Source organism: Sphingobacterium sp. UBA6645 (assembly GCF_002455685.1).
Lineage (GTDB): Bacteria > Bacteroidota > Bacteroidia > Sphingobacteriales > Sphingobacteriaceae > Sphingobacterium > Sphingobacterium hotanense.
Window position 1 is genome coordinate 1 of the sequence record NZ_DKLH01000025.1, and the last position, 57,671, is coordinate 57,671.

Consider the following 57,671-nt stretch of genomic DNA (forward strand, 5'->3'; position numbering starts at 1 on the left):
CAGCTCTTTTTGGTTTATTTAAATATTTTTACTTTTTAACGTAAGATACTTCTTTCACCGCTTTCACAACTTTAGCGATGCTTGGAAGAGATGCTTCTACTAATGTAGGTGCGTATCCAAGAGGTACATCTGCTGATGTAACGCGGATAACTGGAGCGTCTAAGTAGTCGAAAGCGTGTTTTTGAACATGGAAAGTAATTTCTGAAGAAATTGAAGCGATAGGCCATGCTTCTTCAACAATTACTAAACGGTTTGTTTTCTTTACAGATTCGATGATTGCTGGGAAATCAATTGGACGAACTGAACGTAAGTCGATCAATTCAGCATTGATACCTTCTTTCGCTAATTCTTCTACCGCAGGGATTACTACGCGAGGAACCATTTTACCGAAAGAAACGATTGTAACGTCTGTACCTTCTTTTACTAAGTTTGCTTTTCCGATAGGTAAGTAATACTCTTCTTCAGGAACCGGACCTTTATCGCCATACATAACCTCAGACTCCATAAAGATTACTGGATCTGGATCGATAATCGATGATTTTAAAAGACCTTTTGCGTCATATGGGTTTGAAGGAACTACAACTTTAAGACCTGGAGTGTTTGCAAACCAGTTCTCGAAGTTTTGAGAGTGCTGAGCCGCTAATTGACCCGCATTTCCTGTAGGACCTCTAAATACGATTGGACAGCTGAATTGACCACCGCTCATTTGGTGAATCTTTGCTGCAGCATTGATAACTTGGTCGATAGCTACTAAAGAGAAGTTGAATGTCATGAATTCAACAATTGGTTTTAAACCATTCATAGCAGCACCAACACCAATACCTGCGAAACCAAGCTCAGCGATAGGTGTGTCAATAACACGTTTAGCACCAAATTCATCAAGCATACCTTGACTTACTTTGTAAGCACCGTTATATTCAGCGACTTCCTCGCCCATTAAAAAAATTGTTTCATCTTTACGCATCTCTTCGTTCATTGCTTCGCGAAGCGCTTCTCTGAATTGTATTTCTCTCATCAGTGTTAGGAATAGTGTCTTTTTAAGATATGCAAAAATACTATATTTTCTCAATAATTAGCACGAACACATGTACTATTTTCGAGGGACACGTATCGTTCATCGCAAATAATCACAATATTATGACCTATGTTGGAGGATAAATTCCCGCAACCAGCGGTTCAATTTGCTTAGTGCATCAGGAATGTTCCAGTTTTTTGTGTTTCGGGGTTCTACATGATTGGAGATGGATCGAACCTGAATGGCCGGCACATTGGCTTGCGTTGCGCAGTAGAAAAAAGCGGCGCCTTCCATGCTTTCAATGGTTTGGGGGCTTAACGTATGGTTAAGCTCGCTGATGGACTGTTCACTGCCGTGCACTTTGTTGACAGAGATGCCTTCAACAGCATCCAATTGCGTATATACTGGAGGGAGCTGCATTTCGGGCAATACAGCTGTAAAGCCGGATTGTCCAAACCCTAGTGTTTCGATTGAAACAAAGTTGCCCTTGTCCTCAGCTCCGAATTGATATATCTGGTCTTTCGTAACCCGAACAAGGTCGCCCAGCGATCGCGAAGGGTCGAATGTGCCTGCAATGCCGACGTTGACGAGCAGATCATAGGATTCACTAGCTAAACGTTGTCCTAGCGCGAATGCTGTTGCGGTCATACCGACGCCAGTAATCAGATAATCAACCTGATACTCTTGTAAAAAGGGGATGGATTCTGCTATTTCGAATTCGGTTGCTGCGACGATAAGAATTTTCATATGTCTAAATGGATGCACGCTAAATTACATTAAATAACGCTATCTTTGTACTATGATTTATATAACACGACGCGAACGATTTAACGCTGCCCATAAATTGCATAGAGAAGACTGGACTCCGGAAGAAAATGAACGAGTTTTCGGGACCTGTGCAAACCCTAATTGGCATGGCCATAATTATGATCTGTTTGTTACCGTTAAGGGAGAGATAAACCCAGAAACCGGGTTCTTGATCGACCTTAAGTTGATGAAAGAAATCATTAACACGCAGATTATCGATAAAGTGGATCATAAGAACATTAACCTCGATGTTGACTTTATGAAAGACAAGATGGCTTCGACGGAAGTGATTGCAATGGAAATCTTCCATATCCTGAAGCCCCACTTTGCAAAGGAAAATGTAACGCTTCATGCCATTCGTTTGCACGAAACGGAAAATAACTCGGTCGAATACTTCGGCGATTAATTCATCATTAGTTTAAAGGAAAGAATATGCACGATTTTGACGAAGCAGAACAAGACGGCTATATCAAAATAGATCAATACAACGAAAAACATGTGGAGCGCATTGCAAACCACTATAAAGATATATTAGACGCCTTAGGTGAAGATCCAAACCGCGAAGGCTTGGTGAAAACACCGGAGCGCGTGGCGAAGGCTTTGCAATTTTTGACGCACGGTTATGATATCGACGCCTCAGAAGTGCTGCGTAGTGCGATGTTTGCAGAGGAATACAGTCAGATGGTCGTCGTGAAGGACATCGAAGTGTATTCGATGTGTGAGCATCATATGCTTCCATTCTTCGGGAAAGCGCATATCGCGTATATTCCAAATGGTCATATTGTAGGGTTGAGCAAGATTCCACGTATCGTGGATGTGTTCGCTCGCAGATTGCAGGTACAAGAGCGCTTAACCAATGAGATTCGCGACTGTATTCAGGATACCTTGAAGCCAGCTGGTGTTGCTGTCGTTATCGAATGTAAGCACATGTGTATGGCGATGCGTGGCGTACAGAAACAAAACTCAGTGACTACCACATCCGCTTTTACCGGCGCGTTTCAAAATGATGTAACGAGATCGGAGTTTTTACGCTTAATTACGGCATCTTTGGACTAAAAGTCTACGAATATAATACTTGTTAAAACCGCTTTAAAAGCGGTTTTTTTGTTTTCCCGTTACCGTGTAACACTTTGATTATTAAGTGTTTAAATAAAAAATCATTGTTTTATAAAAACTAAATTTTTACCTTTGCGCAGTATGTTTGAAGAATTTGAGCGTCTAAATTCCTATTTGGAAGATACTACCGATGAGGAAAATGCGTTGTTAAAAAGGGTCAATCGAGAGACATATCTTAAGGAGACCATGCCGCATATGTTGTCGGGACATTACCAAGGAAGGGTGCTGTCCATGCTTAGCAAATTGGTACAACCTACATTGGCGCTTGAAATAGGAACATTCACCGGCTATGCGACGATTTGCTTAGCGGAGGGATTGGCAGAAGGAGGCGTTTTACATACCATAGATATCAACGAAGAGCAGCAAGAGCGCGTTCAGGGTTATTTTGAACAGTCGGATTATGCATCGCAAATCGTTTATCATATCGGAGACGCTGCGGAGGTTATCCCAACAATCGATGGTCAGTTTGACTTGATATTTATAGATGCTGATAAGAAACGCAATCTATATTACTTTCAGGAGCTTATTGATCGCGTGAAGACTGGAGGCTTGATATTAATAGACAATGTCTTATGGAAAGGCAAGGTTTTTGATGATAAGCCGGACAGTCAGACAAAACAAGTTATTGAATTAAACAAAACACTGGCGAGTGATAATCGGGTAGAAAAATTGATTCTCCCCATACGTGACGGGCTTTTTGTGCTACGCAAAAAGTAGTGTTAAACTAAAAACAGGTTTATGCTAAAACATTGTAGAAAGATTTTTATGGTATGTACACTTACCGTAATTACAACTTTAAGCTTGCATGCGCAAGACTACACAACAAAATCGTATATAGCGAAGCACAGCACAGATGCGCAACGCTTAATGCGAGAAACGGGGGTTCCAGCATCAGTAATACTAGCTGTAGCCATCCATGAAAGTGCTTACGGCAATAGCCGTATCGCTAAGTACCTAAATAACCATTTCGGGATTAAGGGAAAAAACAATAGTACGAAGATTCGTTCTGCTTATAAAGGCTATGGTTCGGTGTTAGACTCTTACAGAGATTTCGTTGGGCTATTGCAAAGAAGAAAGGCTACCAAACCTTTGTTCGATAAGCATGAATCAGACGACTATAAATCTTGGGTGAAAGGGATTGCAAGATCTGGCTATTCGGAAACCGGAGATTGGTCGCGTAAGGTGATTTCTACTATCGATAGATACAACTTAGAAAAATACGACGAAAAGATAAATCTGAATTAATCGTACTTAACGAATGACAAAGAGATTGATGTTGGCCAGTTTAATATTGGCCATATTTTTTGTTTCATGTGGAACGAAACGCTCTACGGTATTACAGAAACCGGGTTCTAACAAGGGGACAACCCATCGCCCCAATGGTTCTGGAAATGCTGGAAACAAGGGTGCTGTATCCATGACCGGTTTAGCCTATATCAATCGATATAAGGGCATTGCCATCGAAGAAATGAATAAGTATGGTATTCCTGCAAGTATTAAGCTAGCGCAGGCTCTATTGGAATCGGGCAATGGAAACTCCTACCTAGCGGTCAATGCAAACAATCACTTCGGTATCAAGTGCGGCGGCTCCTGGACAGGCCGCTCTGTAACCCGACCTGACGATGCAGTCAATGATTGCTTCCGCGTATATAACAATCCTGAACAATCATTTAAAGACCATTCTCAATTCTTGCTAAGAAAGCGATATGAGTCTCTCTTTACGTTGAAAAAAGACGATTATAAAGGCTGGGCACGCGGGCTGAAGGCGGCAGGCTATGCTACTAACCCTCGATATCCGGAGCTGCTCATCGATTTAATCGAGCGCTATAATCTACAGCAGTATGATGTGGCAGAAAGACCTATCGAGGTAATTGCCAGAGCAGAACGCGTAGAGGAAATTATCGAAGAAAAGAAAGTAGAAGAGCCACAAGTACAGGCCGAGGAAATCAAAAAGCCGGTGGCTATGCAGATCTATGAGGTGAAAGCCTCCGACACACTAACAAATATTGCCAGCAGATATCAGACCACGGTTGCCGCATTGAAAGAAATGAATGGCTTATCGGGAGATAGCGTCTATGTTGGGCAGCTTCTAGTCGTATCAAAATAGTTACACGGCTCATTAAAAGATGTTAAATATTAGCAACCTATTCTTCTAAGACGTAGTTTTGGTATTAGATGAAAAACCTAATAGCATTACTTTTTTTAATTTTAGTTTCTTTATCTAGCGACCTATACGCCCAAACTTCGGTGTCTGGTATTGTTTATGATAGAGAGTCTAAGCAACGCTTGGGAGAGGTACAAATTAAAAACTTAAGCACTAACGTACTGCTATTTAACGATTCGCGCGGAGAGTTCAATATCAGGGCGCAAGCCGGCGATCGGATATCAATCCGTAAATTAGGTTATGTTGGCGATACATTGACGTTTACGAATCAACAAGCATTGATTATTAACTTAACGCCTGCTGTGAAGCGAATTGACCCCGTACAGGTATATGGTCGTCGCTCGCCGGATGATGTATTGAAAGAGATAAAAAGAGACTATAAAAAGGCTTTTGATCTGGCACAGCCGAAGGACTATTTTACGGTCGGACCGACTGGCGCCGGGGTTAGTATTGATGCGCTGTATAGTTTGGTAAGCCGGGAAGCAAAGAATGCAAGGCGCTTCACCCAGCATATCGAAAGGATACACGAAGAGAATATCGTTGATTTTTATTTTTCACCTGATTTAGTGCGCTCGTTGACAGATCTTGAGGGTGAGCAATTGCAGGTTTATATGCGCTTGTTTCGGCCTTCATACGAGTTTATCTCGAAGGCGAACCACTATCAACTGGTTCAATATATAAAAAGTAAGTACGAAGTGTTTAAACTACACCCAAATTTGCGACCTTTGCGTGAGTTGCCTGATATAAAGCTGGATGTTAATCAAAAAAAATAATATGAAGATAAAATTCTACCTTTTACCATTTTTTCTTTTGATGCTTGGGTTTACCGTAGCATATGCGCAGGATTTGAAGGATTTGCGCGTCAGACCCGACACGACAATCAATGAAAACAAAGCAGGGCAAGCGTTGAACGTTAAGAATATTAATGTTCCTATTCCGAAGTTGGATTTAGAAGTGAACTACTGGAAACATTGGAGCAAGATTGGAATTAACTTTAACCAAGCCGCTTTTAGCGAAAACTGGAAGCTGGGGGGTATCAACTCTTGGGCTATCATGGGCTTGATATGGCATAAATCAGACTATACAAAGAATAATTTCAACTTTACTACAGAGATTGACCTGAAGTATGGTAAGATCAGAAACGAAGGTCAACTGGCAAAGCCGAACAACGACCGTGTGTTCTGGGATAATAAGCTTTCCTACAAATTGTCGAAAAGCTGGGCGATCTATACCTCGTTCACTTTCGAGTCGCAGTTTGACAGTCGCTATACCTATGCGAAGGGTGCTGATGGTCAGGACTCGATCACCGGTGTTGTTTCTGCGTTCATGTCGCCAGGATATTTTACAGAATCCCTGGGTTTGGAGTATAAGCCAGATAATACATTCTCGTTACGTTTTGGTACGGGTACAGCACGCCAGACCATTATTTTGGATGAAAGAATTAAGCCAAGATCTGCGGAGGCTTATTTCCAACGCTATGGGGTTTACCCAAATCCTAAGGATCCAACCAAAGGAACCGGCGAGAAATACGGTGTGGAAGAGGGTAAGAACTTTAAAAATGAGCTGGCTTTCCAGCTGACAGCGAATTTAGATCGTAATCTGACAAAGAATCTAAATCTGAAAGCGCGTTATAACTTATTTGCTGATTATGAGGATATGAACGATCCAGCACACCGCTTGGACGCAACCTTTTCAGCAAAAGTAACCTCATTAATAAATGTATCCTTAAGTGGTACAATGCTTTACGACTCGGCGATGGATGGAGCGGTACAGTGGAATCAAGCTTTGGCAGTAGGTTTGCTTCTTAACTTACCAAAATAGATTGGATGTTGAAGATAAAAGAGTTTTTGGTAGTAGGAGTTGGGTTAGTTTTCTTGGTTGCTTGTTCAACAGCCAAGAAAACAACCGTCTTACAAAACCAACAAACTGCCGTTATAAAGCCTTCTGAGGCTATAGAAAATACAGTTATCCCGAAAGATACTGTATCGCTGAATGAGCAGATTACCCAACAGGCGAATCAGCAGAATCAAATCGATCCGAATGCTCCATTAAGTCCGGAGGAGCAAGCAAAACAGCTTTTTACGACTGGTATTCATAAGGAATACGATTTCGCGCAAGCGATGCATTATGATTGGAGGAAGCCTTCCTACGTCATGATTCATCATACTTCCCAAAATAGCACAGCACAGACTATCCGTACCTTTCAGCTGCCGCATACCAAAGTGAGCAGCCATTATGTAATCGGTCGCGATGGGCGGGTTGTGCAGATGCTGAACGATTATATTCGTGGCTGGCATGCCGGAAGAGGGAAATGGGGACAGATTACGGATATGAACTCCGTGTCGATTGGAATCGAGCTCGACAACAATGGTTTCGACGCTTTCCCAGAGCCGCAAATTAACGCCCTGCTGACCCTATTGGATACGCTAAAGACTAGATACACTATTCAGCAATTAAACTTCATTGGACACAGCGATTTCGCGCCAGGCAGAAAGGATGACCCGAATGTGTTATTCCCATGGGATAAACTAGCGGCACGAGGATTTGGAATTTGGTTCAATGAATCTTACTTAATGCCTGCCCCAGCGACATTCAACCCTATCGATGCGCTTAAGTTGATGGGCTATGATATGAAGAATCAAAGTGCAGTAATCCGAGCTTTTAAGAAGAAGTATGTGAGGACGGATCTGAGTCCGGTTCTGACGGATAGGGATAAGGCAATTATATACGATTTGTATAAGAAGTATTATTAGAATTTGCTCCTTTCTTTCTCATTTACCTATTCGCATTATTACTCCCTGTTTATTCTTTCTTAAAATTTAGGTAATATTGAAATGTGAAATCATCATCAAAATACGAGAATGAGCTTGATTTGTTAGCGCAGTTTAAACGAGGAGAAGTCTCTGCGTTTGAGATCGTATTTAAGATGAATTATCCTACACTCTGTTTGTTCTTAACAAAAATGGGAATTGAGCGTTTTCAAGCGGAAGAAATAGCCCATGACATCTTCTTAAAACTTTGGGATAAGTGCGGTAATTTCGACTCCTTAGATAGCGTTCGTGCTTTTCTGTATATTTCTTCCAAGAATGCTGCCCTTAATTTCTTAGATAAAACAAAGCGACTTCAGAAAAAAGAGGAGACTTTTCTGGCACAGCAGGAATGGACAGAATTCTCTGTGGATACCCAGGTTGTTTATTTGGAAACACTGAAAGTGATCCAAGAAAACATTGAATCACTGCCTGAGCAGTGTAAGAAAGTGATGCAAATGCTTGTTTTTGACGGGCTTGAGGCACAGGAAGTGGCGGATCAATTAGGAATATCCAGAGGTACTGTCTATTCTCAGAAAGCGCGAGGGATTGCACTTCTCAAAGAAAGACTAACCTTTGATCAATTCTTACTATTTCTTTTCATTTTACAATATTCGCTTTAATATTTTAAAATTTATTCGTCTATATATCAGTTAATTACAAAATAATTGAGTTTCTTTTTGTAGATGATATCTTGAATTTCTGTTTCTATATTAGAATCAGTTATGAACACTCTGCCAAAACATATAGTCGCTATTCTCGCGGCCCGCTCTTTGGGTCAGCTCTCCAATCGTCAACAATTGGAACTAGATGTCTGGTTATTGGAAAATCCAGAAAATGAGAAGCTATTGGCTTATATGGACACAGTGAAAAGAGTGCCACAAGATCTTACCGAGCTTAGTCTTTATTCATCGGATGATGCCTGGAAAAAGCAATTGGAGAAATTTTCTGCAAATGCGGGGAGTTCATCGAAGCCCCTTGCTATTAAGCGACTATTTACCTGGGCATCAGCTGTAGCAGCAGTATTGATTGTCTCGTTTGCATTATATCTATTCTACGGAAAAGAGCATGAACCAGTCCAAGAACAGGTTCACTTAATTAAGCCCGGCGGAAACAAAGCAACACTAACGCTAGCAAATGGAGAGCAAATCATCCTTTCAGAATCTGAGTCGAAAGTAATTGTTGATACAGCAATTCAATATGAAGATGGCCATAAGGCGAATAGCGATCTGCGAGGGTCACGCATTACTTCCTTTGCGTTAAATACTCCAAAAGGAGGACAATATCGAATGCGCATGCCGGACGGCACAGAGGTCTGGTTAAACTCAGAAACGGAATTAAAATATCGGGAAACAGAGGATGCTCGTTATGTTGATTTAGAAGGGGAAGCCTATTTCCATGTTTCGACGATTAAGATTGGTGAAGAAGGCGGATCCATTCGAAAGAAACCGTTTTTCGTTTCTACGAGAAATCAACGTATAGAGGTGTTGGGAACACAGTTCAATGTTAAATCCTTTGCGAATGATAAGACCACTGCTACAACGCTTGTTGAGGGCAGTGTCGATGTGAAGACTGAGAAACAATCTTTGCGATTATCTCCCGGAGAGCAGGCATTAACCTCGCGTGGTAATACCCTGAAGCAAAAGGCAAATTTAAGCTCCGTTCTAGGGTGGAAACAAGGGGAATTTATATTCTCTAGTGAAAGCCTTTTAGAAATTACGAAACAACTGGAGCGATGGTATAATGTTGAGTTTGAGTGGGAGAGCAAAGCATTGGCTTCACAACGATTTGAAGCGATGGTGTCAAAGAATCTGGAAATTCGAGAAATACTCACGCTGTTAGAAATAACAGGAAAAGCAAAGTTTAAGTATAAAGGAAATAAGATTTTGATAACGAAAAATAAATAGCAAAAATCAAAAAAGCAGAGACGATTGCGGCGTCCCTGCTGGTTGGTCTAAATAAAATCGAGTAATAATTATTAAAACCTAATCAAATGTATGAAAATTATGAACAAGATAAGCTCCACTGGAGAGCATATTTTGTGCGGAAAAAGCGTGGATTAACCCATCGAGCTAAAGCTGACGAGGGACTATTGAGGAGATGCATTATGCGAATTTCAGCTACTTCTATTTTAATTACTTTATTGTTTTCACAGTTATGGGCGACTGGGGTAGCCCAAGTTGTGTCACTTAAGGGGGATAATGTGTCGATACGACAGGTTTTTAAAGATATTAATAGGCAAACAGGCTATCATTATCTATGGTCAGCTCAGGATGTTCAGCCGAATGCGCTGGTAAGCGTTAATATCGATCGGAAACCTTTAACGGAGGCTCTGCCTAAGATTTTGAATAAGTTTAATCTTACATACGAGATTCAAAAGAAAACCATCGTAATTAAGGAAAGAGCCAATCCAACCAGCCCAAGTGCTAACACAGCATTGAATAACACCAACAATTTATCCCTTCAAGATATTAGAGGGCGATTTGTCGATGTTAATGGTCAGCCTGTTTCTGGAGCTAGTATTCGTATAAAAGGAACTAACATTGGAACAATTACGGACGAGAACGGCTATTTTAAAATAAATCAACAAGCGATATCTGGGCAAGTGCTCGTTTGTTCTTGCGTAGGATATGAACCTATCGAAATCGCTGCTGCAACCGAGATCGGCACAATTGTCTTGCAACAAACGAACAATACAATTGAAGGTGTTGAACTTATTGTAAACACCGGTTATCAGAAAATCAGCAAAGAACGTGCTGCCGGTTCTTTCGCGCAGGTGAATGCTCAGGATATGGAAGGACGCTTGCAAACGAACTTCCTAGATAGAACGGAAGGGCTATTGCCGGGGATGAACTTAAATTTAAATCGTTCTTCATCGAATCCGCAGAACAATAGGAATACCATTGGAATTGAGGTCAGAGGTCGATCTACCCTAAATGCGCAAGCTGCTCCGCTCATTGTGGTGGATGGGATGCCATATGAGGGTGATCTGACTGCTATTAATCCCAACGATGTTGAAACCATGACAGTATTAAAGGATGCATCCGCAGCATCTATTTATGGTGTGAGATCTTCGAATGGCGTTATTGTTATTACCACGAAGATGGGGAAAGAAGGTCCTGCGCAAATCAATTATACCAATACACTTGCTTTTAGAGGCCTGCCAAGTAGAGCGTACTTAAATCAAATGAGTAGTGCTGAATTGGTCGATTTTCAGAAAGAAATGTTCAATTATCGCTCTGGAGACTACGCTTCGATCGACCCAAGAAGAGCGATGAACGATGTATATAGAACTCTTTATGAGTTTAAAGGAGGTAAGATTGATGCGGTTGAATTAGAGAGACAACTTGATGTTTTCAGAAATAGAAGCCGTTACGATCAAATGGATGAATTCTTGAATCAGGTTAAAGTTGACCAACAGCATAATCTTTCTTTGTCTGGCGGAACAGAGCGTTATAAATATTATTATTCAGTAAACTACAACAGGCCGGGCGACTACAACAAAGGCAGACCCGTTGTTGAAAGCATAGGATTCAATATCCGTAATTCCGTCAAACTAACGGACTGGATGAATTTAAATCTTAACGTCCTTGGGAAAAATCAGAAACAAAAAGGCGGAATAGGCTTTAATTTTTACGACAATTATATGGGTGGAAAGGCCTCGTACTTTTTGTTGAGAAATGAGGATGGAACGCCAGCACAATGGTACAGCAGCAAATCGCAGTTTGAGATAGACAGATTGAATGGACTGGGATTAGAGGATGAAACCTACATACCAATCAACGAGGTAGACAAAACAAAAGTTGATTTTTATAATAAATACATCAACTTAAATTTTGGTGCGAATTTTAAGCTGATGCAAGGCTTAACGCTTGATTTATCTTATCAAACAGAGCGTACCGAAGGCTATAACGGAACAACTTATAGTAAGGATGCACAGAGCGTAGTAGCACAGATTAATGATGCTACACAAATAGATAAGGATGGTGTGATTAAACGTAATGTTCCGCAGGGCGGGCAATTTGCGGAGCGCAGAGAGGATAACAACTCCTATACGTTAAGAGCGCAGCTTAACTTTGATCGTGTTCTTCAAAACAACGATGAAATTAGTTTCATTGCAGGTGCTGAAAGAAGACAGATAAATTCCAGATTCACCGATATCTACAAATACGGATACGACGAAAGCAGTTTGGTCTACAAGGGTATAAATGAGGAGCTGTTTGGGATTAACATCAGAAACACAGAAGCTATTTTTAATAGCTATACCTTATCGAAGAGAGAAAGAGGATTTACGGACGTGCTTGACAGGTTTGTTTCCTTTTATGCAAATGGTTCATACACCTATGGCCGTAAATTAACCTTGAGCGGTAGTATTCGAGTAGATCAGTCAAACCTTTTCGGAACAGATATAAAGAATCAATATAAGCCTTTATGGTCGCTGGGCGCCTTGTATAAGTTGCCGAACTTTGATCAAGAATGGTTGAATCGATTAGCGGTTCGCTTAACCTACGGTGTCAACGGGAATGTTCCGAAGGAAAATGGTCCATATTTGATATCGAGAGTAAGTTCAAACCTAAATTATTATACAGGAGAGCTACAGGCGAATATCACAACGCCTCCCAACCCATCTCTCCGGTGGGAGAGAACCGATGTATTAAACTTCGGGCTTGATTTTGCTGTTTTAGCGAATCGTATCAACGGTAGTATCGATATCTATAACAAGAAAACAGCAGATCTTCTTGGACCAACTGCCGTGGATCCAACCCTAGGCTGGGATATTGTGAATCTGAACTATGGAAACATGAAGAATCGCGGTATCGAGCTTGGGCTTAATGGAAAAGCAATTGATAGAACGAATTTCAAATGGAACACCACGCTAAACTTCAGCTATAATAAAAACGAGATTACGCATTTATACGTTCAACAGAACACGCCTGTTTATTATTATAATGCTCCGCAAAACAGAGTTGGGAAGCCTGTAGGAAGTTTATATAGCATAGACTATGCTGGACTTGACGAAAAAGGGGAGCCTTTAGCGAGAAAAGCAGATGGAACTTTAGTAAAATCTACGCAGCAGTTGGAAGTAGCAGACCTGATTTATGAGGGCACGAGCGTACCTCCGTATAGTGTAGCATGGAGAAATGGATTTAGATATAAAAGTTTCGACCTGAACTTTATGTTCGTATTTAATGGCGGACATGTCATGAGAACAGTACATCCGGAAGCATTGAGCAAGTATGCTGAGCTCAACTACAACAGCAACTTTGATCGCCTTTGGTTAAACTACTGGAAAAAGCCAGGAGACGAGGCTAATCCCGATTTGGCACCGGCTTTTATTTCCGGAGCGTCGGGGAATGTGACAGATATCTATAATGCAGCGACAAAATTTGTTGAACGCGCGGATTATATCAAATTGCGTGATATATCGCTCTCATATACACTTCCACAACAGATTCTTGGCAGAACGCCTATTCGTCATGTGCGTATTACCGGGCAAATTTTGAACGCTTGGCGCTGGGCAGCCAATTCCCATAATCTAGATCCAGAAGTATGGAATGGCTATGGCCTAGCTCCCGCTAGAGGAGTTCTCGCACCGGTAACTTATAATTTTGGACTCTCAATTGGTATTTAAGACAATGAAAAAGATATTATTTATGGCCGGATTGGCCTCATTGATATTGCTAGGATGTGATTCTTTCCTCGACGTAAAGCCGAAGGGTTTCACTATCCCTGAATTATTAAACGATTATAAGCAGCTATTGAACGATCAGGGACTCATTCGTGCATCACCTGCTTACCCAGATTATCTTTCTGATAATGTGCAATCAGGCGATCCCACAGATGTTAATCGCTCCGCAAGCTTTGATAGCTATCCCACAGTAAAAAAACGACTGTATACTTTCGAACATGGTGCTATTTTCGAAGATGGGCAATACGACCCTTATTGGGAATCGGCGTATAGCCATATCTTCACTTACAACGTCGTTATCAACAATGTGCTTTCGGCAAAAGATGGAAAGGAAGAGGAAAAGAAACGTGTTTGGGCGGAGGCAAAAATAGGACGTGCATTTGAATATTTGACTTTGGTTAATATCTATGCAAAACACTATGATGCGAAGACCGCCGCTAGTGATTTGGGCGTTCCTTTGGTTCTGTCGGAGGATATCAATAAGTCCTACGAGCGAGTATCCGTGGCGCAGATTTATGAGCTGGTGGAAACAGATCTTCAAGAAGCTTTGCCACATCTTGCGAGTAGTTCTGCTCATCGCTTCCAGCCATTAAAGACCGTAGGCTTTGCTTTCTTAAGCCGCATGAACCTTTATAAAGGGAATTATGGAGAGGCTCTTACAAATGCTAGGGAAGCTCTTAAACTGAATGAGTATTTAGAAGATTATAAACTATACATCACCAAGGACAAAACAACATGGGGGCGTGTCTGCTTGATCACAGACGAAGATGTGCCTTTCCCAGATGTTAGAGAAAGCAATGAAACGGTTTGGGGAAGATTAGGAACCAGCAGTTATGGGGCGCTGAATGCAGAGGTGTATGCTAGCGCAGATTTAAAGAATGTTTATTCTAAAAATCTTCCGAATGGTGCAAAAGACATGCGTTACGAACTATTCTTCTGTCAAGACAGCGCTTCTTTTGGAGCGAATGTTACCAGGTTTCCTGGAAGAACATTATGGGCTCCATATGTGGAAATGAACACCGGTTTCAGTACGCCGGAACTTTATTTGACGATTGCAGAATGTGAGGCTCGTGTTGGCTCTACTGCTCAAGCATTGAGCTGGATCAACAAACTTAGAGACATGCGTATCAAAAATAATAGTCCTATTGCTAATCTTTCCAAAGATGAAACATTGAAGTTAGTACTTGATGAGCGTCGCAGAGAAATGCCTTATACGGCGAGCACGAGACTTATTGATCTGAAGCGACTGGCGACATCTGGAGATTTAAACAAAAACATTATTCATGTTTTAAGCGGCAAAGAAATGTCTATGCCCTCTAATGATCCGAGAATGATCCTTCCGGTTGCACCTAAAGCATTATCCTTAAATCCTAATATGCCACAATATGAACGTTAATAAGAGTTTAGTACAGATAACAGTGACGTTGGTTTTGATCTTATTTCATATCAACGCTAATGCCCAATCCTCGATACAGTTTCAAAAGCTATCTTTCGCCGAAGCTAAAGCGAAAGCAAAAAAGGAGAACAAATTAATCTTTTTGGATGGATACACGTCATGGTGTGCACCATGCAAATGGATGGAGGGAAATGTATTCAACCAAGCTGCGGTAGCAGATTATTATAATACGAACTTCATCAACACTAAATTCGATTGTGAAGTTGGAGAAGGGATAGAAATAGCAAAAAAATATAATATCCGCAGCTTTCCAACGTATCTGTTTCTGGATTCGGGGGGCGTACTAGTTTATCGTACGCAGTCGAGAATGGAAATGGATGAATTCCTAAAAGAAGGACAACAAGCGAATAACAAGGATTTTCACATTCCGACATTGCAGGCTCGCTACGCTGCGGGAGAACGTGATCCGGCCTTCTTATTACGACATATTGAGGTCATGAAAAATGTAGATCCGAAAGAGTCACAATCTGCGAGAGCAGCTGTGGATGAGCACGCGAAGAACGAGGATTTCATGAAATCAGAGATTGGATGGAAGGCAATCATGCAACTTGGACGGACAGGCACAGACCCTTATGGAAGTTACTTTCTAAAGAATAAAGCATACTTCAAGGAACATGTTCCTGCAGCAGAATTCTTAGCAAAAGAACAACAACTACTGCGTTTCGCGATGTATGGTTACATCCGCGATAAGAATAAAGAGGAGTTCCAAAAAGGACTACAGTATTTTACTTCTAACCCTGATCAAGAAGCACAGATTGAAGGAGCCATGTATGAAGTTGAATGGGTGGCTAGCCATGGGACTGACGATGATTTCATTCAACTTACCGACAAATTGAGAAAGGGACTTCTAAAGGATCAAGCTGAGCGATTGAGCTTTATTGCACGCAGAAATTCTGGAAAATACGCGACAGGCAGCACACCTACCGGTGCGAGAGTTTTGCAATGTTACGTACTTGCTAAGCAAGCTGTGGAGCTTGAGGAAGATTCTTATTCCAATCAAGGGACACTTGCTGAAATTTGCATTCTATTGAATAAAAAGCAAGAAGCGATTAAAGCGGCAGAGGCTGCAAGAGCACTAGCGGAGTTTGAAACATCGAAGATTATTAAGATCGCAGATAAGTTGATCGAACGCGCAAAATCCATTTAAAACATGAATTCGGTTAAAATATCTATAATAGCGCTATTGGGTCTAATGGCTTCTCATGGCGCACAGGCACAAAATAATACCTTCCAACTAAAGTTTGAAAAGGAGAAATCGGCGCCGAATGAAAAAGTGTTTGTTCGCTATCTCGTGGAGAATGAATTGCACTTGGATTCTGTCATCCTCGATCAATCAAAGCAATACAAGGGCGAGGTAAAGGGGCCGACTATGGTCACTCTTTATTATTCGTCACAGGGAACTCCGTTCTTTGGTCAGCGAGGATTGAGAAAATGGGATAAGGTGAATCTATATGTCGATCAAGGCTTATCGACTGTTTCATTTAGCGACAAAATTGCTGATGCGAAAATTATAGGCTCTGCCGTCCAACGTGAATATGCGGACTATGCAGACTACATGAAGGCATTCGAACTTAAAGCGGAAGAAATCCAAACAGAGCGCTCGAAACTCTATCAGAGTAAATCGCCTGATAAACAGCAGCTAGCGGCTATAAATGTTAGGATGGACAGTTTGGAAAAAGAAGCAAACAAGGCAAAGGAAAGCTACATCGCTGCAAATAAGGCTTCTTACTTTAGCTTATTGGCACTCAAAGATATCGCAGGTTATAGCATTGACGTAGAAAAAATGGAGCCGCTTTACGCTCTACTCGATAGTAAACTAAAGTTGAAGGAAGAGGGACAACAGCTAGGGAAAGCGATTGAAACGGCAAAGAAGCTGGCCATTGGACAGCTTGCTCCAGACTTTACCCAACCAGATCTTAGCGGAAAAGAGGTGAAATTGTCGGATTTCAAAGGCAAGTATGTGTTGCTTGATTTTTGGGCTTCTTGGTGTGCTCCTTGTCGTGCAGACAATCCTAATCTAGTTAAAGCCTATACGGCTTTCAAGGACAGGAACTTCACCATCCTAGGTTTATCACTCGACAAGCCGGGGAAAAGGGATGTTTGGCTAGGGGCAATTGAAAAAGATGGATTGCCGTGGCACCATATAAGTGATCTCACAGGATGGAAGAATGAAGTTGCGGCTCTGTATGGTATACAGGCAATTCCGCAAAACTTTCTAATCGGACCCGACGGGAAGATTATTGCAAAAAACCTGCATGGAAATGAATTAATAGAGAAACTTGATAAACTATTATAGTTGTTGATTGAGGTCGCTGAAAAGCGGCCTCATCTTTTCTTAAGCCAGTTCCTTTTTCTTTCCTATCAATTCCTGAAGAACAAAGCCTAATACAATCACAAAGACGCATCCAATCAAGTTAAGCCATAGGAAGGCAACAACATCCAATCTCCAGATACCAACGACGATAATCTCCGAAAGAATAGCCGCCAAAAACACTGCTTTTCCGCCGATTCTTTTGATATAGAAAGCCACCAAGAAAATACCGAGGATAGTTCCATAGAATAGGGAGCCGAGGATATTCACTGCTTCCAGTAGATTGCCAAGCTTACTCGAATAGAGGGCGATAGCAATCGTAAAAACACCCCAGAAGGCGGTTGCAATTCGAGAAGCATTCAGATAATGTTTTTCATTGGCATCTTTCTTCACAAAGCGCTTATAAATATCGATGACAGAGGTAGAGGAGAGGGAGTTGATTGCACTAGCCGTAGCACCCATGGATGCCAGGAAGATGATCGCAATCAATAAGCCAATCAAGCCCTTTGGAAACACATCCGTAACGAACTTTAAGAAGATATAGTTATTATCATTGGTGTCAGCAGCGCTATCATTTTTCTTCATCAGGTCCACCAAATCTGCGCGGAGTTCCTTTTCTTGATCATTATAGGCGGCAAGCCGATCACGGATGCCATCGATTTTCGAATCTTCTTTATTTGCGAGTGCATCTGTGAGTTCATTAACGACTAGGGTTTTCTCTGAGCTTATCTTTTCATGCGTTTGCATGATCTGTTGATAATCGGCTTTGTAGGCACTTTGCTCCAGTTTTATGGTTTCCTGCTCATTAAAGAATAGAGGCGGTGTGTGATACTGATAGTATGCAAAGACCAGTATACCTATCAACAGGATACAAAATTGCATAGGCACCTTTAAAAGGCCATTCATAAGCAAGCCTAGTCGGCTCTCTTTAACCGATGAACCTGTAAGATATCGGCCAACCTGACTTTGATCCGTTCCGAAATAAGAGAGCTGAAGAAAGAACCCGCCGATAAGACCTGTCCAGACGGTGTACTGATTATCTAAATCGAGGGTAAAGTCTATCGCGTTGGTTTTTCCCGATTTCCCTGCGATATGGAGAGCCTCCGTAAAACCTATATGTTCTGGGAGGAGTTGCACCACCAATACGCCGGCTAAGAGCAATCCGCCGAAAATGATGGACATCTGCAGCAATTGCGTATAAGAAACAGCTTTCGTTCCGCCGTAAACTGTATAGATCAACAGGAGGGCCCCGATGGACAAGGTTGTCACGGTCAAATCGATGTTCAGTATGGTGGATAGGATAATGGCAGGGGCGAAGATGGTAATTCCGGTCGATATACCTCTTTGTATCAAAAAGAGGATAGCCGTTAATACCCTAGTTTTGACGTCGAACCGCTTCTCGAGAAATTCATAGGCGGTATAGACCTTAAGCTTATGGAAGATGGGGACAAAAGTGACACAGAGTACAATCATCGCCAAAGGAAGTCCGAAATAGAATTGGACGAAACTCATTCCGGAAGAGTAAGCTAATCCTGGGGCAGAAAGGAAGGTGATTGCGCTGGCTTGGGTCGCCATGACCGAGAGTCCTACGGTGTACCAGGGTAAAGAGCGGTCACCAAGGATGTAGCCGTCAATGTTTTTGACGTTCTTGCTTTTATAGAGTCCATAAAGTACTATAGAAAGCAAGGTGAGGATGAGTACTATCCAGTCGATACTACTCATCCAAAGTATCTAGTGAAAAAATACATGAGGACTATACATACGAAAAGCCAGAGTACAATTATCCAATAGAATTGTCTCCAATTTCGTACGAAAGGAGGAAGTCCCTTATCTGTCATGCTTTTTGAACGGTAATAAAACCGAAATAAAGAAAATTGCGAAGATTAAGCCCGCGACTGTACCAGTAATTACGCCTAAAAAAGTACCTGTTGCAACCCAAGCAGTTAAAGCAGCTAATACAACACCAACCAATAAAATAATTCCTTTTACGTTGATTCCGTTAGAGTTTTCGATTTGATTTTCCATTATATGTTATTATTATTTTTCTTCGTTAGCTAGCAAATTTACAAATAATCTATAAGCTCCGGGCACACCCGCCGGTAATTGTCGGAAAAACGCCAAAGAAGTATAGACAAATTTGCCTTTTCCATATTTTGTGACCAATAAAGAACCTTTATGTTGCTTTTCATTCTGATCGGCGAAGGATAATGGTGTGCGATATTGTTTATCAATGTTCTCTGCAAAATATAATCCACGCTCTTGTACCCAGCCGTCAAAGTCTTTTTGCGTTATCTTATTCGGAAAGTTGAGCACAGGATCCTTCGGCTCAACAAATGTTACCTTCGCACCTTCCTCCGTTACACGCGCTCTACTAATGTTAAACGGATAGGGTCCGAACTGATCGATGCCAGTGCGTGAGTTGACATTATACTGTACGATCGCTTTACCGCCTTGCTCCACATAGCTCATCAGCTCCGGAAACCAACGCGCTATCGATCGACTTACATTATAAGCTCTAACCCCTAACACAACGGCATCATATGCCCGCAGATTCGAGGCACTAATTTGTGATTCTGACAATTGATCGACCTGTATTCCGATATTAGACAGGGAACTGGGGATAAGGTCACCCGCTCCTGCAATATAGGCGATGCGCTTAATTGGATTATTCAATTCTAAAGCCTTTACCTGCAATTGTACAGGCGGGAACCAAGTAATCGGGGGCACATGCGGGTATAGAAGACGTTTATAGCCATAGAGCGGCATGCCGTTCGCAAGAAGTTCAATGCTAGACGAAGCATTGTTCTTCGGATTACTTATCTCCACTCTCTTTATGATCTCTTGATTCGGCTCGAAGGTGATAGCATAACTACTCGGACTCATCTCGAGCCCATCTGACTGCTTGAAAGCAAGATCAATTTGTTGCTTTTTTGTCGAGTTGTTTTTTAGCGTGATGATCAAAACCTTCTTTTCGCCTTGCTGGAGCAACATATTTGGATGGTTGATGGAAGCTGTAATAACCGGGCTAATGCTTAGCGGTTCATAAACCTCGCCCTCGACAGGATCAACATATTTGTATTTAATCTGTCTTTCCGCAGGAAATGTAAACCCATTTATATCCAGAGTGAAAGTAGAACTCGGCAAGTTGCTATTCTCAGGATTGCCATAATCTTTGGTATCTACGGCAAACTTCCCAAGACTATGCGGTTTTTCCAACCAATAAGGCTGTGTCCATGATGAGAAGTTTTTGCTGTCCTCATATTTCTTTACTTCATTCCATGGAAGTTCTTGATCGATCGATTTGCCATTAATAGATTTCACCCGCACTTTGATTCCTGGATTGCGAAGGATAAGCTCGTTGGAAACCGGGATCTCTTCATTGACCACATAGTTGAATTTACTGGCAGTAGCTTCAATCCACAAACCTGAGCAAGCAATAATCAATTCTTCAACATCTTGTAGCTTTTGCGTTTTGTAAACAGAAGGCTTAAGTTTGGAAATAGCGTTATGCAGATTGATCAGTTTATCAATGGACGCCTCTGGGGCCTCTGCCTGAAAGGTGTTTTGGATATCGTTGATAGTCTGTTCGATGGCGGAAGTAGGCTCTCCAAGGCGCTTCCAAGTGGCATCAATGCCGTCGAATAGACTCTCTTTAGCTTCTTCGCCAGCAACAGCCTCAAAGTACTCAATAGACCTGCCACGACCAGCAGCAGCACCAAATCCCTGACTCTTATGCTGTGAGCGACTCAAGGCGGCTATTTCTCCGTAAGAGTAACCCAACAAGGGATTATAAGCGCCAATATCGACTTTTAGCTGATCTTCGCGAGTATTATTCATTCCACCAAAATTGGCAGTATTCCATAGCAAACGTTTCGCCTTCCACGGCTTTAGGTCTTTTAACTGTTCTGGAAATCTCTTCGGATCTGCGGCAGCTTCGAATGCTTCCTTGGCGAGGATAGCAGACGCTTGATGATGACCATGTCCGCCACGAGCGTCAGGAGGGAAGCGATTGATGATGACATCAGGTTGTAGCTTACGGATTAGATAAACAGCCTCACGTAGTGTTTCTTCTTTCTGCCAAAACGAGAAAGTCTCTTCATGTGTTTTCGAGAAACCAAAATCGTAAGCGGAACTGAAGTATTGTTCTCCTTTATCGATCGCACGAGCTGCTAATAGCTCCTGGGTCCTGATTAAACCCAATTCAATGCCCTGTTCTGTACCTAATAAGTTCTGTCCGCCATCTCCTCGTGTTAAAGATAAATATGCCGTTCTGTAGTTCTTTTCATTGGCTAACCAGGCTATCAATCGCGTATTTTCGTCGTCCGGATGTGCAGCAAAGTACAACACTGTACCCAAGGTAGAAAGCTTATCTATTTTAGACTTGATCAGCGAGGATGAGTAGCTTTGCTGACTGTAGGATATTGTGGTTGAACATAGGTATAGAATGACTAGGAATAGGGTTCTTTGCATCATATCTTAAAAATAACGAAGTTTCAGTACAAAATAAAAGGAATCAAAAATAATTTGATTCCTTTTACCAACAATTAAAAATCTTTGACTTCAAACCCTGATTATAAACCTATCGGTTCGATTTGGCAGGATAAATTTGCTTCGGGTCTAACCTTTAACGATTATAAAAGTACTATAAAATAGATGTAATCGGGCAGACCCCCTTAAAAAAACTTTTCCACAAAAACCAAGTTATACACAAGGTTTCTGTGGAAAAGAATAATAAATATAATGGTGCAGGCGTTACTCCTATGGAGTTTATTTGTCGATAGACCCTAGTACACGCTTCATGAAGCTATTCAAGGCCTCTTTTTGTGGCATTCCCTCTTGTACCAGCTTGTTAACTTCAACCGCACCGTACATGTTGGAAATCAATTCGCCGATAACATCAAGTTCTTCATCCTTTAAGGAAGGAACCTCTGTTAGTGCTTCCAGGGTCTCAATGGTTTCTAAGACGAAGTCCACATCGTTCTCGGCAATAAATTCTGTAAGGTGTTTAATTACTGGTAACTTCATTTAATAAGTCTGTTAAACCTTCGATTTTATTTGTTTGTACTTGGTTCACCAATTTGCCGTTCTTGAAAGCAGCGAAAGTAGGTAGGTTATTGACGTTAGCAAGCTTTCTTGACTCTGGGAATTTTTCCGCATCGGCAATGATGAAAGTAACTTGCTCATTCTCACCAGATAGTTTTTTAAACTTAGGCTTCATGATACGGCAGTTTCCACACCATGAGGCGGCATATTGAACCATCACCGTTTCATTGCTGTCGATGATAGCTTGTAAATTATCTTCTGTTAGTTCTTGTAACATTTTGCTTCTATTTAAGTTTGGAAAACAAAAGAGGAGACTGAACGCCTCCTCTTAAATAAGCGTTTATTAGTTATTTGATAAGTAAGACGCTACTCCGTCGCGTGTTGCGCTCATAGCCTCTTTACCTTCTTCCCAGTTTGCTGGACAAACCTCACCGTGTTTTTGTACGTGAGTGTAAGCATCGATCAAACGGATATATTCTTTAACGTTACGGCCTAATGGCATATCGTTTACTGATTCGTGGAATACTTTACCAGTCTCGTCGATTAAGTAAGTCGCGCGGTATGATACTGCAGAACCTTCTACCAATGTACCGTACTCTGGGTGTTCAACTTCTTTCATCTCTAAAATACCTAACACGCTTGATAAATTGCGGTTAGTGTCAGCGATCAATGGGTATTCAACTCCTTCGATACCACCGTTATCTTTTGCAGTGTTTAACCAAGCAAAGTGAACCTCAGCAGAGTCACATGAAGCGCCTACTAAAATGGTATTTCTTTTTTCGAATTCTGCAGCTAGCTCTTGGAAAGCGTGTAACTCCGTAGGACATACGAATGTAAAGTCTTTTGGATACCAGAATAACAAAACTTTCTTGTTCTCTTTCTGTGCTTTTTCAAATAAGTTTAAAGTGAAGTTGTCACCTAAATAATCAATCGCATCAACTGTAATGTTCGGGAAATTTTTACCTGTAAAACTCATAATATTATTCTTTTCTTTTGTGCTACAAAGGTACACAATTTTAAGCCTTCTTTTTATTGATATTCTTTATCTACTATTGGTTTTGTCTATATGAAGCAGGGGTCATTTATAAGTGTGATTTATATCACAAAATAAGATTTGCTGGTAATCAGGGCACAAAATTTTTCACTGCTAAAAACGCTATATTTTTTAAAAATTGCCAGTGCATGCCCTAGGGTATAGACTTTGAAAATTATTGTTTGCACAAGTTCTATAAAATAGTAGTTTTGTTTCTCGGCCCCGTAGTTCAACGGATAGAATAGATGTTTCCTAAACATTTGATAGCAGTTCGATTCTGCTCGGGGCTACTTAAGGAGACACCATACCCAGGTTGTCTCCTTTTTTTATGCCAATAAAAATCTGTGACCCAAACTGTTAGTGTCGGGTCATTTATAGTTCGATATTTGAGGCTAAGATTTTTAGCTTGTTGTGTAGTTTTGTCTGAAAAACCTACTCCTTGATGTAGTTATGTCCTTTTTTCCAAAATTCGATTTTTCTTTCGTTTTGGAGTATTTCCATGTTAGAAATTAAGCCCAATCTTTGACTATAAAAAAATATAGTCAAAACAAATTGATTTCCGTTGACTAAAATTATTTTTAGTAAATTTGATCTCAGCTATGACAATAAAAGATTACAAAGCCGGGAGTTTTAATAAGCAATATGGATATAAAAGCTTTAATCCCAACCCTATAAATAGGGAATGGACTGTCACAAGTCCTGAAATAAATACGTTGTTGGAGGAAGCCAATTTAAGACTTGGTGAATTGAATGCCTTTTCCTCTTTCGTGCCGGATGTAGATGTTTTTATTCGAATGCATATTGTAAAGGAAGCAACGCAATCCAGCCGTATTGAAGGGACGCGGACGAAGATGGACGAAGCGATCATGGAAGCAAAGGACATAAGCCCTGAACAAAAAGATGATTGGCAGGAAGTGCAAAACTATATTGAAGCGATGAACCATTCTATTAAGTGTTTGGAACAGCTACCACTATCTTCCCGACTCATACGGGATGCCCATAGGATTTTATTGAAAGGAGTTCGGGGCAAAAATAAGCTACCGGGTGAATTTCGCACCAGTCAAAACTGGATTGGTGGTGCAACCATCAATGATGCAGTATTTGTACCTCCGCACCATAGCCTTGTCTCTGAAAGTATAGCCGACTTGGAAAAGTTTTTGAACAATGATGATATACAGGTTCCTCATTTGATAAGGATTGGAATAGCCCATTATCAATTCGAGGCCATACACCCATTTTTGGATGGAAATGGGAGAATGGGAAGACTACTTATCACTTTATATCTGATCAATCAAAAAGTGTTGAGTAAACCAACTCTATATTTATCGGATTTTATTGAGAAAAACAGACAGCATTATTATAACAACTTGATGGCTGTTTCCCTAGATAATAAGATAGAACAATGGCTGAGGTTCTTTTTGGTTGGTATCATTGAAACGGCCAAAAGTGCCATCGATACATTTACTAAAATTATTGCTTTACGAGATAAGATGGAGAAAGATACCATTGTATCTTTGGGTAAGAGATTGCCGAACGCAAAAGCATTGCTCACCTATCTATATAGTAAGCCTGTGGTTACTGTTTCAGATGTAATGACCCAACTGGAAGTGACAAAACAAACGGCAAATACATTGATAAAAGATTTTGATAAGCTTGGAATACTCAAAGAACAAACGGGATATAAACGTAACAGGATATTTGTTTTTGAGGAATATTTAGGGTTATTCGAAAGATAAATATTTAAATAGCGGTATGTTGGGGCTGTTGGTTTAATCTATTCGAAAGATCCTTAGCATTCATTATGGCTTCGTAATCTTCTAATTGGTTAGACTTTCCGCAACTGCTCTTCTTTTAGGATAAAGCCCATGCCTGATTTCGTGTGGATCAGCTTTTTATCAAAATTCTTGTCAATCTTCTTACGCAGATAATTGATATAGACATCGATAAAATTTGTCCCGGTATCAAAATGCGTATCCCAAACTTTTTCGGCAATTTCTGTTCTGGAGATTACACGCTCGGGGTTCTACAATAGAAAAGCCAATAGATTGAATTCCTTTGGCGTTAGATTTATTTCCTGCTGATTGCGCTTAACAATCTTCGTATGTAGATTCATTTCGATATCCGCATAGTGGATTAAAAATCCTGCCGCCTGCGATTGTTTGCTCTTGCGCTTGAGCAGCACACGGATGCGAACAATCAGCTCGCGCATTTCAAAGGGCTTTACCAGATAATCATCCGCGCCGGCGTCAAAGCCTTCGACCTTATCGTCGGTCGTTTCCAAGGCGGTAAGCATAATAATCGGAACCTCCGGCATCCGATCGCGAATCTGCTTGGAAAGGGCGAGACCATCAATTTTCGGAAGGATGATATCGGTAATGAGGAGGTCGAACGGATGCTGAAATGCCAGCTTCTTGCCCGACAGCCCGTCGTAGGCGAGTGTTACTGAAAAGCCCTGCTCGCTGAGTCCTCGCTGTATGAGCTCCGCAACACGTAGATCATCTTCAATAACCAATATTTTCATTTTAAGATATTTGTGAGCTTTAAAATTACAGATATTTTCTTCGAGGAGCGTTTAAATCTTGTAATGATTGAGATATATGGTAGATAATGTCGGTTGGAAGCGGAAACAAGCAAGCTTTTCGATATATTTGTTTATCAACCTCTAAAACCGCCCAACATGAAACTTAAATTCCTTTGCATAGCCTGTTTGGCGCTGTTTGCTGCAAACGTGAAATCGCAAACCCAGGATTCGGCCTTTGTATTTTCTTATTTTAAGGGAAATGGTGAAGACGGTCTGCACTTAGCTTATAGCGAGGACGGCTTGGAATGGACCGCGCTCAAAAATGACCAGTCCTTTCTTGCTCCACAATTAAGCCCCGATAAGTTGATGCGCGACCCTTGTATTATTCGCGGCGGCGACGGAAAGTTCCACATGGTATGGACAGTGAGCTGGACGCAAAAGGGGATAGGCTATGCCCATTCGGATGATTTGATACATTGGTCTGAGCAGACTTATATACCAGTTATGGAGCATGAGGAACAGGCTCGCAATACCTGGGCGCCTGAGATAACCTACGATCCGCAAAACAACCTGTATTTGATCTATTGGGCGACCACAATTACCGGAGCCTTTCGGGAAACACAGATCAATGCCGATAACGGCTATAACCACCGGATGTATTATACGACGACCTCGAATTTCAAAACATTTACAGAGACACATCTGCTTTACGATCCGGGATTTAATTCCATAGACGCAACAATTCTGCCCTATAAGGACAAATGGATGATGGTACTGAAGGATGAAACCCGGGAACCCGCAGAAAAGAATCTGAAACTGGCTTTTGCAGACGAGCTCGAGGGGCCTTATGGCGAAGCCAGCAAGTCTATTACAGGCGATTATTGGGCAGAAGGGCCTACAGTATCCTATGAAAATGGCGTTTGGTCGATTTACTTTGACAAATATGTAGACAAGAAGTTCGGGATGATTCAGTCTACGGACCTAAAGAACTGGAACGATGTTTCCGATAAACTAAGCATGCCGAAGGGTATTCGGCATGGCACAGTGTTAAAAATATCGAAAAAGGAACTAGCCAAATTAAAGGCTGTAAAACCCTGATTATTGGTTTTTGAAGATTTTCAGTCGGCTGCACATGATGAACATCAAAAGGCCGAAAATCGAAAACAGGGCAAATGAATAGCGTAGGCTGAACAGCTCGGCAATATAACCGATCAAAGGCGGCCCCATCAGGAAGCCCAGGAACGAAATACTGGAAACCATCGCTAGGGCTACGCCGGCGGGGATGCTCTTATGTTTGCCGGCAACAGAATACACGGTAGGAACATTACAGGCAACGCCTAATCCGACCAGCATAAACGCTAAAGTACCGACCCATAGATTCGGAAATATCACGGAGGCTAACATCCCCACGAACATCAGGATGCCCGATACCTGTAAGGTACGCTGTCTGCCGAATCGTCCTACCACAAAATCGCCGATAAAGCGGCCCGTAGCCATCATGATCATAAAGGAGGCATAGCCCAGAATAACCAATTCCTCCGGTGCCTTCACCACATCATGGAAATAAACACCACTCCAGTCGAACATGGCGCCTTCTGTAGCCATAGAAAGAAAGGCAATAATCCCCAATTGTATAATGACTGCGTCGGGTTTGTATTTTGTCTTCCGCTCGCCTGTTTCTGTTTTATTTTGCTCCGCCAGCAAGTATGGACGGTTCCACAAGATATTGACAATTAATAGCGCCACGATGATCAGGAAGTGGGTCAGCGTATTAAAACCGATATTCGTCATCAGCAGCCCGATCAAGGCGCCCGTAAATCCTGCCAAGCTCCAGGCCCCATGGAAAGAGGACATAATCGACTTGCCGTACACATCTTCGGCCAATACGCCCTGCGTATTCACCGAGATATTACATAAGTTGCCCGCTACCCCATACAAGAAAAGGGATGCCCCCAAATACCAGGCATTCGGCGATAAGGCAATAGGAATCAGAATCAAGGCATAAATAATCGCAACGATAGGAAGCACCAATTTACTTCCAAATCGATTGACCATCGCCGCCGATAGAGGCATGGTGATCAACTGCCCAATAGGCAACATCAAAAGGATAGTTCCTAGCTGTGCTTCCGAAAGTCCCAATGCTGTTTTTATCGTCGGAATACGGCTTGCCCAAGATGCAAATCCCAATCCCTGACCAAAATAAAATAAAGCAACAGCAAGACGGATTCTACTTTTTTCAGAAGTGGTTATCAGTTGACTGCTAGGTGATAAGCTTGTCATTTTTATTAAAATTTCGACAAAGGTAGAATAAAAATTGTTATCATTTCAACTCTTAGTGTAAAAAATACACAATGAATTTGATTGTATATAGGAAACCTTACAAATTGGAGGTTGCCGATAATTACATTCTATATGTCATATCTTAGATTTGAAACTACAGATGTTTTTTCATCCAAGCAGTCTGCACATCCGCCCTTTTTCCATTCAAGACTTGTTAAATAGGTGTTGAGCCCGACTGAGTTCTTCTTTATATCTTTTGGTTAGTTCAAGACAAGTTTGCTTTTTTTTCTGCTGACGGCCCAAAAGACCTGTCAGGGGTGAAAAAAGTATGTTTGGACTATCTGCCCATAAACGAAGGATAATCATGATCGAGCGTAACGCCTAATATAAAATTTTTAAAACGAGAATTTAACATCCTCTTAATCCCCTGTTAAAGCTAGAAGCCTAGTTTTGGCCTATCAACAACCAAGAAACATGAAAAAACTATATTGGTCCTTGTTGGGATGTCTTTTATGTGGGACAGCCGTAGGACAGGATTTTGCTAAGGGGACGGTCTATGTAGACGAAAATGGCAATGGTCGTCAGGACAGAAAAGAGGCCGGACTGAAGGGTGTCAGTGTGAGTAATGGCCGTGAGGTGGTATTGACTGACAAGAATGGGAAATACGAGCTTCCGGTACAGAACGACAACATTATTTTTGTGATTAAGCCTTCGGGTTATGCTTTACCATTGGATCAGAACAACTTGCCGAAGTTTTATTATATCCATAAGCCACAGGGTTCGCCTGAATTAAAATATGCGGGAGTAGCACCGACAGGGCCACTTCCGAAAGCGATAGATTTTGGATTGAAAAAAAAGGAGGAGCCTAACACTTTCTCCGCCTTTGTTTTTGGTGATCCACAGGCTTATAATGATGATGAGTTAGGTTACTTCCTAAATGGCGTTGTTAAGGAGGCTAATCAGAAGAAAGGCCCTTTATTTGGTATCAGCTTAGGGGATTTGGTAGGGGATAATTTGACTTTGCATCCGGGATATCAGCAGGCGATCGGACAGATGGGGCTGCCATGGTTTAATGTGATGGGTAACCATGATATGAACTATGACGTAGAACAGGACTCCTTAGCGGATGAAGGATTTGAGCGTGCTTTTGGACCGGCGAATTATGCATTCAATGTGGGTAATGCGCATTTTATCGTGTTGGATAATATCATCTATCCGCATCCTAAAACCGGCAAGGGCTATCAGGGTGGTCTGCGTGCGGATCAATTGGATTTTGTGGAGAACAACCTGAAACATGTGCCGAAGGATAAGCTGATCGTATTGGCATTTCACATTCCTTTGAATGTGGAGAACAACGCTTCTTTCCGCAATGAGGACAGACAACGCTTGTTCGATCTGTTAGCGCCATATGCAAATACGCTTTCCCTTTCTGCACATACCCATTATCAGCAGCAGAATTTCTATACCGATAAGCATGGTTGGAAAGGTGAGAAGCCGCATCATGAGTATAATGTTGGCACGACTTCGGGCGACTGGTATTCCGGTATCTTGAATGCAAAGGATATTCCTACTTCCACAATGCGCGATGGTACACCAAAAGGTTATGCGATATTAGCAATCGACGATAATAAGTACACGTTCAGCTATAAAGTGGTGGATCAGGCTGATGATTATGCAATCGCCATATTCGGTCCTTCCGTTGTTAAACAGAAGTATGTTGGGCGTTATTCGGTTTTTGCAAATTTCTTCCTGGGTTCTGCAAATGATCAGATTCGCTACCGTATCGATAGTAAGGAGTGGAAAACGATGCAAAGGATCGAAACGGAGGATCCTGCTTATATGAAAGAATTATTGGCTTATGATGGAGCAACTGCTTTAGTTCGCGGAAGAAGACCGAGCAATGCAGTGAAATCTGCGCACCTATGGAAGCTGGATTTACCTAAATTAAAAGCCGGAAAGCACAGTATTGCAATTGAAGCGGTGGATATGTTCGGAAGAACGCATTCAGCGACGAAAGAGATTGAGGTTGTTGAATAAGAGAACTCTTAAAACAACGACGCTAAAGAATTTAAACGATCAACTAAACGTTACATAGTGAACTGGGTGGGCTATTGGCTAGCCCACACCAATTCTACTGTTAATCGCAGATGGTTATTTTAATGTTAATGATGGCACAAAATGTTCTGTCCAAACCTATCTTTATATTTTGAATGGCGACTTTTCTGGCGATAATTAACCTTCAAAATGTCAAACAGATGTTTGAAGTTCCTTATCAGGAACACTATATAAGTACACGGGCTCAATGCTGTTGAACAGCAATAAAGATGCTAAATCGCAGACAACTAGTTTTCTAGCCTCTTTTGTATCTATAATACCTAGCCGTTCGATTTATCCGCATTTTCAGCTGGAGTTGTAGATTTTGAAAACAGGGGTTTGGAAATGCAATAGAAGATGTAAAAGATGTCGCCATAGTGCAATGCGGAAATAAACGAAAAGCGATCGTCGATAATAATAACACGAAAGAGTTCGAATTTTAGAAGTTCTTAGGGCTTTCAATGAGAAGATTACTCCTAAGTATCCTGGGGGATTACAGGAATGTTAAAGTTAAAACACGAGCTACTGAAGATGAGGTCGGCCGGAGACAGAGTAGAATCGCGGTAGCAAAAAATATAGCTATTTATTTGATTTATTTACGAGGTGTTGTACCTTTGATGTGATAAATGACTTCGTAGCTCAGTTGGTAGAGCAACAGACTCTTAATCTGTGGGTCCTGAGTTCGAGCCTCAGCGGGGTCACTATCTAAAAAAGCCGTTTTTACTTGCGTAAAACGGCTTTTTTGCTTTCCTTAGGGTGGTTTTGGAACATCCTCCCTACACGTTTTGAAAAACCTCAAAACGGTGTGTTTTGCATAGTTTTTTGTTGAACTTCACGTAAAACCGTCACAAATACGTCACAAAGGTTTTCGTGGTAATGAAAAGATTATGGCAACCGTAAGCGCAAAGGTTTATGAACACCACAAAAAAGCAGATGGAACCTACAATGTGAAAATTAGGGTCTATCACAAAGAGGAAAAAAAATTATAGACACTCCTCATTTCCTTTCCCTAAAACAACTCACCAAGGTGAAAGGAAAAAAAGAATTTAGTATTAAAGATCCTTTTGTCCTTGAAATAGTTGACAAAAAACTAAAGGACTACCGTAAAACGATCAGCGAGCTCGAGGAGAAGCTTGACTTTTTCACCGCGGGTTCATTAAGGGATTATCTCAAAAATATAGATGAAGAAATTGATTTTATCAAGTTCTGTGCGAACTATATTCAACAAGAGAAGGATGACGGTCGTGATGGTTCTGCCGCTAACCATCGATCAGTCCGTAACCACCTCATTGATTTTTTTAATCGGGAAACTGTCTCAATAAATGAAATACATTTTAATATGCTCGTTCAGTTTGAACGTTACTTGAAATCTGAACGGACAATAACAAGAATAAACCAGTTGGGAAAGCCCGTTACTACTGTTTCAAAGCCTGTTTAGGATACTAGTTTATATAATTATATGAGAGATCTTCGTACATTATTTAATGAAGCGTTGAACCATTACAATAATGAAGATCTGGGCATTATATTGATTAAACACTATCCCTTCAAAAAATATAAGGTAGGTTCAGCTCCTCTTACCGAAAATAGAAATAATAATCTTGAAGAGGTTATTAGAATTCGAGATTGTAAAGTGTTACCTAACACTAGGGCTGAACTCGCTCGGGACTTATATATGCTCTCATTCTATTTGTGCGGGATGAATGCTGTTGATTTATTTAAAATATCTACTGACAATGTTCGAAATGGTCGGGTTGACTACAATCGATCTAAAACTAAGGGGAAACGAAAAGACAGAGCATTTATTAGTATAAGGATAATTGATGAAGCTAAACCTTTATTGGAGAAATATATTGGAAAGTTATCACAAAGATATTCAAGCCGGACCACTTTCAATTCCGCATTAAAACATGGAATGAAGAAACTCCGAGAACTTTCGGGTGTACAGGTAGTAACGCTTTATGGTGCGCGCCATACCTTCGCAAATACAGCTAGAAATGACTGTAGGATGAGTAAAGATGATGTTGCTTTAGCACTCAACCATGTCGATAATGGAAATCGTGTTACAGATATTTATATCGCCAAGGATTGGAGAATTATAGATGACGTCCAAAATAAAGTAATGCAGTTCTTGAGGAAATCAGAGCCTAAAATTTTGGAACTGATTAGGAAGAAAGAAATAAGCAGGTAAAAAGCTGCTTAACTTGATTTGTATCCAACGATTACAATTCGTTGGATACAGACTTAATTTTTTAATATTTAAACTTTTACTCATGAAAAATTTACTTTTATTCTTTTTAACGTGTTTCTTGTCAACAATCGGGTTCTTTGCTGCGATCAGCATGAAGTCTCCTTGGATCGGATTTAGTGTAGCTTTTGGTGTATGGTTCTTATTCCTTTGGATTACAACAAAACCCCATAGAAAACATTGATTTTTATGATGATGGTGTGGTTAAAAAAGTCAAAACATCCTCTGTAAACTTCGAAAAGTCATCCTCCGAATAAGCAATATGGCACATTCCTTGCGGCATTATACACTCAACGTGAGAATTTGATTATTAGTGATTTCGATTTTGACCAATGCTCCAATTCGTTATGAAAATAATAAAAATCCTGTCTCTAATTACTGTGCTATTTTTGATTACACCGGGATTAAAGAGCCAAGAGCGATCTGTTGAGGATATCCTTGATGTACTTGATATGAACTCCTGGTACTTGCCTTCCGCTGATTCAAAAGCAAAACTTTACGTAACATCCATTGGACATGGTGATACCGTGGTTTCCCTTCATGGTGGACCGGGAAACAACTTCTATTATCTTGTAGATGCATTTCGAAATAATACGCATTCGAATAGTTTTCTACTGTATGACCAGATGGGAAGTCTGCTCTCGAGAGTGCCCGATTCGATTGCCAACACTTTGAATCTTATGGTACTAGTCGAGGATCTGGAACAGCTGAGAATAGAGACGGGACAAAACAAATTAACCTTGTTTGGGCATTCTTTTGGTTCAATGGTAGTTCTTTTTTATTATATCAAATATTCCATTTGCTTAAATGTTTTTTAGCTGATTCTATACTCATTCCACCATTTTTATCAGATGAATATTTCGCCTTTCAAATACAGTACGGCTGTTCCTCCCAGCTCAACTCTGTCACCCAATATCTTACAATGTACTTCGCCTGTTTTTTCTGAAAGTTGAAAAGCGAGTAATTCAGTTTTGCCTAATTGTTCAGCCCAATAAGGAGTGAGCGTTGTATGTGCAGAACCGCATACGGCATCTTCGTTAACGCCACATGCCGGAGCAAAAAAGCGGGAAACGAAATCATATTGATTACCTTTGGCGGTTACAATAATTCCTCGTGCATTTATTTTGGCAATTTTCGCTAAATCAGTGAGTAGAGAAGCGACATCCTCTTCCTTTTCAAATACCAGCATATAATCTGTCTTTCCTTTAAATGCGGCTATAGGTTTTTTGTCGGTAGCTGTTAACAGCTCGTCAGTCAATGATACTTCAGTGTACTCGTCTACTGGAAAATTTAGTATATAATTACCGTCCTGAACGGATACGGGCAGCTCTCCGCTGCGTGGCGAATAAAAAGGAATGACAATCCCCTTTTAAAATTGCTTAATTAGAAGCGATTCTTTTTAACAACCCTTTATGCCTTTCAACAGGTCATTATCGACCCTTCGGTCTTTATGGACGTTTTTATTTTGCTTGAACAGCGACCTTTGAAGGTTTTCCTGACAATTAACAAATGTTGTGGTTACGTTCTGTCCTTCAAAGCCCTTAATGCCGAGGTAATGGAAATCAGATCCACCACTTCCTGCAATCCTGCACCAATCAATGCCGGTAAAACACCGAAGGCTGCAATCAGCATAAGCACGGTACAAACGGCAATGCCAATGAAAACGGATTGACGGGCAATCTTCATCGTTTCTTTGGAAATGAGAATAGTATCACTCACTTTTTGCAGATTGTCTCTTAAAATCACCACATCAGCCGAATCGCTGGCGGCACTCGATCCTTTAGCACCCATCGCAATGCCTACATCGGCAACGGTTAACGACGGTGCATCGTTCACGCCATCACCCACCATTACAACCGGGCGAAATTCGTCGGGCATACTTTTCAGGATTTTCAGTTTGTCTTCCGGCAAACAGCCACCGTGCACTTCCGTAATGCCAATTTCTTTGGCAATGTTTTCAGAAATACTTTGCTTGTCGCCGGAAATCATCATAATTTTTTGGATACCCATTTTTATTAATTGGGCAATGGTTTGCCGGGCTTCGGGGCGCACTTCATCGGTAAAGGTGATTTCCCCTGCATATTTGTCATTCAGCGAAACAAATAACGAGGTTTTTTCCGTTTTAATTGAAATGGGTTCGGTCGTTACAAAATTCAGTTTACCCACTTTCACCAGTTTACCGTTTACTTTTCCTTCAATACCATTTCCTTCTATTTCCTTTAAATCTGTTGCCAGAGGAATCGGTTTATCCCCGATATATTTCATCACCGAAACCGCCAAAACGTGGGAAGACTGCTGTTCTACGCTGGCTACAAAATCAATCAGTTCGTCTTGCGAATAAGAATTTTCCGGGATGATGTCGTCCACAGTAAGATCGCCTTTGGTTAAGGTTCCGGTTTTATCGAAGGCGATGGCTTTCATTCTGTCCAGTTTTTCGATGACAGTCCCGGATTTTATCACCACCCCATTTCTGCTGGAACGGCTCATTCCGGCTATCAGGGCAATGGGAGCCGCCAGAATCAGCGGGCAGGGCGAAGCCACCACCAACACTTCGGCAATGCGGTTGGGATCTTTGGTAATCAAATAAGCAATTCCGGCAATTAAAAAAGCAACGATGGTAAAAGGCAAAGCGTACCGATCTGCCATTCGCACAAAATGTGCCGGCTCTTTTTCGGAATTATGCACCAATTGCACGAGTTGCTGGTACTGGCTGTCTTTGGCGAGTTTGGAAACCTGAATGGTAATGGCTCCCGAACCATTCACCGAACCCGACCATAAGCTGTTGCCTTTGGTTTTGTTGACGGGTTTGGATTCGCCCGTGAGCGAAGATTCGTCCAGCAGCACCTCTGCACTCAGTAAAATTCCGTCCACGGGAATAATTTCCTTGGGTTTTACGATGATGATGTCACCGATTTTAATATCCTCCACAGGAACATCATGTAAATCGTTTCCTGTTTTTTTATGAGCAATTCGGGGTGTATTATCAAGCAATGATTTTAAATCTTTCCGGGCTTTTTTCTGGGCATAATCTTCCAACGAATCACCTCCGGTAATCATAATGAGGATAATGAGTGCCGCCCAATAATTACCAACAGCTAAGGTTGCAGCAATGGCAGAAATCGCCAAAATATCCACGCCAAAATTCCCGGAACGAAGCACGTCGATCATTCCTTTCAGAAGAACAATGGACATCAAAATGCCGGTTGCCGTAATTAAGATTTTAGCATAATGCGGTTCTTTCAGGATAAATTCCAGAACAAGTGCCACTAAGGCAATGCTGAGAACGATAATGAATTTATATATATTTTTCATTTTTATAATTTTAAAAGTTTAAAGACAAACCTAATCCCATTGTTTTATTTTGATAAAACGGATATACAAGAGCACTATTTTTGCTATGATCTTTTGAAAATAATTGACTGACTTTTGGGAACAACCAATAGGCAACTTCTGTGGAGAGAATTCCAATACCGGCACCTGCAACCACATCACCCACCCAATGTTTATCATTCAAAATGCGATAAACTCCCGTAAAAACAGCAATTGGATAACCAGACAAACTTAACCAAATATTTTCATCCTGATATTCACGGAACATAAAATGTGCTGTTGTAAAAGCAGTTGTAGTATGTCCCGAAGGAAACGACAAATTATTAGAACCATCTGGTCGTTCTTCTCTCACCAAATGCTTGGTAGGTAATACGACAGCACTTGAAATCAGCAACGATGTGCCTAAAATAATACTTCGGTCTTTCAAATTATGTTTTCCTTTAAGTCCAATAGCATTTAATCCATAAACCAATATTGCAGGTACGTATTGGGTATAATTATCCAGTTTTATTTTATCCGGCTGATGCTCCCCAATTTCATATTGGGTGGAACGGTTCAGCTGTTTCAGATCATCAGACGTCAGGCTCAGGATTCCGTATCCGATAAAAACAGAAGGTACAATCAGCTTTTTATATTTAAATTGATAGGCGTGGTCAAATGATTGATCCATCTTTTGACCTGTTACCAAACTATCCGTTTGTGCTATTCCCAATTGATAAACGCACAATATGAGTATCAATAATAAATGTCTCATTCTTAAATTTATTAATCATCTCCGCCAATCATTTTGGAAGCAATTCCCTTTTGAGCTGTTTTTTCTGCCAGCCAAATCCCGCCAAAATGCAAAATAATAAAAATCGGAAACCAGTAAATTGCCCATTTATGAATGGTTTCCATTGTATCTTTCAGGTCTCCATTCCACCATTTCAGGTAGGCTCCGGTGATTGATGAAACAATCACAAACAAGTAAAATAGCAGATAAATAAATCCCTGAAATTTTTCTTTTGCTGATGTATTTGCCGAAAAAGGATTTGGAAAACGAATGCCCTTTACCAACATATAAATGATGCGAACCGCAATGATTACAAAGAAAACATACGCTGCATATTCGTGCCATTGCCACATAGGGTCCAGAATGCTTTTTACTGTTACGATGGTTTGTTCATTAGTTAAATCAATGCCTTGCATATTTTTTTCAATAGCTCCCAGAATGGCTTTTTTACCCATCCAGTTGATCCGAAGAAATCCGGTGATAAACAAAACCGTCATTAGTAGAGCTGTGCCCCAGTGTAAACCACGATGAAGCGGGGTAAATATTTTTGTTGAATTTCTCATTATTTTAAATTTTTATATCAGATTTTATCTGACTGTTATTCTTCATCTTCACTGGTATTTTTCAACTTCATCAATATGGTATAGGCGTTTTTGACCACGATTTTCTTACCTTGAAAATCAGCAAAGTTGAGGATTTCAACAAAGCCATTTTCGGAAATTCCCAATGTGACCGGGACCATCTTCCAGGTCTGTTTCCCGGTTTCTGTAAAGACATAACTTTTCCCTTCAAAATCCACCACGCTTTCTTCCGGAATAGCATTGGCAAAAGAATTTTCTGTTTTCACTTCGGCATTCATATACATTCCGGGAATGAGTGCAGGATCGTATTTTTCAAAATGACAATTAACCTCAGCCATGCCGCTTCCGTCCACGTCTTTACTCGTCAGCAAAATTTCACCGGCATATTTTTTTGAAGGATCTACATTGGTATAAGCCACAATCTGTTGCCCGGTTTTCAGCATTTCCAAATCCTTTTCATACACTTTTAAATTGAGGTGAATATCAGAAGGATTGATGAGTTTAAACAGCACATCCGAAGACGTTACATATTTGCCTACATTCACATTCACCTTGCTCACAAAACCGTTGATGGTACTATAGACAGGTACGCTCTGCTGAATATTTCCGGCAGATATCTTAGCCGGATTTATGTTGACCAACTTCAGTTGCTGGGCAATGGAATTCATCAGAATTTTCTGATCGCTCATAATGGATTGTGCCTGCTGCATCACTTTATCACTACTTGCCTGGCTTTGGTTGAGCTTAGTTTGTCGGTTATAATCCAGTTGGGCAAAGTGGTATTTGGATTTTGCCATCAGATAATCCTGCTGCAACTGTACAAACTGCGGATTTTCAATAACGGCAATTACCTGACCTTTAACTACTTTCATCCCTGGCAAAAGGCGGGTGCTTTTCAGATAGCCGCCCAGCGGTGTACTTACGGAAACCAGATTTTGCGGTGGTACATCAATTTTACCGTTGAGTTTCAATACGGTGGAAATATGCTGCATCGACAGTTCCGCGGTTTCAATGGGGGTATTGTGTAACTGTGCATCGGTGAAAATAACCGTGTTTTCGTCTTTCGGATTTGCAGTTTTGGTGGCGGTGGTTTCTTGTTTTTGTTGACATTGAACTGCGGAAAGCAGTACTATCAAGACCAAAAAATAAGAACCGTATAATTTTAATATTTTCATTTTCTTGTCTAATTATATATTGATTTGAAAAATTCTGTTTACTGTTTAAAATATCCTGTTCATCAACTACTGAATCGTGATATAATTCAGTTCAACCACGCTTTCGTTTAGTTTCAATAGGGCATCTGCATAATTGCTTTTGAGCAAAACTGCCTGATTGACGAGCATTACAAATTCCAGATAATTGATTTCTCCGTTAATGAATTGTTGCTGTGCTGTTTTGGTAATGATGTCTGCATTTTTCAGTTCATCAGTTTCGTAACGGTTGATGATTTCGAGATTCGTTTGATACATTTGCTTGAGCTGTTGCTGTTTTTTCTCTAATGCAAATTCCGTATTATGCCAATCGTTTTCCGCAATGCTTTCCGCCACTTTAGAAGCGTGAATTCTTGCCTTTTGTCCGCCTGAAAATATTGGAATGCCAACACCTACCATCACCGAATGAAACTGTGGTGTAGCAGAATACAGTTTATCATCAGGTCCCATACCTTTGAACGAATTGAGATTATAACCGATTTGCAAACCCGGAAGAAGTCTGGATTTTTCCACTTCGGTTTGTTTGCCGGCAACCGTTTTTTGCTGTTCCAATACATGTAACAAGGGATGCGAAGCATTTTCCTGAAGCAAAAGAACCGGTCTGGAATTTTCCAAAGGAAGATATTCCGTTTCGGAATTGAGCAACCAACTGAACTGCAACTGCAAGGTTTTTATTTCCTGCTGCACTTGTTTCAACTGAATCTCAATCGCCGATTTTTGGTTGGAAGCCGTTGTTTTTTCCAGAATATTGCTTTCTCCAGCTTTTAAACGCAAACTGGCTTTGTCTAAAAATTGGGTGTACAGTTGCAACGTTTCATTCAGCAATTTTTCCTTATCTTTCCAATACACCATCTGGAAATAACTTTGGCTGACGGCTTTTTTCAGTTCAAATTCTTTAAGCGAAACATTCAACTGGCTTTTTTTCCATTCTTCGGAATGCAAATTTTTCTGTTTCTGATACACAGTTGGAAAAGCGATGCTCTGTGAAATCCCGAATTTCATATCGTTGTATGCACTATTTATTTGTCCGTAATCTGCTGTAACTGCGGTTTGCGGAATATCGGCATTAGAAGTTTTAATCAATGCTTTGGCATAATCCGAACGCAGTTTTTCATTTTTCAGGTTGCGATTGTTTTGCAACGCTGTTTGCACGGCTTCATCTAAAGAAATTATGGTTTGTGCCTTCATTTTTATTCCTGAAAACAGCATAAAAATCAACAGAACAGAGGCGACATGTTTGGATTTTGGTTTTTTCATTTTAAATCCATTTTCGATATTGACATATAAAAGCGGTAGGACAAAAAGGGTGAGCAAAGTGGCCAATATCAGTCCGCCAATTACCACGGTCGCCAAAGGTCGCTGCACTTCTGCTCCAGCACCTGTGCTTATTGCCATCGGGATAAAGCCGAGGGAGGCAACGGCTGCGGTCATCAATACCGGACGCAATCGGCTTTCGCCGCCATCAATCACAATTCTGACGATATTTCTAATGCCGTTTTTATGCAGTCGGTTAAATTCTGAAATCAATACAATACCGTTCAAAACCGCTACGCCAAAAAGAGCGATAAAACCAACGGCAGCACTGATGCTGAAAGGCATTCCGCGTAAATTCAACATAAATACACCTCCGATGACCGACAACGGAATGGCGGTGTAAATCAGAAGACTTTCTTTAATCGACTTGAACGCCATAAACAACAGGACAAATATCAATGCCAATGCCAGCGGAACGGCAATCATCAACCGTTGTTTGGCGTTGTTCAGATTTTCAAAAGAACCGCCATACGTAATAGAATAGCCGGCCGGAAGTTTAATCTGTTTGTCCACTTTACCCTGCAATTCTTCCACAATGCTTTGCACATCACGGTCTTTGATGTTGAAGCCGACGACAATACGGCGTTGTGCATTTTCACGTTGAATTTGATTGGGACCTTCCACCACATCTACGGTTGCCAGCTGATTGAGCGGGATCTGATTGCCTGCAGGTGTTGGAACCAATAGATTTTGAATATCATTGATGTTTTTTCGGTCACTGGCATTCAGGCGTACTACCATATCAAAGCGTTTTTCGCCTTCAAAAACCAAACCTGTACTCTGTCCGGCAAATGCGGTATTAATCACCCGATTGACATCTGCAACGGAAAGATGATACTGAGCAATCACGGGACGATTGTATTTTACCACCACCTGCGGAAGCCCGGAAACCGGTTCTATATAAAGGTTTTGTGTACCTTTTACCGTTTCAATGATTTTACCGAGTTGGTTGGCATTTTGCACCAAAGAATCCAGATTATCGCCAAAGATTTTGATGACCACATCCTGTCTTGCACCAGTCATCAGTTCATTAAAACGCATCGCTACCGGATACTGAAAACCAACTGTAATACCGGGCACATCTTCCAGTGCTTTGCTCATTTTTTCTGATAATTCGGAAAACGTTTTGGCGGAAGTCCATTCTTTTTTGTCTTTCAGAATGACCATCATATCCGAAGCATCCATTGGCATCGGATCGGTAGGCACTTCTCCACTTCCTATCTTGGTGACCACTTTTTCCACTTCGGGGAAACGGGTTTTTAAGATATGGGCTGCTTTTTGCGTACTTTCAATCGTGGTGGTAAGGTTGCTGCCCGGTAAAACGCGGGTATCCACCGCAAAATCACCTTCTTCCAAAGACGGAATAAATTCGCCGCCCATTCTGCTTAGCAGAATTATTGCCGTGATGAACAATATCCCGATTATGGTAAAAATGGTTTTCGGAATGCGTAAAACTTTCAGCAAGGTTTTCAAATAAAGCGCTTCTACTTTCTTCATTACCCTGTCCGACCACGAAGGTTTTAAACTTCTTTTCTTCAACAAAACCGAACTCATCATCGGAATGTAGGTTAGGGAAAGCAGAAATGCACCTAATAATGCAAACGCCACCGTTTCTGCCATCGGGCGGAACATTTTCCCTTCAATCCCCTGCAATGTTAGGATCGGAATGTACACAATGAAGATGATAATTTGTCCGAAAACTGCACTGTTCATCATTCTTCCGGCAGATTCTGTAACTACACTATCCATATCATTGGACGGAATTTTCAGCAGGCTCTTGAACTTAGGATTGAGGGATAACTGATGCAGGACGGCTTCTACAATAATGACCGCTCCGTCGATGATTAATCCAAAATCCAGTGCACCCAAACTCATCAGATTGCCGCTCACCCCGAAAAGGTTCATCATACAAATGGCAAAAAGCATTGCCAGTGGAATCACCGAAGCCACGAGTAAGCCGGCTCTGAAATTTCCGAGAAATAAAACGAGGACAAATACCACGATTAAAGCACCTTCCAGAAGGTTTCTCTCTACCGTGCTGATGGCATTATTCACCATTTTGGTACGGTCAAGAAAGGGTTCTATCACCACGCCTTCGGGCAGGGTTTTCTGGATTTGAGCCACTTTGGCTTTTACATCTTTGATGACCTGACTACTGTTGGCACCTTTCAGCATCATCACCACCGCACCCGAAACTTCGCCCTGATCGTTGTAAGTCATCGCTCCGTAACGGGTGGCAAAACCAATTTTGACATCAGCTACATCTTGGATAAACAGCGGTACATCGTTGTTTTTATTGGTAATGGAAATGTTTTGAATATCCTCAATATTGCCCACCAAACCTTCGCTCCGAATGTAGAGAACGGTTGGCCCTTTTTCGATATAAGCACCGCCGGTGTTCTGGTTATTGGCATTCAGTGCATCAAAAACATCATTGATAGTAATGCCGTAAGCATTAAGTCGGTCGGGATTCACGGCAATCTCGTATTGCTTCAATTTACCGCCAAAACTGCTGACTTCCGCTACGCCTTTGACCTGAAGTAGCTGTCGACGCACAATCCAATCCTGAATGGTACGGAGTTCCGTAACGTCGTATTTTTGTTCAAAACCTTCTTTAGGACGAACGACATATTGATAGATTTCGCCCAAACCGGTAGAAATCGGCCCTAATTGCGGTGTTCCGATACCTTGCGGAATTTCATTCTGAACCTGTTGCAGCCGCTCTGCCACTTGTTGTCTTGCCCAATACACATCAATACCATCATCAAAAACAATGGTAACCAAGGACAATCCGAAACGGGAGAAACTGCGGATTTCTTTGAGTCCGGAAATATTGGAGTTCGCCTGTTCAATTGGGAAAGTAACCAGACGTTCGATATCGGTTGCCCCAAAAGACGGAGCGATTGTAATAACCTGCACCTGATTATTGGTAATGTCCGGCACAGCATCAATCGGTAATTTGCTTACCTGATAAGAGCCAATGCCGATTAAACCAAGAACCAATAATGCTATAATGAGTTTGTTCTTTACAGAAAACTCAATGATTTTTGTAAGCATAATTTATTCTGTTAATCGTAAATGATAAATAAAGAGATTTGACGTTTCCAATACATGATCAATCCTACAGGCGGACACAAAATACACCGACTGCCCGAATGAAAGTATTATCAAACAGCAAATGCACGATGAAAGGATTCATCGTGGAAATCAAAAAAGATTAACAGAATTTCGGAGGTTGCCAGATGGCAGAACGGTAATTGTTATCAGAAAATGTATCGTCCAAAGGCAAGGTTTTGGGTTCTTTGCCTACAAGTTTTTTGGTTTCTATATCAAAACTAAAAGGGGGGACAAGTACAAAACTGATATTCAAAACATCGATATGTACGATAAACGGTAATTGTTTGTCTTGTTCATAATCGTCATCGTGTGGATGGTTTTCCAGATGGCTCCCGGCGTAATGAACTTCCAAAAATTGCAAAACAGTAACCTCCGGATTTTTTTCTTTGTGATCGAAATAATGCTCTATAAGTATAGGAAACTTCAATAACTGACCTAATTCAGTTGTCGAAATTAAATACACAGACAATAATAATATTGAAAACATTTTTTTCACTTAACAAAGTTAATAAAAAAGTCTGCTCTCTTTTATAAGACGCTGTAATTTAAAATATTTCAAAATAAATGATTTAAAAATTTAATATTATCCCTCCTGTATCAAATGCTGTAAATTCGGGTCGTTCTTTATACGCTCCATTTCACTTTCCACGATATGAACAATGTCTAATTTTATCTGACGATAATTGTTCTCAATATCCCGTTTCATATTATCTTCTCCGCTTTCATCGACAAAGGATAAAATTTCCGGTATCTTCTGGTACGCTTTTGTTTCGGCAGCAACTTTCTCGTTATCTACTACAATTTCTGCGTGAAATATCTTTTTTTCTATACGTTCGTCAAAGTTATCGGACACTGAACCGACAAACATACCTTGTGTAAGTGTACTGATTTTTGAAGCTGGAATAAGACTGTCTAATTGGGTAGAAATTGAAGTTGATTTGTCATTTCGGTTAATCGTCATACTTTGGCGTTTCTGTAATACTTTCCCAAAGCGTTCTGACAGGCTCTTTGCAGTTTCGCCCACGACCTGACCGCTAAAAATATTACCGACCGTGTTCTGAATTACCTTAGCTTCCTTATCTCCATAGTCACGAATTAATTGGGAAAAATCCTGAAAGCCTAAGCAAACCGCTACCTTATTACTTCTCGCCGTTGCAATAAGATTGTCCAAGCCTCTAAAATAAATTGTCGGTAACTCGTCTATAATGACAGGTGCTCTTTGGAGGCCATAACTATCTATATATGGAGCTGGAGTTGGCAAATTCATGGAAACAGGGCCTGGGATATGGCCTGGGGGGAGTCGGTGGAGCTGCCATTGCACAGAACGCCATAAAGGGAAAAGGCATCGTATGGAACATCCACGACAAGCAGTTCAATATTTTCAGGAGCTGTAAGGATTTCAATGAATTCATCTTAGAGAGATATCCCGAGGGCGTTCAGGAATGCATAGATAGACAGCCCGATCTTCAGCAGGTTCGAGCAGCTGTTGAAAAGATCAAGTAGACATTGACAATTCATTTTGTGTGTTATTTTGTTTTCATTCTCTATCGATTATCCCTAATTTTATTTTAGGGTCATATCGCTTTTTTATTAAAATCCTCATTGATAATGTAAAACGAACGTACCATACCGGTGCTATAAAATTCAAAAGGAAATTCATTATTATTGCACATTTGATTAGAGCATGGATGGTCACAGGATATTTTCCAGAGTTCTTTATTTTATGAACTGAAAACACTAATACAGTTTATCACAAATTTTTCTAGATTGTCTTTTTTTGGAGGGTTTCAATTACTTCCATAATTGTTCTTCATTTTGCTGTGAACAGTGAATTTAATAAGGATAATTACTCTTATACTTTTGGCAGGTTTGTTTGGCTATGAGAAGTAGATTTTGACCGATTAATGAACTCATTTTGTAATAAAATTATTTTTTATAATTCCTTGTGTCATTTCTTTTTTTTAGAAAGATCATAAAGAGATGGACTGTGACCTGTGTTGTTCTTATAAAAATGAGAAAAATGGCTTTCATCATTAAATCCAAATTCTTCAGCAATTTGGCTCATGTTAAATTGTCCAGATTTCAGTCTTTTATTAATAAGCATCAAACGGTAATGATTAAGGTATTCTCGGTAATTTATATCAAAATTACGTTTGAAATAGGCACTGAAATACGTAGCGGCAATGTTGAAATGTGAAGCAATATTCTTTATTTTTACTTTGTCAGGAATGTAAATGTGCTGATGGATATATGAAATCAATTGTTCCCTTGCTGGAAAATGGTCATTTCCGTTAAGCGACATATCCTGCATAGCTTCCTTTATAATGCCGAAAACAGAAAGCACCTGATGAAAAACGACAGGTGATGTAACAACATTATGCGAGTTGTTGTAAAGAAGTATATTATCAATTGTATTTCGTAGTATTTGATGATTTTCCGAGCTAAATTCTAATTTAACTTCCTTCAAGATTTTGTTGTTCATAATGCTTTCAGGATTGTTATTCATATAATCTTGAAATTTCCAGTGCTCTTTACTGCTAAAATAGTCATCTGTAAATTTAATGCAGATGACCCTGGTTTTTGTATCCATTTTAAAATTATGCTCATCCTCCGGAGAAATCACAAATAAGTCTCCTGAACAATATGAAAGATGATTTTGATTAATCTGATGAATCCCCATTCCATCATAAATATACACCAGCTCAAAATAATTTTGACCGTGAATCGTAAGGTGAAACGAAGCTTCTTCAAAATCTAATATTTCTAACGGGAAAAACTGTTTTAGTTTAGTCATGCTTTGCTCTCTCAAAAATTACTTGTTCGTTTTTATTTTTATTTGCTCTATGACGATAGTAGCGACAAGAGAGAGAGTACATCCGGCAACAGATTCAAGAAAACGCATTAATCCTGACCGCCAGACAATTTCAAAAGCTTTGTCATGGGTGCTCAATCCAACAATAATAACAGTAATACATCCAATTTTTAACGCTCCTGTCCATTTAAAAACAGAAATAAAAATACAGGTACAGAACAATGCAATGCCAATTGACAAAAAAAGATTTGTAGTAAAGTAAACTATTATTGTTGTCAGCAAAACTCCTACAAATGTGCCCAAAAGTCGGTCTTTCATCAGACTTTTAGCATTTTTTGGGAGGTCATCAAAGACCACAATAGCGGACACGGCACACCATATACCACTTAAATAATCATCAGAAAGTTGAAGTAACTTATTAATCCCGAGACCTAAAAAATAAGAAATTAGGATAACAAGCGTAAGTAAAGAAGCTTTTATAACAATACCGGCATCGGGCGGGTCTTTAAAAATTTCAAATTTCACAAATTCTTTTTCAGATAGGTTAATATAACACAAATATACAAACCTTTATTTATTTTATACATACATGGCGGTATTCCAATCTGCTAATTTTGCATAGTTAAAATATTATTGAAATTATGGTCAATTTTGTGATGATAGCATTCTGCATAATTGCCGGAATGATATTTCGAAAAGCAAAATTAATTCCGCAAGATGCACATAAGGGAATCAACACATGGATTTTATATCTGGCACTCCCTGCTGTTTCTTTTAAATATATTCCTAAGATTGAATGGAGCAGCCAAATGTTATTTCCTGCTCTTTCTCCTATATTGGTTTGGGCTGGATGCTGGATTTTTATGGAATTTTATTCCCGGTACAAAGGGTATGGTCAACGCTCCCGAAGTACACTTGAGCTTGCTGGAGGTTACAGCAATACGTCTTTTATAGGGTTTCCATTGATTATGGCATATTATGGCGAACAAGATTTAAGCATAGCCATCATTTGCGACCAAGTGATGTTTGTACTTTTATCCACTGTAGGTATAATTTCAGCAATTAAAGGAAACCGTTCAGATAAAGAAGGAATAAAAGCATCAGTTTTGGTTAAAAGATTGCTGACTTTTCCGCCCTTTATAGGTTGTATGGGTGCACTTATCTTATCTAAGGTGACAGATTTGAGCATAGCTGAACCTTTCTTTGATAAATTGGCAGCTACGGTAGGACCATTAGCTCTTTTTTCCGTAGGGTTACAATTGAAATTTAAGGGATGGAAACAGGAAATCTCCCAGATTTCAATGTCCATGTTATACAAATTAATGATTGCTCCGGCATTGGTTTTAATTGCTTCAATTTTGTTAGGAATTAAAGGAGATATTGCACGTATAAGCGTATTTGAAGCAGCAATGCCCACCCTTATTACTTCCAGTATTATTGCAGAACAATTCAGGCTTAATGCGAGGTTAATTAACCTGATTATCGGAGTTAGCATTTTAGTTGGTTTTATTACTACAGCATTCTGGAACAGCATTATGCACTTATTGGTTATCTGACAGATTTTAGAATGATTAAATCTTTTCTACATCATTTTGTCATCGTTCTACAAATAGACTTGGCTGATAATGAAGTAAATTTGTAATATAAAGAACAGATAGCTAACCTTAGAAAGATGAAATATGGACAATTTTAAAGATAAAACAGTATTTGTAACCGGAGCAGGTGGCGGAATTGGAAAAGCAATTGCTTTGACTTTTGCTAAGAAAGGTGCCCATGTAGCTTTGGCAGATGTAAAAAAAGAATTCGTAGAAAAAGTGGCTAAAGAAATCAAAGCAATTGGAGGTAAAGCTTTGGCCTTGGCTGTAGACGTAACAGATTATGCTTCCGTAAAAAGTGCAGTAAGTGAAACAATAAATACCTTTGGAAGTTTAGACGTAGCCGTAAATAACGCTGGTGTAGTGGGTATAGGAAGTATCGAGGAAATAGACGAACATGAATGGGACAGAGTACTTTCGGTAAATGCAAAAGGTGTTTTTATATGTACTAAAGCGGTGTTAGAAGTCATGAAACCACAAAAAAGCGGAGCCATTATCAATACGGCCTCTATAGCCGGCAAAATGGGTATGGCACATTTATCACACTATGTAGCTTCTAAATTTGCGGTGATTGGTTTTACCAATAGTATTGCAAAAGAGGTTGCCGAAACGGGAATTACCGTAAATGCTATTTGCCCTGGTATCATTGGTACAGGGATGTGGCGTGGTGAAGGTGGTATCGCAGACCGCTGGAAACAAGCCGGAGAAACCGAAAGTCAGTCATGGGAACGTAACAAGAAAACACTGATACCGCAAGGTGTGGATCAGAGTGCAGGGGATATTGCTGATGCGGTTTTATTCATCGCTTCTGCTCCCCATATCACAGGGCAAGCCATAGCTGTTGATGGTGGGATGACTATGTAAAAAAGTATTATTAATAAATAAATAAATCAAGAAATGAAAACGCAAATTGGAATTAAAAGCGAAAACAGACAGGCAGTAGCCGAAATTCTGTAAATTATTGGCAGATGAATTTGTATTGTACACCAAAACAAGAAATGCACACTGGAATGTTGAAGGACCTGACTTTCATTCTATGCACATTTTCTTCGAAGGTCAGTATCAACAATTGGCAGACTTGATGGATGGTGTAGCTGAACGTATCCGTACGATAGGTCATTATGCCTCCGGAACATTAAAAGAATTTTTGGAACTTACGCATCTTAGCGAAGTCACTAACCAAAAAAATGACAGTGCTGGTTTTATAACAGAACTCTTGGCTGATCATGATACTATAATCGATTTTATCAGGGGTAGTATTGATGCGGTTCAGGAAAAATATAACGATGCCGGTACCAGCGATTACATCACCGGATTTATTGAAACCCACGAAAAAATGGCGTGGATGTTAAGAGCACATTTGAAGTAGTAATCTATTAAAATCTCTTATATTATTGAACAAATGCAACTTTTAGTTAAACAAGTTGCATTTATTTATTATAGCTTATTAGGATAGATCTCATTTTCTATTTTTTAGTAAATTCTGATTTCGCCAAATGTTTTTAAAATTTAGCATTATTCCGCTTAATAACCTAATCTTGTTGTATACGTTAAAATCTTAGGTAGGTCTGAATATCAAGTTATTGTGGTTTCCATATGACAATTTCTTATAAATATTTGAAAAGAATTAATGAAATTTATTAGAATTAATCGATAAAAAGGTATAAATGAAGTAATTAACTTGCAATTTGGTTGATTTCCATAAATTGGTGGGAAAGTTTCCTAAACCCCATCTGTGATAAGTTTATCCAAAAACTGAAAGTAGTTTTAGAAAATTTTTTTGCTTCTTTTTGTATATTTCTTGTTCTGTTTTTTCAGTTGGTCCAACGTAAATATATGGTTTAGTAAATTTTCATTCATGTATAAAATTTAATATTATGAATTAATACTTTAGCATGTAATGAACTTATCGACAATTAGACTCCCTAAAAACATTAATCAAAAATCCAACCTGTAATCCTTCATTATGGGAAATTAGAGGTCTCAAAGCTTTCTTGGAGGACCCTTTGAAATAACTTACTGTTTCCTTTAAATCAACCGTCACAAATACGTCACAGCTGTAAATTTTGAATAATAAAAAGAAGTTCATAAATTGCTAAAGCAAGCAGGAAACATAGATTTTTACTCCTGTTGAGGAGAGCCGGCCTGCAGACTCTTAATCTGTGGGTCCTGAGTTCGAGCCTCAGCGGGGTCACTTCTCGGGACAAGTCTAAAAACGATAGACTTGTCCCATTTTTTTTACCCTGTAACTTGCTGTTATTCTGATAAATAAGAGCAATCGCAGAATTTAGTCTCGGAGTTCGATGTCTTGTTCCGTCAAATTCCAAAAATTCGGGGAACATCGAAACCACTATAAGCCTTTTTTCTTCAATATCGCCGTTTTCATAGCGTCTATCAATGTTTGCGACCTTTTTTAAGGTGGAAGCCACTAAATCTTTAATCTCTGTTCCGACTACTGCGAAGTCGTTTAATCTTCTTTCCAAAACCTCAATCTTTCCTTTGGTCAATTTCTTTACTTCTTGGAAGTCGTCATCTGCCATTTCTCCATCGGCATTTTTTAAAAGCGCATTTTGATAACGTTTATTCAACGCATCAATCTCACCTTTGATTTTTGCCCGTTCCGTGTTTTGGGCTTTGGTTTTGTTATTGAAGTCTTTTAAAAAGGCTTTGATAAAAACATCGACCATGCCCTCTTTTGGCGACATATACCGTAACTGTTTTAAGAAAGCCTCATTGGAGGTTTCGGCTTTGAACCGTACTCCGCAAGAGGAAGTGCAATGATAGTAGTAATAGTAATTGCCCATCTTGCCCTTTGAGGCACTTCCTGTGAGCATCCTATTACAATTGGGGTTAGGACATTTGATAAACCCTCTAAGCGGTAGATTGTCCATAGCCACGATTTTAGGCTTTACAACCCTCTTTCTCCCATCGAGTATATCCTGTACATCCTCAAATGTCTTTTCACTGATTAATGGCTCATGCTGTCCTTTGACAAAATATCCCTTTTCCACTTTGTACGGAGGAATGAATATTTTGCCACAGTACAAGGGGTTTCGGACGGCTACCCAAAAGTTATTTTTGCTGAACCGACCTTTTCCATCGGCTTTATCCCGAACCATTTTCCATATCTGTTCCGTGTTGAAGTTATTGGAAACGATTTGCTCAAACGCCCATTTTAGTATGGGTGCTTCAAAGTCATGCGGTGCAATGAATTTCTTTTTGCCCTCTGTTATCTTATTGACATATCCCAAAGGAGCAGTACCCATATACGAGGGCACTGAAAAAGCCTCAACTTTCTAATGAGACTTAAAGAAATGAATGAGTATAGGTTTTCCCTTACTCGGTCATTTTTGTTCAAAAGTAATGTATAACCAACTTTGATTTGTTCAGTTGATTATTTGAACTAAAACAAAAATGGATACTGCTAGAAGTTAACGCCAACACAGCGATTTTAACAGCTTAAAAATTAACACTATTTTTGGTATAATATCGATCAAAATCGATCTAGATTTTACAATCAGTTGGGTACATGTAGATCTTATGCAATACAAGATAGTTCAACCAGTAAGTGAATTAAGACAGTTCATACGGTACTATTGGGAATTAAGAGGAAATGAAAAATCGGGCCAATGGGAACGGGTTTTTCCAGATGGTTGCGCCGGTGTATTTGTAAATTTGGGGGATACATGTTTAACAGATAACGGTTTATCATCTTTGGAATTTGGGAAAACCTACGTTGTAGGGGCTATGTGCAACTATAAGGACAGCTTTATCACCAGCGATACACATTTAATCGGTGCCTGTTTCAGACCTGGAGCTTTCACGTACTTTTATGATCAATATTCACGGGAATTTCTAACAAATGATACCCTTGAATTGGACGATGGCAGTTCTTTTAACCCCGACAAAATGATAGATAAAACCTACGAGTATCTCAATGGTTTCCTATGGAACAGAAAAAGGGCGAAGTATAATCCAATGGAGTCTATAATCCATTCTATTACATTGACAAATAAGCAGTTGAGTGTACAGGAATTGGCATCAAAAAATTACATTTCGGTAAGGCAATTGGAGAGACAATTCAAAAAGCATATTGGACTCTCTCCGAAGGAATATTTGAATATTGTAAGGTTTCAAAATGCAATAAAGCTCATTAGAAAATCTGATAAAAGAAGAAGCTTACTGGATATCGCCTTTGAATGCGGTTATTATGACCATTCTCACTTCACTAGTGAAATCAAAAGAATAACCGGTATTCTACCCTCTCAATTATAGAATGTCGCATTTTTACAAGGACGATATATGTAGACTGAATTAAATTTGCATAAACATTCAGAATAATCAGATATGAGAAAAATTTCACTTTTTATTGCGATGAGTTTGGACGGATACATTGCGAAACCTAACGATGACCTTACATTTTTAAATCTTGTTGAAAAAGATGGTGAGGACTATGGTTATGCCGAATTTACCAATTCTATTGACACGATTATTATTGGTAGAAGAACTTATGACTACGTCGTTAAGACCATCGGACCTTCACATTACGACAATGGTCAACGTGATATATATGTTATTACGAGAACGAATCGAAAAGACTTGGGAAGGACAACTTTTTACTCTGGATCTATTCCTGAATTGGTAAACAAGATTAGATCCAGAGAAGGAAAAAGCATATACTGCGACGGTGGGACGGAAATTATTAATGAACTATTGATGAGCAACTTGATCGATGAATATATCATATCCGTTATACCTATATTGTTAGGGGAGGGAATCAGACTTTTCAAAGATGGAAGACCGGAAAATGTACTTGAACTCATTGATGCCAAAACTTATGAAACAGGTTTAACACAATTACATTATAAGAATAAAAAAGTCTCCTAAATAATTTTGAAGAATAATCGAGATTTCTTAAACAGCGAAGAAACGTAAAAGGGTTTTGCCTTGCAGCTCGAAATTGCAGTTCTAGCCCCAAAATCTCTTCGCTGAGTTGTCTGAAAATGCTGGAATGGTTTCAAACTATCCAAAATGATGGTTCAGGTTCCAAACACTTCAGTGTTAGATCGACACAGATCATCTATTGTTGAACTTGGAGATGAGCAATCATAAAGTGATGGGATAGTCTTGCGGAAGGCGACCTTCAAGCAAAATTACCATTACCTCCATCACGGTATCGGAGTAAATCGAGGATTTGGTTTTCCATAAGATCCAACTCAAATCGTGATCCTCTACCCTAGTCAATCTATTGATTCAAAAAATTGAATAGGTAAGGTTTTTTTGGTTAGCGAGACTCCTTGGAGAAAATATTCAAGTAAAATGTCGAGCATCGGTCGGTAAGGCTCTTTATACTTGTTGGGACGACTCTACAAATCGTATTGCAACCTTCATTAAATACAGCAAATTCTTTAGAATTTTTTAGCTCTAAATTATTCGTTCAGCCCTGAAAGGCAATTCAAATGTTTTCAATTTTTAGATTAGTATGAATTACCAATTGTACGGAGTTTAAAAAATATCGGATTTAAGCGACAAGTAATTTATATACCGTTAATTCTGCTTGAAATGGATATCTGCTTGCGGAAAGGGTATCTCAATACCTGCATTGTCAAGAGCTTCTTTACAGCTGATGATAAGCTGCTCCTGCATCGTCCAGAAGTTTTCATTATTGGTAGTAACCCGAATAGAGAGATTGATAGCACTATCTCCAAGGTTCGTTACGACTACACCGGGTGCAGGGTCCGAAAATGCATGTTCGTTTTTATTTATGACGTCCAATAAGATCGTTTTCGCTTTTCGCAAATCAGCTTCATACGACACGCCGATATCAAACCAAGTTCGTCGTGTCCCGAGCTCAGTATAGTTGGTAATATTACTATTCGAGAGCTCCCCATTTGGGATGACAACCAACTGATTTTGAGGCGTCACGAGTTTGGTGTTAAAAATATCTATGACCTTAACCGTTCCATCTACACCAGTTGAAGAAGAGATATAATCACCGACTCTAAAAGGTTTGAATAGTAAGATCAATACCCCGCCAGCAAAATTAGACAATGATCCTTGTAAAGACATGCCAATTGCTAGGCCGGCCGCACCAATCACCGCAATAAATGTCGAAGTTTGCACGCCCAATTGGCTTACGACCACAATAAAGAGCATTACTTTTAGTATCCAGTTAATCAAGTTACCAAGAAATGTCCGAATGCTCGGTTCAATATCTCTATTCACGAAAATCCGATCCACTAGCTTTCGAACCATACGAATCAGCCATAATCCTAGGAACAGTACCAGTGCTGCGGACACCAATGAACTGATTAAAATGGGAGCATATGCAATAGCACTATCTATAAATTTCTCGATTTTACCTTCTACATTTTCCAATTGTTCTACTTTCATGTGTTTTTATTTTATACTTCGTTAGTGTTGTTACTCTCCTCAAGTTCTCTTACAAAATCCTCCCCCCAGTAATGAATGTCATAGTGCTTAATTTGTTGAAGAGACCTTTTAATTCGCAAATGTGCTTCATCTTCCTGCATGGTAAGAGCCTGATGTAAGGACTCAATCATGCTTCGGCGATCATATGGATTTGTGGGGACACAATATGGTAGTTCGACGGATGCTCCCGCAAATTCCGAGAGGACCAAAACACCCGACTGGCTCAAGAGCCCTTGTGTAGCAATAAACTCTTTGGAGACTAGGTTCAGACCGTCTCTTAGCGGGGTAATCCATGCGACATCGGCCAAAGCATATTGAATAAGAACCTCTTCAAATGGAAGTGCTTGGAAGAAATATTGGATTGGCGTCCAGTCCAATCTAGCATACTTACCATTGATTTCTCCCACAGCCTGATTAACTTGATCCCTGATCTTATCATAAATACGCATGCCCTTTGATGGCGGAGTACAGACGTTGATCAGTTCGACCTTTCCCTGAAATTCCGGATATTCCTTCAGAAATTGTCCGAAAGCAAGTACCTTTTCTAGCGGCCCCTTCACATAGTCCATCCTCTCAATAGACACGATACGTTTCATTTCTTTATTTGCGACCTCCAATTTGTAAGTTTCAATTCGCTTGGCGATTTCTTCTTTAGCTAACAAACCTTCAATCAGTCCATAATTCACACCAACCGGTTGTGCACCCAATCGAATTGTTCGTCCTTCCACCGAAATTATTTTGGTCATCTCCTCGACTCCAAGCGCCATACTATAAGTAAGAAACTGTTTGGAAACATTGATCGTTTTTAGTCGCTTAAACGGAGTGTGGCTACGCAGTACATCAATAAAGTTCTCGACATACCGCGGAATATGAAAACTGATAAAATCACACATCAGCAAGCTTCCGATGATTTCCCTTCTCCATGGTATCGTGTTAAAAATATCCGCCGCAGGAAATGCCGTATGATGAAAGAAACCAATTTTGAGATCTGGACGCATCGTTTTCAAATACGATGGAACCATCCACAGGTTATATTCGTGAATCCAAACCAACGCTTCAGGTTCAGCTTCCTGCGCTATTCGCTTAGCAAATAATCTGTTGATTTTCAAATAATGTTCCCAGTCCAGATGGTTAAATTTAGCCTTATCGACAAAGGAAAATATTGTTGGCCAAAATGCCTCCTTGGAGAATATCCTATAAAATTTATCAATATCCTTTTGGGAAAGTGAGATAGGTGAAACATCTAGGTTAGGGAATTTATCAACATCAACCTTATTCCTCACATCCTTATTTCCATCCCCCAGATCTACTTCCTCACCAATCCAAATGCCGGGTCTCCCATTTTCAAAGAGTCCTAATAAAGAAGGGATTATGCCATTGGGGCTTTGGGGAGGAACTTGCTTAACTTTTCCATCGACCATCATACGTTCATATGGAAGCCGGTGGTAAACCATGACCAGCTGTCGATCATTTGAATTTTGCCGAAGAATTGGTTCTTCAATGACATCATTTACATAGGCTGCAAATTCCTTATTTTTCTTCATGGATTCAAGAATTCCACCAGCACCAGCATGGCGTGCCTGATATACATTCAATAGATTAGCAGTCGCTTCTAGAAGTGCAATTTCCGACTCTCCTACGACAACACCTTGAAACTCTGTATGAAACAGAGATAGGTCGTTCAATGTGTCTCCAGCGACCAACACCCTATTGGCAGGAATACCCAAAAGAGTCACCAATTTTTTTAGTGTACTTCCTTTATTTACACCTTTAGGAAGAATATCCAAATATTTATCCACGGATGTAACTACATCGCAACCTCGTTTCTCAGCAATTTTTTGAACTTTAGCAAGATCGGTACTTGTATCGTAATAATACGAACAACGCCGCTGTTGAGGAACTCGTTGGTATATTAAACTAGGAATTCCTCTGAAATCCTCCTGAAGTTCATACACAGAGGGCCAATTGCGTTCGATTTCATGTTGAATGGAATCAATAGAAGTGAGTGTAGTACCATCACAAATGGTGGCCCCTACGTCGGCGATTATAAAATTTGGGGTTGGGATCATCGGATCATTTAGCAAAGGGATAACCGATTCCAATCCGCGCCCTGTTACAAAAACCAATTGGATATCCTTATTTTCTTTAATAATCTGATAGAGTTTTAAGCGATCTTCCATTGACCCGCCTAGAAAAGTTCCGTCTAAGTCTGTAGCTAATAGCATCATATTAGTGTTTCCTCCAATTCCTTAAATTTAGATTCGACTGATTGGTTTCGGTATAGGATTTCATATATAGATTCCAGTATAGGTAAATTCAACCCTTGCTCGTTCGCATAGCCAAAAAGTCCCTGTGCTGCCCGGTAGCCTTCAGCCACCATTCCTAATTTATTTACTGCTGCTTCAGCCGAGTGGCCTTGGGCTATTAATTCTCCAAAACGTCGGTTTCGACTGTTGTTCGAATATCCGGTAACCAACAGATCACCTGTGTAAGTAGAATTTAATATTTCCCTTTGCTTACCGAGTGTAGAATCAAGAATATTTTGCATTTCCAACAGAGCATTGCTAACGAGTACAGCCATGAAATTATCTCCATAACCTAAACCTTTGGCCATACCGCTAGCTATACCCAATACATTTTTATAAATAGATGCATAACTGAGCCCAATTGGGTCGCTGTTACTTCGAACTTGGATGTAAGGTCTTCTGAACAACATACTTAATTTATCAACTGTATCTTGGTTTACGCACGATAAACTCAGGTAAGTTGGTTTGCTTTCTGCAATTTCTTCCGAATGGCAAGGCCCTGCAATTGAAACGATTTCATCCATTGGTATTTTCAACGTTTTGCTTAGAAAACTACTAGGAATTTCATTGCTCTTGCCAACTGTTCCTTTCATCGCAGATAAAACAATCTTATTTTTAAAAAGGGAAGGGTCAATGCCATTACAGACTTGTTGCAGGGCGTCGCTTGGAACAGCAAAAATGATAATTCTTGCTCGAGATACCACTTGCTGCAGGTTATCAGATGGAAAAGTAAATAAAAGATCTAGCTTAACCTGCGGAAGATAACTTGGATTACTACCATGCTCCATGATATGCTTAACTTGCTCCTTTCTTCGAAGGTACCAATAGGTTGGGATTTTATTTTCGGTCAATATTTTTACTAAAGCAGTAGCCCAACTTCCACCACCAACAACACTTACTTCAATCAATATTTGGGGATTTTTTGCAGAACAGAATATAGGTCTGGATTCTGCCGTTAAATAATTAATGAGCAATAAAGTTAGGTAAAAATAAACTAATAAGCAAATATTAGGGAATATTGATTTCATTTTAGGGAATTAAGCATGATTTTATAACTTTGAATAAACCGAAGAGATTTGAAGAGATTCTACAACCCCGCGCAACTTTTTGCCGGCAGTTTTATTTTTCTGATTATGGCGGGGACTTTTTTGTTGTCCCTTCCAATTTCCAGCTCCCATCCTATCGCTTGGGTCGACGCACTCTTTACAGCCACAAGTGCAGTATGTGTAACAGGACTGATCGTGGTCGATACGGCATCTGCATTTACTCCCTTGGGTAAGCTCATCATAATGTTCCTCATACAGCTTGGTGGACTGGGAATATTGACATTTGCCTCCTATTTTGCTTATTTCTTTAAGGGCGGGTCATCCTATGAAAACCAATTGGCCAGTAGGGACATGGCCAACTCGGAAAAATTGGGAGAGGTATTCCTGTTGTTAAAGCGTATCATCCTCATCACTTTCTCCATCGAGGCAGCTGGCGCACTCTTACTTTATATCTGTACACCAGAATTCAAAGTTTTGGGAGTTGGTCGACACCTTTTCTTTTGTATTTTCCACTCTATCTCTTCCTTTTGCAACGCCGGATTTTCGACCCTTCCGCTTGGACTGGCAGAAA

The 57,671-nt window shown here is 40.2% G+C and carries 50 protein-coding genes, 2 tRNA genes and 2 pseudogenes (1 of these 54 running past the window's edge); 29 read left to right on the forward strand and 25 right to left on the reverse strand.

Going from position 1 to position 57,671, the window contains the following annotated elements; genetic code table 11:
* Nucleotides 1–28: 28 nt before the first annotated feature.
* Nucleotides 29–1,015 carry a pyruvate dehydrogenase complex E1 component subunit beta gene (locus tag B2400_RS04495; protein ID WP_260040022.1) on the reverse strand — a complete coding sequence of 329 codons (987 nt, stop codon included), beginning with the start codon at nucleotides 1,013–1,015 and terminating at the stop codon, nucleotides 29–31.
* 120 nt (nucleotides 1,016–1,135) lie between these two features.
* A complete protein-coding gene (mqnB, locus tag B2400_RS04500; RefSeq protein WP_293931263.1) occupies nucleotides 1,136–1,762 on the reverse strand; it encodes a futalosine hydrolase in 627 nt (208 codons plus the stop codon).
* Nucleotides 1,763–1,814: 52 nt separating this feature from the next.
* Between mqnB and B2400_RS04505 the strand changes: the two genes are divergently transcribed.
* The 14 genes from B2400_RS04505 to B2400_RS04570 all read left to right on the forward strand — a co-directional run bounded on the left by B2400_RS04505 (nucleotide 1,815) and on the right by B2400_RS04570 (nucleotide 17,350).
* Nucleotides 1,815–2,228, forward strand: a complete 414-nt coding sequence (locus tag B2400_RS04505; RefSeq protein ID WP_293931266.1) for a 6-pyruvoyl trahydropterin synthase family protein — start codon at nucleotides 1,815–1,817, stop codon at nucleotides 2,226–2,228.
* A 26-nt stretch (nucleotides 2,229–2,254) separates the two neighbouring features.
* Complete coding sequence (folE, locus tag B2400_RS04510; protein WP_149527574.1) at nucleotides 2,255–2,878, forward strand: GTP cyclohydrolase I FolE; 624 nt, start codon at nucleotides 2,255–2,257, stop codon at nucleotides 2,876–2,878.
* Between the two features lie 141 nt (nucleotides 2,879–3,019).
* Nucleotides 3,020–3,655: an O-methyltransferase gene (locus B2400_RS04515; RefSeq protein ID WP_260040025.1), complete on the forward strand. Its 636-nt coding sequence runs from the start codon at nucleotides 3,020–3,022 to the stop codon at nucleotides 3,653–3,655.
* A gap of 21 nt (nucleotides 3,656–3,676) precedes the next feature.
* Nucleotides 3,677–4,183 carry a glycoside hydrolase family 73 protein gene (locus B2400_RS04520; protein WP_293931271.1) on the forward strand — a complete coding sequence of 169 codons (507 nt, stop codon included), beginning with the start codon at nucleotides 3,677–3,679 and terminating at the stop codon, nucleotides 4,181–4,183.
* Nucleotides 4,184–4,196: 13 nt separating this feature from the next.
* Nucleotides 4,197–5,045, forward strand: a complete 849-nt coding sequence (locus B2400_RS04525) for a glucosaminidase domain-containing protein (protein WP_293931274.1) — start codon at nucleotides 4,197–4,199, stop codon at nucleotides 5,043–5,045.
* A gap of 68 nt (nucleotides 5,046–5,113) precedes the next feature.
* On the forward strand, nucleotides 5,114–5,875 hold the full coding sequence (locus tag B2400_RS04530; RefSeq protein ID WP_293931276.1) for a hypothetical protein: 762 nt from the start codon (nucleotides 5,114–5,116) through the stop codon (nucleotides 5,873–5,875).
* Nucleotide 5,876: 1 nt separating this feature from the next.
* The gene (locus B2400_RS04535) at nucleotides 5,877–6,923 is read left to right on the forward strand and encodes a DUF3078 domain-containing protein (protein WP_293931278.1); all 1,047 of its coding nucleotides are present in this window, start codon (nucleotides 5,877–5,879) and stop codon (nucleotides 6,921–6,923) included.
* 5 nt (nucleotides 6,924–6,928) lie between these two features.
* Nucleotides 6,929–7,855 (forward strand): N-acetylmuramoyl-L-alanine amidase, encoded by a 927-nt coding sequence (locus B2400_RS04540; protein ID WP_293931281.1) that lies wholly within the window; start codon nucleotides 6,929–6,931, stop codon nucleotides 7,853–7,855.
* Between the two features lie 83 nt (nucleotides 7,856–7,938).
* The gene (locus B2400_RS04545) at nucleotides 7,939–8,532 is read left to right on the forward strand and encodes an RNA polymerase sigma factor (protein ID WP_293931284.1); all 594 of its coding nucleotides are present in this window, start codon (nucleotides 7,939–7,941) and stop codon (nucleotides 8,530–8,532) included.
* A 102-nt stretch (nucleotides 8,533–8,634) separates the two neighbouring features.
* Nucleotides 8,635–9,816, forward strand: coding sequence for a FecR family protein (locus B2400_RS04550; RefSeq protein ID WP_293931287.1), 1,182 nt, complete (start codon nucleotides 8,635–8,637; stop codon nucleotides 9,814–9,816).
* A gap of 86 nt (nucleotides 9,817–9,902) precedes the next feature.
* Entirely contained in the window at nucleotides 9,903–13,541 is a 3,639-nt protein-coding gene (locus tag B2400_RS04555; RefSeq protein ID WP_293931290.1) for a SusC/RagA family TonB-linked outer membrane protein, read from the forward strand.
* 4 nt (nucleotides 13,542–13,545) lie between these two features.
* Entirely contained in the window at nucleotides 13,546–14,994 is a 1,449-nt protein-coding gene (locus B2400_RS04560) for a RagB/SusD family nutrient uptake outer membrane protein (protein ID WP_293931292.1), read from the forward strand.
* The gene (locus B2400_RS04565; protein WP_293931295.1) at nucleotides 14,984–16,201 is read left to right on the forward strand and encodes a thioredoxin family protein; all 1,218 of its coding nucleotides are present in this window, start codon (nucleotides 14,984–14,986) and stop codon (nucleotides 16,199–16,201) included. The genes B2400_RS04560 and B2400_RS04565 overlap by 11 nt, the downstream gene beginning before the upstream one ends.
* A gap of 3 nt (nucleotides 16,202–16,204) precedes the next feature.
* On the forward strand, nucleotides 16,205–17,350 hold the full coding sequence (locus tag B2400_RS04570; protein ID WP_293931298.1) for a TlpA disulfide reductase family protein: 1,146 nt from the start codon (nucleotides 16,205–16,207) through the stop codon (nucleotides 17,348–17,350).
* Between the two features lie 39 nt (nucleotides 17,351–17,389).
* Here B2400_RS04570 and B2400_RS04575 read toward each other — a convergent pair whose 3' ends face one another.
* The 6 genes from B2400_RS04575 to B2400_RS04600 form a co-directional block, all read right to left on the reverse strand.
* Entirely contained in the window at nucleotides 17,390–19,087 is a 1,698-nt protein-coding gene (locus tag B2400_RS04575; RefSeq protein WP_149527561.1) for a sodium:solute symporter, read from the reverse strand.
* A 105-nt stretch (nucleotides 19,088–19,192) separates the two neighbouring features.
* Complete coding sequence (locus B2400_RS04580; protein ID WP_149527560.1) at nucleotides 19,193–19,390, reverse strand: hypothetical protein; 198 nt, start codon at nucleotides 19,388–19,390, stop codon at nucleotides 19,193–19,195.
* Between the two features lie 12 nt (nucleotides 19,391–19,402).
* Nucleotides 19,403–21,838: a PIG-L family deacetylase gene (locus B2400_RS04585; RefSeq protein WP_293931304.1), complete on the reverse strand. Its 2,436-nt coding sequence runs from the start codon at nucleotides 21,836–21,838 to the stop codon at nucleotides 19,403–19,405.
* Between the two features lie 294 nt (nucleotides 21,839–22,132).
* The gene (locus B2400_RS04590; RefSeq protein WP_149527558.1) at nucleotides 22,133–22,390 is read right to left on the reverse strand and encodes a DUF6952 family protein; all 258 of its coding nucleotides are present in this window, start codon (nucleotides 22,388–22,390) and stop codon (nucleotides 22,133–22,135) included.
* Complete coding sequence (locus tag B2400_RS04595; RefSeq protein ID WP_149527557.1) at nucleotides 22,371–22,685, reverse strand: thioredoxin family protein; 315 nt, start codon at nucleotides 22,683–22,685, stop codon at nucleotides 22,371–22,373. The genes B2400_RS04590 and B2400_RS04595 overlap by 20 nt, the downstream gene beginning before the upstream one ends.
* Nucleotides 22,686–22,751: 66 nt before the next feature.
* The gene (locus tag B2400_RS04600; protein ID WP_293931308.1) at nucleotides 22,752–23,384 is read right to left on the reverse strand and encodes a peroxiredoxin; all 633 of its coding nucleotides are present in this window, start codon (nucleotides 23,382–23,384) and stop codon (nucleotides 22,752–22,754) included.
* Nucleotides 23,385–23,659: 275 nt separating this feature from the next.
* Between B2400_RS04600 and B2400_RS04605 the strand changes: the two genes are divergently transcribed.
* Together B2400_RS04605 and B2400_RS04610 are read left to right on the forward strand one after the other, a co-directional pair.
* Nucleotides 23,660–23,731 (forward strand) — tRNA-Arg (locus B2400_RS04605).
* Between the two features lie 309 nt (nucleotides 23,732–24,040).
* On the forward strand, nucleotides 24,041–25,177 hold the full coding sequence (locus B2400_RS04610) for a Fic family protein (RefSeq protein ID WP_293931309.1): 1,137 nt from the start codon (nucleotides 24,041–24,043) through the stop codon (nucleotides 25,175–25,177).
* 89 nt (nucleotides 25,178–25,266) lie between these two features.
* Here the strand turns inward: B2400_RS04610 and B2400_RS04615 are convergent.
* Together B2400_RS04615 and B2400_RS04620 are read right to left on the reverse strand one after the other, a co-directional pair.
* A pseudogene (locus B2400_RS04615) lies at nucleotides 25,267–25,452 on the reverse strand (winged helix-turn-helix domain-containing protein); the annotation flags it as partial.
* A gap of 12 nt (nucleotides 25,453–25,464) precedes the next feature.
* Nucleotides 25,465–25,962, reverse strand: coding sequence for a response regulator transcription factor (locus B2400_RS04620; protein ID WP_293931311.1), 498 nt, complete (start codon nucleotides 25,960–25,962; stop codon nucleotides 25,465–25,467).
* A 156-nt stretch (nucleotides 25,963–26,118) separates the two neighbouring features.
* Between B2400_RS04620 and B2400_RS04625 the strand changes: the two genes are divergently transcribed.
* Nucleotides 26,119–27,060, forward strand: a complete 942-nt coding sequence (locus B2400_RS04625) for a glycoside hydrolase family 43 protein (protein WP_293931314.1) — start codon at nucleotides 26,119–26,121, stop codon at nucleotides 27,058–27,060.
* Here B2400_RS04625 and B2400_RS04630 read toward each other — a convergent pair whose 3' ends face one another.
* Nucleotides 27,061–28,242 (reverse strand): MFS transporter, encoded by a 1,182-nt coding sequence (locus B2400_RS04630; protein ID WP_293931317.1) that lies wholly within the window; start codon nucleotides 28,240–28,242, stop codon nucleotides 27,061–27,063. It abuts the gene before it with no gap.
* A gap of 474 nt (nucleotides 28,243–28,716) precedes the next feature.
* On the opposite strand from B2400_RS04630, the gene B2400_RS04635 reads away from it, so the two are divergent.
* The 5 genes from B2400_RS04635 to B2400_RS04655 all read left to right on the forward strand — a co-directional run bounded on the left by B2400_RS04635 (nucleotide 28,717) and on the right by B2400_RS04655 (nucleotide 33,402).
* Nucleotides 28,717–30,279, forward strand: coding sequence for a calcineurin-like phosphoesterase C-terminal domain-containing protein (locus B2400_RS04635; RefSeq protein ID WP_293931320.1), 1,563 nt, complete (start codon nucleotides 28,717–28,719; stop codon nucleotides 30,277–30,279).
* Between the two features lie 685 nt (nucleotides 30,280–30,964).
* Nucleotides 30,965–31,037, forward strand: a tRNA-Lys gene (locus tag B2400_RS04640).
* Between the two features lie 326 nt (nucleotides 31,038–31,363).
* A complete protein-coding gene (locus B2400_RS04645; protein ID WP_293931323.1) occupies nucleotides 31,364–31,774 on the forward strand; it encodes a phage integrase SAM-like domain-containing protein in 411 nt (136 codons plus the stop codon).
* A gap of 21 nt (nucleotides 31,775–31,795) precedes the next feature.
* Complete coding sequence (locus B2400_RS04650) at nucleotides 31,796–32,527, forward strand: hypothetical protein (RefSeq protein ID WP_293931326.1); 732 nt, start codon at nucleotides 31,796–31,798, stop codon at nucleotides 32,525–32,527.
* A gap of 404 nt (nucleotides 32,528–32,931) precedes the next feature.
* Nucleotides 32,932–33,402 carry an alpha/beta fold hydrolase gene (locus tag B2400_RS04655; RefSeq protein ID WP_293931329.1) on the forward strand — a complete coding sequence of 157 codons (471 nt, stop codon included), beginning with the start codon at nucleotides 32,932–32,934 and terminating at the stop codon, nucleotides 33,400–33,402.
* 29 nt (nucleotides 33,403–33,431) lie between these two features.
* Here B2400_RS04655 and B2400_RS04660 read toward each other — a convergent pair whose 3' ends face one another.
* The 8 genes and pseudogenes from B2400_RS04660 to B2400_RS04695 all read right to left on the reverse strand — a co-directional run.
* Complete coding sequence (locus B2400_RS04660; RefSeq protein WP_349681676.1) at nucleotides 33,432–33,947, reverse strand: PhzF family phenazine biosynthesis protein; 516 nt, start codon at nucleotides 33,945–33,947, stop codon at nucleotides 33,432–33,434.
* Nucleotides 33,948–34,102: 155 nt separating this feature from the next.
* Entirely contained in the window at nucleotides 34,103–35,896 is a 1,794-nt protein-coding gene (locus B2400_RS04665) for a heavy metal translocating P-type ATPase (RefSeq protein WP_293931332.1), read from the reverse strand.
* 10 nt (nucleotides 35,897–35,906) lie between these two features.
* Entirely contained in the window at nucleotides 35,907–36,668 is a 762-nt protein-coding gene (locus tag B2400_RS04670; protein ID WP_093099842.1) for a phosphatase PAP2 family protein, read from the reverse strand.
* 11 nt (nucleotides 36,669–36,679) lie between these two features.
* Nucleotides 36,680–37,249, reverse strand: a complete 570-nt coding sequence (locus B2400_RS04675; RefSeq protein WP_286486221.1) for a cytochrome b/b6 domain-containing protein — start codon at nucleotides 37,247–37,249, stop codon at nucleotides 36,680–36,682.
* A gap of 35 nt (nucleotides 37,250–37,284) precedes the next feature.
* The gene (locus tag B2400_RS04680; protein ID WP_086946604.1) at nucleotides 37,285–38,442 is read right to left on the reverse strand and encodes an efflux RND transporter periplasmic adaptor subunit; all 1,158 of its coding nucleotides are present in this window, start codon (nucleotides 38,440–38,442) and stop codon (nucleotides 37,285–37,287) included.
* Between the two features lie 66 nt (nucleotides 38,443–38,508).
* Entirely contained in the window at nucleotides 38,509–42,849 is a 4,341-nt protein-coding gene (locus B2400_RS04685) for a CusA/CzcA family heavy metal efflux RND transporter (protein ID WP_293931342.1), read from the reverse strand.
* A 160-nt stretch (nucleotides 42,850–43,009) separates the two neighbouring features.
* Nucleotides 43,010–43,396: a hypothetical protein gene (locus tag B2400_RS04690; protein WP_045754278.1), complete on the reverse strand. Its 387-nt coding sequence runs from the start codon at nucleotides 43,394–43,396 to the stop codon at nucleotides 43,010–43,012.
* Between the two features lie 96 nt (nucleotides 43,397–43,492).
* Nucleotides 43,493–44,122 (reverse strand): annotated as a pseudogene (locus B2400_RS04695) (TraM recognition domain-containing protein); the annotation flags it as partial.
* A gap of 29 nt (nucleotides 44,123–44,151) precedes the next feature.
* Between B2400_RS04695 and B2400_RS04700 the strand changes: the two are divergent.
* Nucleotides 44,152–44,412, forward strand: coding sequence for a hypothetical protein (locus B2400_RS04700; RefSeq protein ID WP_045754276.1), 261 nt, complete (start codon nucleotides 44,152–44,154; stop codon nucleotides 44,410–44,412).
* Between the two features lie 445 nt (nucleotides 44,413–44,857).
* Here the strand turns inward: B2400_RS04700 and B2400_RS04705 are convergent, their stop codons facing one another.
* Together B2400_RS04705 and B2400_RS04710 are read right to left on the reverse strand one after the other, a co-directional pair.
* The gene (locus tag B2400_RS04705) at nucleotides 44,858–45,703 is read right to left on the reverse strand and encodes an AraC family transcriptional regulator (protein WP_293931348.1); all 846 of its coding nucleotides are present in this window, start codon (nucleotides 45,701–45,703) and stop codon (nucleotides 44,858–44,860) included.
* 18 nt (nucleotides 45,704–45,721) lie between these two features.
* Nucleotides 45,722–46,246: an FUSC family protein gene (locus tag B2400_RS04710; protein ID WP_293931350.1), complete on the reverse strand. Its 525-nt coding sequence runs from the start codon at nucleotides 46,244–46,246 to the stop codon at nucleotides 45,722–45,724.
* Nucleotides 46,247–46,362: 116 nt separating this feature from the next.
* Between B2400_RS04710 and B2400_RS04715 the strand changes: the two genes are divergently transcribed.
* The 3 genes from B2400_RS04715 to B2400_RS04725 all read left to right on the forward strand — a co-directional run bounded on the left by B2400_RS04715 (nucleotide 46,363) and on the right by B2400_RS04725 (nucleotide 48,685).
* Nucleotides 46,363–47,277, forward strand: a complete 915-nt coding sequence (locus B2400_RS04715) for an AEC family transporter (RefSeq protein WP_293931353.1) — start codon at nucleotides 46,363–46,365, stop codon at nucleotides 47,275–47,277.
* 123 nt (nucleotides 47,278–47,400) lie between these two features.
* On the forward strand, nucleotides 47,401–48,180 hold the full coding sequence (locus B2400_RS04720; RefSeq protein ID WP_086946681.1) for an SDR family NAD(P)-dependent oxidoreductase: 780 nt from the start codon (nucleotides 47,401–47,403) through the stop codon (nucleotides 48,178–48,180).
* Nucleotides 48,181–48,277: 97 nt separating this feature from the next.
* Nucleotides 48,278–48,685, forward strand: coding sequence for a Dps family protein (locus B2400_RS04725; protein WP_293931358.1), 408 nt, complete (start codon nucleotides 48,278–48,280; stop codon nucleotides 48,683–48,685).
* Between the two features lie 682 nt (nucleotides 48,686–49,367).
* Here the strand turns inward: B2400_RS04725 and B2400_RS04730 are convergent.
* Nucleotides 49,368–50,582: a recombinase family protein gene (locus B2400_RS04730; RefSeq protein WP_293931361.1), complete on the reverse strand. Its 1,215-nt coding sequence runs from the start codon at nucleotides 50,580–50,582 to the stop codon at nucleotides 49,368–49,370.
* A 274-nt stretch (nucleotides 50,583–50,856) separates the two neighbouring features.
* Between B2400_RS04730 and B2400_RS04735 the strand changes: the two genes are divergently transcribed.
* Both B2400_RS04735 and B2400_RS04740 read left to right on the forward strand, forming a co-directional pair.
* Entirely contained in the window at nucleotides 50,857–51,591 is a 735-nt protein-coding gene (locus tag B2400_RS04735; protein WP_293931364.1) for a helix-turn-helix transcriptional regulator, read from the forward strand.
* Between the two features lie 72 nt (nucleotides 51,592–51,663).
* Nucleotides 51,664–52,203: a dihydrofolate reductase family protein gene (locus B2400_RS04740; protein ID WP_293931367.1), complete on the forward strand. Its 540-nt coding sequence runs from the start codon at nucleotides 51,664–51,666 to the stop codon at nucleotides 52,201–52,203.
* A 660-nt stretch (nucleotides 52,204–52,863) separates the two neighbouring features.
* Here B2400_RS04740 and B2400_RS04745 read toward each other — a convergent pair.
* The 3 genes from B2400_RS04745 to B2400_RS04755 are packed head-to-tail and all read right to left on the reverse strand — an operon-like array spanning nucleotide 52,864 to nucleotide 57,082.
* Complete coding sequence (locus B2400_RS04745; RefSeq protein WP_293931370.1) at nucleotides 52,864–53,709, reverse strand: mechanosensitive ion channel family protein; 846 nt, start codon at nucleotides 53,707–53,709, stop codon at nucleotides 52,864–52,866.
* Between the two features lie 11 nt (nucleotides 53,710–53,720).
* On the reverse strand, nucleotides 53,721–55,976 hold the full coding sequence (ggpS, locus tag B2400_RS04750; protein ID WP_293931373.1) for a glucosylglycerol-phosphate synthase: 2,256 nt from the start codon (nucleotides 55,974–55,976) through the stop codon (nucleotides 53,721–53,723).
* Nucleotides 55,973–57,082, reverse strand: a complete 1,110-nt coding sequence (locus tag B2400_RS04755) for an NAD(P)H-dependent glycerol-3-phosphate dehydrogenase (RefSeq protein ID WP_293931376.1) — start codon at nucleotides 57,080–57,082, stop codon at nucleotides 55,973–55,975. The genes ggpS and B2400_RS04755 overlap by 4 nt, the downstream gene beginning before the upstream one ends.
* Nucleotides 57,083–57,130: 48 nt before the next feature.
* On the opposite strand from B2400_RS04755, the gene B2400_RS04760 reads away from it, so the two are divergent.
* On the forward strand, nucleotides 57,131–57,671 hold the 5' portion of the coding sequence (locus tag B2400_RS04760; RefSeq protein WP_293931379.1) for a TrkH family potassium uptake protein. Its footprint extends 836 nt past the window's final position; the window shows 541 of its 1,377 coding nt (coding positions 1–541); its start codon is at nucleotides 57,131–57,133; the stop codon falls past the right edge of the window.

Coding starts and splice junctions, on each gene's coding strand:
- B2400_RS04495 (WP_260040022.1), bottom strand. CDS start 1,015: ATGAGAGAAATACAATTCAGAGAAGCGCTTCGCGAAGCAATGAACGAA.
- mqnB (WP_293931263.1), bottom strand. CDS start 1,762: ATGAAAATTCTTATCGTCGCAGCAACCGAATTCGAAATAGCAGAATCC.
- B2400_RS04505 (WP_293931266.1), top strand. CDS start 1,815: ATGATTTATATAACACGACGCGAACGATTTAACGCTGCCCATAAATTG.
- folE (WP_149527574.1), top strand. CDS start 2,255: ATGCACGATTTTGACGAAGCAGAACAAGACGGCTATATCAAAATAGAT.
- B2400_RS04515 (WP_260040025.1), top strand. CDS start 3,020: ATGTTTGAAGAATTTGAGCGTCTAAATTCCTATTTGGAAGATACTACC.
- B2400_RS04520 (WP_293931271.1), top strand. CDS start 3,677: ATGCTAAAACATTGTAGAAAGATTTTTATGGTATGTACACTTACCGTA.
- B2400_RS04525 (WP_293931274.1), top strand. CDS start 4,197: ATGACAAAGAGATTGATGTTGGCCAGTTTAATATTGGCCATATTTTTT.
- B2400_RS04530 (WP_293931276.1), top strand. CDS start 5,114: ATGAAAAACCTAATAGCATTACTTTTTTTAATTTTAGTTTCTTTATCT.
- B2400_RS04535 (WP_293931278.1), top strand. CDS start 5,877: ATGAAGATAAAATTCTACCTTTTACCATTTTTTCTTTTGATGCTTGGG.
- B2400_RS04540 (WP_293931281.1), top strand. CDS start 6,929: ATGTTGAAGATAAAAGAGTTTTTGGTAGTAGGAGTTGGGTTAGTTTTC.
- B2400_RS04550 (WP_293931287.1), top strand. CDS start 8,635: ATGAACACTCTGCCAAAACATATAGTCGCTATTCTCGCGGCCCGCTCT.
- B2400_RS04555 (WP_293931290.1), top strand. CDS start 9,903: ATGTATGAAAATTATGAACAAGATAAGCTCCACTGGAGAGCATATTTT.
- B2400_RS04560 (WP_293931292.1), top strand. CDS start 13,546: ATGAAAAAGATATTATTTATGGCCGGATTGGCCTCATTGATATTGCTA.
- B2400_RS04565 (WP_293931295.1), top strand. CDS start 14,984: ATGAACGTTAATAAGAGTTTAGTACAGATAACAGTGACGTTGGTTTTG.
- B2400_RS04570 (WP_293931298.1), top strand. CDS start 16,205: ATGAATTCGGTTAAAATATCTATAATAGCGCTATTGGGTCTAATGGCT.
- B2400_RS04575 (WP_149527561.1), bottom strand. CDS start 19,087: ATGAGTAGTATCGACTGGATAGTACTCATCCTCACCTTGCTTTCTATA.
- B2400_RS04580 (WP_149527560.1), bottom strand. CDS start 19,390: ATGGAAAATCAAATCGAAAACTCTAACGGAATCAACGTAAAAGGAATT.
- B2400_RS04585 (WP_293931304.1), bottom strand. CDS start 21,838: ATGATGCAAAGAACCCTATTCCTAGTCATTCTATACCTATGTTCAACC.
- B2400_RS04590 (WP_149527558.1), bottom strand. CDS start 22,390: ATGAAGTTACCAGTAATTAAACACCTTACAGAATTTATTGCCGAGAAC.
- B2400_RS04595 (WP_149527557.1), bottom strand. CDS start 22,685: ATGTTACAAGAACTAACAGAAGATAATTTACAAGCTATCATCGACAGC.
- B2400_RS04600 (WP_293931308.1), bottom strand. CDS start 23,384: ATGAGTTTTACAGGTAAAAATTTCCCGAACATTACAGTTGATGCGATT.
- B2400_RS04610 (WP_293931309.1), top strand. CDS start 24,041: ATGACAATAAAAGATTACAAAGCCGGGAGTTTTAATAAGCAATATGGA.
- B2400_RS04620 (WP_293931311.1), bottom strand. CDS start 25,962: ATGAAAATATTGGTTATTGAAGATGATCTACGTGTTGCGGAGCTCATA.
- B2400_RS04625 (WP_293931314.1), top strand. CDS start 26,119: ATGAAACTTAAATTCCTTTGCATAGCCTGTTTGGCGCTGTTTGCTGCA.
- B2400_RS04630 (WP_293931317.1), bottom strand. CDS start 28,242: ATGACAAGCTTATCACCTAGCAGTCAACTGATAACCACTTCTGAAAAA.
- B2400_RS04635 (WP_293931320.1), top strand. CDS start 28,717: ATGAAAAAACTATATTGGTCCTTGTTGGGATGTCTTTTATGTGGGACA.
- B2400_RS04650 (WP_293931326.1), top strand. CDS start 31,796: ATGAGAGATCTTCGTACATTATTTAATGAAGCGTTGAACCATTACAAT.
- B2400_RS04655 (WP_293931329.1), top strand. CDS start 32,932: ATGAAAATAATAAAAATCCTGTCTCTAATTACTGTGCTATTTTTGATT.
- B2400_RS04665 (WP_293931332.1), bottom strand. CDS start 35,896: ATGAAAAATATATATAAATTCATTATCGTTCTCAGCATTGCCTTAGTG.
- B2400_RS04670 (WP_093099842.1), bottom strand. CDS start 36,668: ATGAGACATTTATTATTGATACTCATATTGTGCGTTTATCAATTGGGA.
- B2400_RS04675 (WP_286486221.1), bottom strand. CDS start 37,249: ATGAGAAATTCAACAAAAATATTTACCCCGCTTCATCGTGGTTTACAC.
- B2400_RS04680 (WP_086946604.1), bottom strand. CDS start 38,442: ATGAAAATATTAAAATTATACGGTTCTTATTTTTTGGTCTTGATAGTA.
- B2400_RS04685 (WP_293931342.1), bottom strand. CDS start 42,849: ATGCTTACAAAAATCATTGAGTTTTCTGTAAAGAACAAACTCATTATA.
- B2400_RS04690 (WP_045754278.1), bottom strand. CDS start 43,396: ATGTTTTCAATATTATTATTGTCTGTGTATTTAATTTCGACAACTGAA.
- B2400_RS04700 (WP_045754276.1), top strand. CDS start 44,152: ATGGAGCTGGAGTTGGCAAATTCATGGAAACAGGGCCTGGGATATGGC.
- B2400_RS04705 (WP_293931348.1), bottom strand. CDS start 45,703: ATGACTAAACTAAAACAGTTTTTCCCGTTAGAAATATTAGATTTTGAA.
- B2400_RS04715 (WP_293931353.1), top strand. CDS start 46,363: ATGGTCAATTTTGTGATGATAGCATTCTGCATAATTGCCGGAATGATA.
- B2400_RS04720 (WP_086946681.1), top strand. CDS start 47,401: ATGGACAATTTTAAAGATAAAACAGTATTTGTAACCGGAGCAGGTGGC.
- B2400_RS04730 (WP_293931361.1), bottom strand. CDS start 50,582: ATGGGTACTGCTCCTTTGGGATATGTCAATAAGATAACAGAGGGCAAA.
- B2400_RS04735 (WP_293931364.1), top strand. CDS start 50,857: ATGCAATACAAGATAGTTCAACCAGTAAGTGAATTAAGACAGTTCATA.
- B2400_RS04740 (WP_293931367.1), top strand. CDS start 51,664: ATGAGAAAAATTTCACTTTTTATTGCGATGAGTTTGGACGGATACATT.
- B2400_RS04745 (WP_293931370.1), bottom strand. CDS start 53,709: ATGAAAGTAGAACAATTGGAAAATGTAGAAGGTAAAATCGAGAAATTT.
- ggpS (WP_293931373.1), bottom strand. CDS start 55,976: ATGATGCTATTAGCTACAGACTTAGACGGAACTTTTCTAGGCGGGTCA.
- B2400_RS04755 (WP_293931376.1), bottom strand. CDS start 57,082: ATGAAATCAATATTCCCTAATATTTGCTTATTAGTTTATTTTTACCTA.